At 37.6% G+C, this 57,671-nt stretch carries 50 protein-coding genes, 1 pseudogene and 1 riboswitch (1 of these 52 running past the window's edge); of the genes and pseudogenes, 44 read left to right on the top strand and 7 right to left on the bottom strand.

All coding sequences use genetic code 11. The annotated features are described in order from the left end of the window. From D1953_RS03050 to D1953_RS03010, 9 genes and pseudogenes are all read left to right on the top strand, one after another. Positions 1-611: the 3' end of a S8 family peptidase gene (locus D1953_RS03050; protein ID WP_119115695.1), read on the top strand. 2,875 nt of this gene lie to the left of the window's left edge; only the last 611 of its 3,486 coding nucleotides appear in the window; its start codon lies beyond the left edge, outside the window; the stop codon is at positions 609-611. Positions 612-831: 220 nt separating this feature from the next. Then, entirely contained in the window at positions 832-2,163 is a 1,332-nt protein-coding gene (locus tag D1953_RS03045; protein WP_119115694.1) for an aminotransferase family protein, read from the top strand. A 162-nt stretch (positions 2,164-2,325) separates the two neighbouring features. Then, the gene (gene putP, locus D1953_RS03040) at positions 2,326-3,795 is read left to right on the top strand and encodes a sodium/proline symporter PutP (RefSeq protein WP_119115693.1); all 1,470 of its coding nucleotides are present in this window, start codon (positions 2,326-2,328) and stop codon (positions 3,793-3,795) included. Positions 3,796-3,962: 167 nt separating this feature from the next. After that, a complete protein-coding gene (locus D1953_RS03035; RefSeq protein ID WP_119115692.1) occupies positions 3,963-5,243 on the top strand; it encodes an ATP-binding protein in 1,281 nt (426 codons plus the stop codon). 38 nt (positions 5,244-5,281) lie between these two features. Further along, a complete protein-coding gene (locus D1953_RS03030) occupies positions 5,282-6,418 on the top strand; it encodes a DEAD/DEAH box helicase (RefSeq protein WP_119115691.1) in 1,137 nt (378 codons plus the stop codon). Positions 6,419-6,538: 120 nt separating this feature from the next. Then, positions 6,539-6,669: riboswitch (FMN riboswitch) on the top strand. A 151-nt stretch (positions 6,670-6,820) separates the two neighbouring features. Next, complete coding sequence (ribE, locus tag D1953_RS03025) at positions 6,821-7,462, top strand: riboflavin synthase (protein ID WP_119115690.1); 642 nt, start codon at positions 6,821-6,823, stop codon at positions 7,460-7,462. A gap of 12 nt (positions 7,463-7,474) precedes the next feature. Next, positions 7,475-8,101: pseudogene (gene ribB / locus D1953_RS03020) on the top strand (3,4-dihydroxy-2-butanone-4-phosphate synthase); the annotation flags it as partial. Between the two features lie 33 nt (positions 8,102-8,134). After that, on the top strand, positions 8,135-8,602 hold the full coding sequence (ribH, locus tag D1953_RS03015; RefSeq protein WP_119115688.1) for a 6,7-dimethyl-8-ribityllumazine synthase: 468 nt from the start codon (positions 8,135-8,137) through the stop codon (positions 8,600-8,602). Positions 8,603-8,799: 197 nt separating this feature from the next. After that, the gene (locus D1953_RS03010) at positions 8,800-9,966 is read left to right on the top strand and encodes a DHH family phosphoesterase (RefSeq protein ID WP_119115687.1); all 1,167 of its coding nucleotides are present in this window, start codon (positions 8,800-8,802) and stop codon (positions 9,964-9,966) included. A 135-nt stretch (positions 9,967-10,101) separates the two neighbouring features. Here D1953_RS03010 and D1953_RS03005 read toward each other — a convergent pair whose 3' ends face one another. Continuing rightward, the gene (locus tag D1953_RS03005; protein WP_119115686.1) at positions 10,102-10,950 is read right to left on the bottom strand and encodes a YihY/virulence factor BrkB family protein; all 849 of its coding nucleotides are present in this window, start codon (positions 10,948-10,950) and stop codon (positions 10,102-10,104) included. Positions 10,951-11,072: 122 nt separating this feature from the next. Further along, on the bottom strand, positions 11,073-12,080 hold the full coding sequence (gene mreBH / locus D1953_RS03000) for a rod-share determining protein MreBH (protein WP_119115685.1): 1,008 nt from the start codon (positions 12,078-12,080) through the stop codon (positions 11,073-11,075). Between the two features lie 194 nt (positions 12,081-12,274). Between mreBH and D1953_RS02995 the strand changes: the two genes are divergently transcribed. The 4 genes from D1953_RS02995 (at position 12,275) to map (ending at position 16,047) form a co-directional block, all read left to right on the top strand. After that, complete coding sequence (locus D1953_RS02995; RefSeq protein ID WP_182480480.1) at positions 12,275-13,378, top strand: AbrB family transcriptional regulator; 1,104 nt, start codon at positions 12,275-12,277, stop codon at positions 13,376-13,378. Between the two features lie 177 nt (positions 13,379-13,555). Then, on the top strand, positions 13,556-14,347 hold the full coding sequence (motA, locus tag D1953_RS02990) for a flagellar motor stator protein MotA (protein ID WP_119115683.1): 792 nt from the start codon (positions 13,556-13,558) through the stop codon (positions 14,345-14,347). After that, entirely contained in the window at positions 14,340-15,074 is a 735-nt protein-coding gene (gene motB / locus D1953_RS02985) for a flagellar motor protein MotB (protein ID WP_119115682.1), read from the top strand. Before motA ends, motB begins: the two co-directional genes overlap by 8 nt. Positions 15,075-15,300: 226 nt before the next feature. Continuing rightward, on the top strand, positions 15,301-16,047 hold the full coding sequence (gene map, locus D1953_RS02980; protein WP_119115681.1) for a type I methionyl aminopeptidase: 747 nt from the start codon (positions 15,301-15,303) through the stop codon (positions 16,045-16,047). Positions 16,048-16,091: 44 nt separating this feature from the next. Here map and D1953_RS02975 read toward each other — a convergent pair whose 3' ends face one another. Beyond that, positions 16,092-16,316: a DUF1128 domain-containing protein gene (locus tag D1953_RS02975; RefSeq protein ID WP_119115680.1), complete on the bottom strand. Its 225-nt coding sequence runs from the start codon at positions 16,314-16,316 to the stop codon at positions 16,092-16,094. Positions 16,317-16,500: 184 nt separating this feature from the next. Here D1953_RS02975 and D1953_RS02970 point away from each other — a divergent pair, with 184 nt between their 5' ends. Together D1953_RS02970 and D1953_RS02965 are read left to right on the top strand one after the other, a co-directional pair. Then, positions 16,501-16,887: a YtxH domain-containing protein gene (locus D1953_RS02970; protein ID WP_119115679.1), complete on the top strand. Its 387-nt coding sequence runs from the start codon at positions 16,501-16,503 to the stop codon at positions 16,885-16,887. Positions 16,888-16,904: 17 nt separating this feature from the next. After that, positions 16,905-17,744, top strand: a complete 840-nt coding sequence (locus D1953_RS02965; protein WP_245979876.1) for a YihY/virulence factor BrkB family protein — start codon at positions 16,905-16,907, stop codon at positions 17,742-17,744. 265 nt (positions 17,745-18,009) lie between these two features. On the opposite strand, the gene D1953_RS02960 is transcribed toward D1953_RS02965, so the two are convergent. After that, complete coding sequence (locus D1953_RS02960) at positions 18,010-19,929, bottom strand: heavy metal translocating P-type ATPase (RefSeq protein WP_119115678.1); 1,920 nt, start codon at positions 19,927-19,929, stop codon at positions 18,010-18,012. 443 nt (positions 19,930-20,372) lie between these two features. Between D1953_RS02960 and cax the strand changes: the two genes are divergently transcribed. Both cax and D1953_RS02950 read left to right on the top strand, forming a co-directional pair. Then, positions 20,373-21,440, top strand: coding sequence for a calcium/proton exchanger (gene cax, locus D1953_RS02955; protein ID WP_119115677.1), 1,068 nt, complete (start codon positions 20,373-20,375; stop codon positions 21,438-21,440). Between the two features lie 181 nt (positions 21,441-21,621). Further along, entirely contained in the window at positions 21,622-22,437 is an 816-nt protein-coding gene (locus tag D1953_RS02950) for a YfkD famly protein (RefSeq protein WP_182480479.1), read from the top strand. A 93-nt stretch (positions 22,438-22,530) separates the two neighbouring features. On the opposite strand, the gene yfkAB is transcribed toward D1953_RS02950, so the two are convergent. Continuing rightward, the gene (gene yfkAB / locus D1953_RS02945; protein WP_425454243.1) at positions 22,531-23,649 is read right to left on the bottom strand and encodes a radical SAM/CxCxxxxC motif protein YfkAB; all 1,119 of its coding nucleotides are present in this window, start codon (positions 23,647-23,649) and stop codon (positions 22,531-22,533) included. A 159-nt stretch (positions 23,650-23,808) separates the two neighbouring features. Between yfkAB and D1953_RS02940 the strand changes: the two genes are divergently transcribed. After that, positions 23,809-23,991 (top strand): SE1561 family protein, encoded by a 183-nt coding sequence (locus D1953_RS02940; protein ID WP_119115675.1) that lies wholly within the window; start codon positions 23,809-23,811, stop codon positions 23,989-23,991. A gap of 323 nt (positions 23,992-24,314) precedes the next feature. Then, the gene (locus D1953_RS02935; protein ID WP_119115674.1) at positions 24,315-25,868 is read left to right on the top strand and encodes a fumarate hydratase; all 1,554 of its coding nucleotides are present in this window, start codon (positions 24,315-24,317) and stop codon (positions 25,866-25,868) included. A gap of 113 nt (positions 25,869-25,981) precedes the next feature. Here D1953_RS02935 and D1953_RS21115 read toward each other — a convergent pair whose 3' ends face one another. Then, a complete protein-coding gene (locus D1953_RS21115) occupies positions 25,982-26,128 on the bottom strand; it encodes a hypothetical protein (protein ID WP_182480478.1) in 147 nt (48 codons plus the stop codon). 112 nt (positions 26,129-26,240) lie between these two features. Here D1953_RS21115 and D1953_RS02930 point away from each other — a divergent pair, with 112 nt between their 5' ends. From D1953_RS02930 to D1953_RS02840, 19 genes are all read left to right on the top strand, one after another. Then, positions 26,241-26,426, top strand: a complete 186-nt coding sequence (locus tag D1953_RS02930; protein WP_119115673.1) for a hypothetical protein — start codon at positions 26,241-26,243, stop codon at positions 26,424-26,426. 139 nt (positions 26,427-26,565) lie between these two features. After that, complete coding sequence (pdaA, locus tag D1953_RS02925; RefSeq protein WP_119115672.1) at positions 26,566-27,351, top strand: delta-lactam-biosynthetic de-N-acetylase; 786 nt, start codon at positions 26,566-26,568, stop codon at positions 27,349-27,351. Between the two features lie 126 nt (positions 27,352-27,477). Further along, a complete protein-coding gene (gene rlmD, locus D1953_RS02920; RefSeq protein ID WP_119115671.1) occupies positions 27,478-28,854 on the top strand; it encodes a 23S rRNA (uracil(1939)-C(5))-methyltransferase RlmD in 1,377 nt (458 codons plus the stop codon). Between the two features lie 792 nt (positions 28,855-29,646). Then, the gene (locus tag D1953_RS02915) at positions 29,647-31,185 is read left to right on the top strand and encodes an NADH dehydrogenase subunit 5 (protein ID WP_119115670.1); all 1,539 of its coding nucleotides are present in this window, start codon (positions 29,647-29,649) and stop codon (positions 31,183-31,185) included. Next, positions 31,182-33,794: a DUF2309 domain-containing protein gene (locus D1953_RS02910; RefSeq protein WP_119115669.1), complete on the top strand. Its 2,613-nt coding sequence runs from the start codon at positions 31,182-31,184 to the stop codon at positions 33,792-33,794. Before D1953_RS02915 ends, D1953_RS02910 begins: the two co-directional genes overlap by 4 nt. 185 nt (positions 33,795-33,979) lie before the next feature. Next, positions 33,980-34,345, top strand: a complete 366-nt coding sequence (locus D1953_RS02905; protein ID WP_119115668.1) for a Na-translocating system protein MpsC family protein — start codon at positions 33,980-33,982, stop codon at positions 34,343-34,345. 95 nt (positions 34,346-34,440) lie between these two features. Next, entirely contained in the window at positions 34,441-34,935 is a 495-nt protein-coding gene (locus tag D1953_RS02900) for a carbonic anhydrase (protein WP_142920429.1), read from the top strand. A gap of 793 nt (positions 34,936-35,728) precedes the next feature. Beyond that, complete coding sequence (locus tag D1953_RS02895; RefSeq protein ID WP_119115666.1) at positions 35,729-36,628, top strand: PEP/pyruvate-binding domain-containing protein; 900 nt, start codon at positions 35,729-35,731, stop codon at positions 36,626-36,628. Positions 36,629-36,647: 19 nt separating this feature from the next. After that, the gene (locus D1953_RS02890) at positions 36,648-38,279 is read left to right on the top strand and encodes a PEP-utilizing enzyme (RefSeq protein ID WP_119115665.1); all 1,632 of its coding nucleotides are present in this window, start codon (positions 36,648-36,650) and stop codon (positions 38,277-38,279) included. Next, complete coding sequence (locus D1953_RS02885) at positions 38,266-39,570, top strand: MFS transporter (protein ID WP_119115664.1); 1,305 nt, start codon at positions 38,266-38,268, stop codon at positions 39,568-39,570. The genes D1953_RS02890 and D1953_RS02885 overlap by 14 nt, the downstream gene beginning before the upstream one ends. Positions 39,571-39,964: 394 nt before the next feature. Continuing rightward, positions 39,965-40,279 (top strand): glutaminase, encoded by a 315-nt coding sequence (locus D1953_RS02880; protein WP_142920428.1) that lies wholly within the window; start codon positions 39,965-39,967, stop codon positions 40,277-40,279. 253 nt (positions 40,280-40,532) lie between these two features. Next, positions 40,533-41,870 carry a hypothetical protein gene (locus D1953_RS02875; protein WP_119115662.1) on the top strand — a complete coding sequence of 446 codons (1,338 nt, stop codon included), beginning with the start codon at positions 40,533-40,535 and terminating at the stop codon, positions 41,868-41,870. A gap of 58 nt (positions 41,871-41,928) precedes the next feature. Next, positions 41,929-43,185, top strand: a complete 1,257-nt coding sequence (locus tag D1953_RS02870; RefSeq protein ID WP_119115661.1) for a M20 family metallo-hydrolase — start codon at positions 41,929-41,931, stop codon at positions 43,183-43,185. Between the two features lie 39 nt (positions 43,186-43,224). Continuing rightward, positions 43,225-44,832: an ABC transporter substrate-binding protein gene (locus D1953_RS02865; RefSeq protein WP_119115660.1), complete on the top strand. Its 1,608-nt coding sequence runs from the start codon at positions 43,225-43,227 to the stop codon at positions 44,830-44,832. 152 nt (positions 44,833-44,984) lie between these two features. Then, positions 44,985-45,947 carry an ABC transporter permease gene (locus D1953_RS02860; protein WP_119115659.1) on the top strand — a complete coding sequence of 321 codons (963 nt, stop codon included), beginning with the start codon at positions 44,985-44,987 and terminating at the stop codon, positions 45,945-45,947. An 11-nt stretch (positions 45,948-45,958) separates the two neighbouring features. Then, entirely contained in the window at positions 45,959-46,861 is a 903-nt protein-coding gene (locus D1953_RS02855; RefSeq protein ID WP_119115658.1) for an ABC transporter permease, read from the top strand. A gap of 46 nt (positions 46,862-46,907) precedes the next feature. After that, positions 46,908-47,936, top strand: coding sequence for an ABC transporter ATP-binding protein (locus D1953_RS02850; protein WP_119115657.1), 1,029 nt, complete (start codon positions 46,908-46,910; stop codon positions 47,934-47,936). Further along, on the top strand, positions 47,936-48,769 hold the full coding sequence (locus D1953_RS02845; protein WP_119115656.1) for an ATP-binding cassette domain-containing protein: 834 nt from the start codon (positions 47,936-47,938) through the stop codon (positions 48,767-48,769). Before D1953_RS02850 ends, D1953_RS02845 begins: the two co-directional genes overlap by 1 nt. An 18-nt stretch (positions 48,770-48,787) precedes the next feature. Beyond that, the gene (locus D1953_RS02840) at positions 48,788-50,203 is read left to right on the top strand and encodes an amidase (RefSeq protein WP_119115655.1); all 1,416 of its coding nucleotides are present in this window, start codon (positions 48,788-48,790) and stop codon (positions 50,201-50,203) included. Positions 50,204-50,634: 431 nt separating this feature from the next. Here the strand turns inward: D1953_RS02840 and D1953_RS02835 are convergent, their stop codons facing one another. Further along, the gene (locus tag D1953_RS02835; RefSeq protein WP_119115654.1) at positions 50,635-51,474 is read right to left on the bottom strand and encodes a spore germination protein; all 840 of its coding nucleotides are present in this window, start codon (positions 51,472-51,474) and stop codon (positions 50,635-50,637) included. 437 nt (positions 51,475-51,911) lie between these two features. On the opposite strand from D1953_RS02835, the gene D1953_RS02830 reads away from it, so the two are divergent. The 6 genes from D1953_RS02830 to D1953_RS02805 form a co-directional block, all read left to right on the top strand. Then, entirely contained in the window at positions 51,912-52,754 is an 843-nt protein-coding gene (locus tag D1953_RS02830) for a phosphate ABC transporter substrate-binding protein (protein WP_119115653.1), read from the top strand. A 78-nt stretch (positions 52,755-52,832) separates the two neighbouring features. Then, positions 52,833-53,747: a phosphate ABC transporter permease subunit PstC gene (gene pstC / locus D1953_RS02825; RefSeq protein ID WP_119115652.1), complete on the top strand. Its 915-nt coding sequence runs from the start codon at positions 52,833-52,835 to the stop codon at positions 53,745-53,747. A gap of 1 nt (position 53,748) precedes the next feature. Next, positions 53,749-54,573, top strand: coding sequence for a phosphate ABC transporter permease PstA (gene pstA, locus D1953_RS02820; protein WP_119115651.1), 825 nt, complete (start codon positions 53,749-53,751; stop codon positions 54,571-54,573). Positions 54,574-54,642: 69 nt separating this feature from the next. After that, positions 54,643-55,413, top strand: a complete 771-nt coding sequence (gene pstB, locus D1953_RS02815; RefSeq protein WP_281271520.1) for a phosphate ABC transporter ATP-binding protein PstB — start codon at positions 54,643-54,645, stop codon at positions 55,411-55,413. A 580-nt stretch (positions 55,414-55,993) separates the two neighbouring features. After that, on the top strand, positions 55,994-57,232 hold the full coding sequence (gene sstT / locus D1953_RS02810) for a serine/threonine transporter SstT (protein WP_119115649.1): 1,239 nt from the start codon (positions 55,994-55,996) through the stop codon (positions 57,230-57,232). Positions 57,233-57,532: 300 nt separating this feature from the next. After that, positions 57,533-57,671: riboflavin kinase (locus D1953_RS02805; RefSeq protein WP_220453353.1), on the top strand; the 139-nt coding region annotated here is incomplete at its 3' end.

Raw genomic sequence — 57,671 nt, 5'->3', positions numbered from 1 at the left:
CAAAATATCAGAAGGCATTTCTCAATGAATACCAAGGAGTAGCAGCGGTTATTGAAGATACAAATAAAAACCGTACATTTGATCCAGATAAAGATCATGTAATATCTGTTATCCAAAAAGGAACTCAAGGATTTTCAAGCGGTTCATTTAAGATGGTTAAAGGCAAAAGCTATCTCATTGAAATAGCAGGAACAAATGGTACAGAGCTTATTTCGTCTATCGTACCGTACACATTTAATTTAGTTTCGATGACTAAAAAAGATGAATCCACGCTAAAAAAGCCGATTAACATCAAGAAACAAAGCACGCTATCTTATTCAGCTAAAGGCTATTTTAATGCGGGAGTCACAGGTGGAGATACCGACTATTATAACTTTGAATTAAGTAAGAATGCATCAGGAAGCATTCAGTTAATTGCAGGTAAAGAAACAGATGGTGTCATTAGCCTTTACCAAAATGGCAAGCGTATTAAACAATCTGATCTATATCTCCAAGGTGATACGGAAGTGCTGAACCTTAGTTTGAAAAAAGGAAAGTACCAAATTAGGATTAGTGATGCTAACGGTCAAGCGAGTATTAAGCCGTATACATTAAAAGTGAATATGAAATAAAAGAAACAACTATTGAAAGTATTGAAGTGTTGATAAATATAGTGAATCGTCTAAAAAAGCTGATTCAGCTAGTCTTGGTATAGGGGCTAGCTTGAATCAGCTTTTTCTCATGGCTGGGAAAACGTATACGTTCGCATGCCCGAGAATTATGAACATATATTTAGAGGTAGAAGTTACAGGCGTTATTTGAGCACATTACAGAAAGGATCGGTGTTTCTTATTGAGTAAAAAAAATAATATACAAGAATTAATTCATCTAGATAAAAAGCATTTTATTCATCCGACGTCTTCTATTGCCCAGCAGCAAGCCAATGGCCCAAGTGCGATTTTTACAGAGGGAAAGGGAATTTATTTAAAAGATATACAGGGGCATTCTTATATAGATGGAATGAGCTCACTTTGGAATGTTAATGTAGGGCATGGTAGAAAAGAGTTAGCAGAAGCCGCAAAGGAGCAAATGGAGAAGCTTGCATTTAGTTCGTGTTTTTCTACCTTTAGTCATGAACCAGCGATTCGATTAGCAACGAAGATCGCCTCGCTTGCCCCAAGGGAGTTAAATGCCGTTTTCTTTACCTCGGGAGGTTCTGAGGCGAATGATACAGCTTTTAAGTTGGCTCGTCATTATTGGTTATTAAAAGGAAAGCCAAATCGTCAAAAAATCATTTCTCGAACGAAGTCGTATCATGGTGTAGCGATGGGCGCGACTAGTGCGACTGGGTTGAAGCCATTTCGTGATTTTACGAATTCACTTGCACCTGATTTTTATTATGTAGACGGCTCTTCAATTGAGGAGTTACGTAATGTGATTGAACAGGAAGGTGCGGAGACGCTTGCAGCTTTTATTACTGAGCCGATTCAAGGAGCAGGGGGAGTGAATTTTGCCCCTCCAGGGTATATGCAGGAAGTGAGGAGGATTTGTGATCAGTATGGTATTTTATTGATTACGGATGAAGTGATTACCGGATTTGGTCGAACAGGTACATTTTTCGGTATTGAGCATGATGGGGTAATACCAGATATGATGTGTTTTGCTAAAGGAGTGACAAGCGGCTATGCGCAATTAGGCGGCGTTGTGCTGTCAGAAACATTGCATCAAGAGTTGATTTCACTTTCGCGGGAGACACTTTTTCATGGTTATACGTATAGCGGCCATCCGATGGCTTGCGCTGTTGCTTTGAAAAATATTGAAATCATTGAAACAGAAAAACTAGTGGAAAATGCCAAGCTTCGGGGAGTAGATTTACTAAGTGGTTTTCAAGAAATTCAAAGCAAACGAAACATCATTGGGCATGTGCGGGCACTTGGACTAATCGGTGCTATTCAAATAGTTAAGAATCGACAAACAGGAGAAAGATTTCAGACACCGGTGGCCCCGCTTATTGTTGCAGAAGCTATGAAACAAGGGCTTATTTGTCGTGCTGTAACGTTTGACCAGGATACTGTTGTCTTTGCCCCTCCATTGATTATTACAAAGCAAGAAATAGCCGAGTTAATTGGACGGTTAGATAAAGCCGTAGCGGCGGTTGAACAGGTCCTTCAGAGTAAAGACTAGGTAGTTCAAGGTCCTCCCTCATGTGCCACTGATTATGAGAAATGAAATAACTGGATGCTTTAAGAAATTTCTTAACATTTGATTTTATTTCTGATAAGCTTATTTAATGGAAAAGTCTTTATTGTACAAAAGTGTTTGTGGCAGATCGAGGGAGGAGCTATTTTGGATTATGGAGTAATAATATCAATTGTGATTTATATGGCCGCCATGCTTTTAATCGGCTTTTATGCTTATAAAAAGACGGCAAACTTAACAGATTATATGCTGGGGGGAAGAAATCTAGGTCCAGCTGTAACGGCATTAAGTGCCGGAGCTTCTGATATGAGTGGTTGGCTATTGATGGGCTTACCTGGTGCAATGTACCTGAGCGGAATTAGTGCCGGATGGATTGTAGTAGGGTTATGTATGGGAGCTTATTTAAACTGGGTATATGTAGCTCCAAGGTTACGAACATACACGGAGGTCGCAAACAATTCAATTACGATTCCAGATTTCTTGGGCAACCGTTTTCGTGATGATTCACGTATACTAAAGGTAACGTCAGCGTTTGTTATTTTAATTTTCTTTACCTTCTATACTTCTTCGGGAATGGTAGCGGGCGGAGAGCTGTTCCGTGTTGCATTTAACATGGATTATCGATGGGGAATTTGGTTAACAGCGGGTGTTGTTATTCTTTATACATTATTTGGAGGTTTCTTGGCTGTAAGTTGGACAGACTTTGTTCAAGGAACAATCATGTTTATTGCTTTAATTTTAGTACCGGCTGTGACGATTGTGAATATCGGTGGCACATCTGAAACATTTGGTGAGATTCGTTCGATTGATCCGAACCTTTTACATGTTTTTCAAGGAACTTCTGTTATAGGGATTGTTTCTTTGTTGGCGTGGGGACTTGGCTATTTTGGGCAACCGCATATTATTGTTCGTTTTATGGCAATTTCTTCAGTTAAAGAAATGAAGACAGCTCGTCGAATTGGTATGAGCTGGATGATTTTTTCTACTGTAGGGGCGATGTTTACGGGTCTAGTAGGGATTGCCTATTTTAGTTTAAGTGGTAATCCGCTTGGTGAAAAAAATGCGGAAACCGTTTTTATTGTTCTTTCTAAAGAGTTGTTTCCAGCACTTATTACTGGGTTCCTCTTAGCGGCTATTTTAGCTGCGGTGATGAGTACGATTGCATCTCAGCTTCTTGTATCGGCAAGTGCTTTGACGGATGATTTCTATAAGCAATTTATTCGTCCGAATGCATCAGAGAAAGAATTAGTTCTTGTTGGGCGACTTGGGGTATTAGCGATTGCTATTATTGCTTTAGTGCTTGCGTTCAATCCAAGTGATACGATTTTAAATCTTGTTGGATATGCATGGGCAGGATTCGGTGCTGCGTTTGGTCCGGTTATTTTACTTAGCCTATATTGGAAGCGAATGACAAAATGGGGTGCGCTTGCGGGAATGATTGCAGGTACCGTTACGGTTATTGCTTGGGATCAAATTGATCGATTTGCCGAAGTATACGAAATTATTCCAGGTTTTATTGTTGGGATGATTGCGGTAGTTATCTTCAGTTTATTATCAGCCGAACCTTCGAAAGAAATGAAAGAAGATTTTGATCAAGCAGTGGACAAATTACTATAACAAGTAGTATCTATTGGTTATCTAATCACTTTTTGTTAGTGTTCTTTATGAAAAGGCCTTCCATCGTTGAAGGTCTTTTTTATATGCGCATATATCACAGGCCGTCAGTGAATATATAGGTTGGAGAACAGGAGATAATAGGTGTATTAATATATATAGGGGGATATATGGAGCACTCACGGAAAATTGCATTAAAAGTTTCTGCTATATATATAATTTTAGGTATTTTATGGCTTGTTGTTACTGATTATATTTCAATAAAGCTTGCTCAGAATAATTATCAATTATTTATTACTTTTCAAAATTCAAAAGGTTGGGTATATATCATAATAACTGGAGCTGTTTTATACAGCACGATAGTGTATTGGACACAAAAATTATTGAATTCACAAAAGGAACTACAGGTAAGAGACGAGCAATACCAATCTTTGTTTATGTATAATATTGATGCTGTTCTAGAGTTGAATCTTAAAGGGGAATTTATCTCAATCAACCCACAAGCAAAGGCTTTATTTGGATATGATTTAGAGGGATTAAATAAATATTCAGCTAGTATGCTCATCAATAGTGAGGACCTTGGTAAAGTGATTCGTTGTTATAGAAGAGCAATTAATAAAGAGGCTTTGGATTTTGAAACAGCGATTCGAGATGCAAAGGGTGAGATTAAATTTACGCGTTGTTCGTTTGTCCCTATTATTATCCAAGGAGATATGATTGGCGTTTATGCAATTGTCAGAGATATTACGAATCTTCGCAGAGAAGAAGAGTTATTGATTATGTCAGAAAGAACATCTGTAATAGGTCATTTAGCTGCAGCGGTTGCTCATGAAATCCGTAACCCGCTTACCTCCTTAAAAGGCTTTATTCAGTTAATGCAATATACGAGAGAGTTGAATGACGAGCATTTAGATATTATTTTGCAAGAGGTCGAACGTATTAATACCATTTCAAGTGAACTATTGATTTTAGGGAAAACACAAGAAGTCACTTATAAAAAAATTGATGTAAGAGAAAGTATTCAACAAGTATTTACACTGATGACAGCACAAACAAATCTCGATAATGTGGAGTTGTGCTATGAAGAAGTTCCACGGCCTGTTCTTATCATGGCTGATGAATCACAGATGAAGCAGGTATTGATTAATATTATTAAAAATAGCATTGAAGCAATTACAGAACATGGAAAGATTAACGTTGTACTAAGAATAGAAGGAGATACAGCTGTTTTAACGGTTCAGGATAATGGGGTTGGGATGGAGCCTGAACGATTGAAACGGATTGGTCAGCTTTTTTATTCAACAAAAGAAAAAGGTACAGGTATTGGGCTGGCGGTATGTCAAAAGATTATTCATAGGCACAATGGAGAGATTTTCTTTAAAAGTGAAAAAAACAAGGGAACGTTAGTAACGATTCGGATTCCACTAGCAAAGGAACAAGTGGTACTATAAACTAGGTAATTGATTTTTTTAGATAAAAGGAGAAAAAAATGAGCAATACACCTGCATTACTTGAAAAGATGAAACCATTTATCCAGCAAGCTTGGAATAAATCGGGCTTTGCCCAAGCAACTCCCATTCAACTGAAAGCTATTCCGCAAATTATGGAAGGAAAAGATGTTATCGCTGAATCACCAACGGGAACAGGAAAGACACTTGCTTATTTACTTCCGTTACTTGAGAAAATAGACCCTGATCAATCATCTCCACAAGCTCTTATTCTTGCTTCCTCTCGTGAGCTTGTGATGCAGATTAATGAAGAAGTTCGTATTTGGTCACAAGGCAGCGGCATTAATGGTGCGGCATTTATTGGAGGCGCAAATGTGAAGCGTCAATTAGAAAAACTAAAAAAACGTCCTCAAATTATTGCTGGAACACCAGGACGTATACAGGAACTTATTACTCAAAAGAAATTAAAAATGCATGAAGTGAAAACGATTGTGTTAGACGAAGGAGATCAATTGCTTGTTCCAGAGCATCTTACAACGATTCGTAATATTGTGAAGACAACGTTAAAAGATCGCCAAGTAATGATGTTTTCAGCAACATTACCGCAAGAAACAGAACAAGCAGCGCGTGCCTTTATGAATGAGCCTGTTACGATTAAAGTCGATAAAAGTGAGAAAATGCAATCGAAAGTAGATCACATGTACTTCGTTGTAGAAAAACGTGATAAGTTCAAAATTTTAGAGAAAATTTCTCGCTTAGAGGGTATGAAAGGGCTAGCCTTTATTAATGATATTGGAGAGCTCAATGTTATTGGAGAAAAGCTAAAATATAAAGAGATTGAAGTAGGACTACTTCATGGAGAATCTAACAAAGTAGATCGTGAAAAAGCTTTACGTAAATTAAAATCAGGAAAACATCCACTGCTTTTAGCAACAGATGTAGCGGCTCGGGGTTTAGATATTAAAGGATTAACGACGGTCATTCATGTTGATTTAGCAAATAGCATAGATCAGTATGTACATCGTTCTGGTCGAACAGGCCGCGCGGGTGCAGATGGAACAGTGATGTCAATCGTTACAGAACGAGAAGAGCGTGAATTAAAGAAAATGGCTCGTGAGTTGGAGATTTCTCTACAAAAAAAAGAGTTTTATGCTGGACAGATTGTAGAGGCAAAATAAGTGAACCGTACAAGCGGAAGGCGAATTTATTCTTCTTCCGCTTGTAGCAGTTATGAGATTAAGAGTAAGTAATTTACAATATAACTTTATCGTGATAAACTAACTGTAAGTCATAAATAGTTTGTCCTTCGGGGTCGGGTGTAAATCCCAACCGGCGGTGATGAAGCAATTCTAAGCCCGCGAGCCTTTTTAAGGCAGGATTTGGTGAGATTCCAAAGCCGACAGTAAAGTCTGGATGGGAGAAGGACGTGTGGAATTTTTTAAATGTATAAGTGTGCCCTTTAAATTTTGAAAACTTAAATTAAAGGCTTATTTAAGTATACATTTTTTCACCATATACTCCCAAAAACCCTGTAGGTATATCTATAGGGTTTTTTATTTTTCAGCAAAAGAGGTGAATGCATGTTTACTGGAATTATTGAAGACATCGGTGTTGTTAAATCGTTAAAAAAAGGCAAGCAGAGCATGGAACTGACGATTTCTTCAGAGAAAATCTTGGAAGACGTTCATCTTGGAGATAGTATTGCGGTAAATGGTGTTTGTTTAACCGTTACTTCCTTTACAACCAATACATTTACCGTTGATGTAATGCCAGAAACGGTGAAAGCATCGTCTATTCAGTTATTAAAACCTGGTTCTCCTGTCAATTTAGAAAGAGCAATGAGTGCTCAAGGAAGATTTGGCGGTCATTTTGTTTCAGGGCATATTGATGGGACAGGGACGATTATTAAAAAACAACCGAAAGAAAATGCCGTGTACTTCACAATTGAGCTTCAAGAAGGCTTGAGTCGATATTGTATCCCAAGAGGTTCCGTAGCCATTGATGGAACAAGCTTAACTATTTTTGATATTCAGGGCAACCTATTAACAGTGTCACTGATTCCGTTAACATTTCAAGACACGATTATCGGTGGGAAAAGTGTAGGGGATATTGTTAATATTGAAAATGATATGATTGGTAAATATATCGTGCAACACCTACAGACAAATAAATCAAATCAAACATTAACAAAAAGTTTTTTAGCTGAAAATGGATTTTACTAAGAGGTGAGTAGAGTGTTTAATACGATTGAAGAAGCATTAGTGGATTTAAAAGCAGGAAAACCGATTATTGTTGTAGATGATGAAAATCGTGAAAACGAAGGGGATTTTATTGTTCTAGCGGAAAAGGCAACTCCAGAAGCGATTAATTTCATGGCTACATATGGACGAGGTCTTGTTTGCACAGCGATTACTGAAGAGCGTGCACAGAAGTTAAATTTACATCCGATGGTTGAGGTAAATACCGATCCACATGGCACGGCCTTTACAGTAAGTGTTGATCATAGAAGTAATTCAACTGGCATTAGTGCTTTTGATCGTTCGATTACAGTAAGTGCTCTTCTAGATGACGAGGCTGTAGCTGAGGATTTTAAACGCCCTGGTCATACTTTTCCAATTGTAGCAAAGGTAGGCGGTGTACTGCAAAGAGCAGGCCACACAGAAGCTGCGGTCGATTTAGCTAAATTATGTGGAGCAGCTCCAGCCGGAGTAATTTGTGAAATTATGAAAGAGGACGGTACGATGGCACGAGTGCCCGACCTAGTCAAAGTTGCAGAAGAATTTCAACTAAAGTTTATCACGATTGCAGATTTAATTCTCTATCGCAAGCAACAAGCTTCACGTGTGACAGCTGAAGCAAACTAAATACTACTTATAATATTAGGGGGAACGAAAATGGGACAACATTTTGAAGCACAGTTAATTGGAACAGGATTGAAAATTGGTATAGTAGTTGGAAGATTCAATGAATTTATTGTAAATAAGTTATTAGATGGAGCACTTGATGGTTTAAAACGACATGGTGTGGATGAAGCAGACATCGACGTAGCTTGGGTACCGGGAGCTTTTGAAATTCCTTTAATTGCGAAGAAGCTTGTTGAAACAGGAAAATACGATGCGATTATCGGACTTGGAACGGTAATTCGCGGTGCAACAACTCATTACGATTATGTATGTAATGAATCAGCAAAAGGAATGGCTCGAGTGACGTTAGATACAGGGGTTCCTGTTATTTTTGGCGTAGTTACAACGGAAAATATTGAACAAGCTATCGAGCGTGCTGGTACGAAAGCAGGAAACAAAGGATATGATTCTGCTATTTCGGCTATTGAAATGGCTAACTTAGGTAAATTAATCGGATAATATAGAGTTAGGAGAGGCTGTTCCATAAACTGGGGACAGCCTCTTTTATTTGGCATGAATTAGTTTGATTTAATGAAAGTGCCGTCGTTCAAAGTATTACAGCAATCTAATAACATGTTAAAATACATACGTAATGAAGCAATAATTCCTTTCTTTCGGGGAAAAGTAATATATATGGATTTTGAGGAGGGGTTTATGTGTACCATCTCTTTACACATAATGATTTAGATGGTGTCGGCTGTGGTATTGTTGCTAAGCTTGCCTTTGGGGAAGATGTGCAGGTGAGTTATAATTCAATTGGTCGATTGAATTACCAAGTTGAAGCATTTTTAGAGCAAGCAGATAAAGAACAAAGGTTGCTAGTAACCGATCTTTCTGTCAATGAAGAGAATGAACAAAGAATCTCACAGTTTGTCGCCAATGGTGGTAGCGCTACATTAATTGATCATCATAAAACAGCTCTACATTTAAATGCACATCCTTGGGCGAATGTGACAGTTGAACGGGAAGATGGAAAGTTAACATCCGCTACTTCTCTGTTCTATGAATACGCAGTTCAACAAAGTTGGCTTACTCGTTCACAAAACGTAGAGGAGTTTGTTGAATTAGTTCGTCAATATGACACATGGGAGTGGGAAGCTAATCAGAATCTCACAGCGAAACGGCTAAATGATCTTTTTTTTATGTTTTCTATCGAAGAGTTTGAGGAAAAAATTACGAATAAGCTAGCTAATGCTGATTCTTTTGATTTTGATGAAGTAGAGGAAACTTTATTAAAAGTAGAAGAAAGTCGAGTCGATCGATACATAAAGAGAAAGAAACGTGAAGTATATCAAGTAGCGGTTGGACCTCATGTGGCAGGTGTTGTTCATGCTGAATCCTATCATTCCGAATTAGGAAATGAGTTATCGAAAGAATATAATCACTTGGATTATATTGCGATTGCAATGGTCGGAAGTAAACGATTAAGTCTGCGTACCATTCATGATGATATTGATGTCTCTTCAGTAGCAGGTAAATATGAAGGAGGCGGCCATCAAAAAGCTGCAGGCTGCAATTTAACAGAACAAGCTTTTAAACAATTTATTGAGCAAACGTTTTATTCAGAGCCGATTAAACGTGATGCACACAATAATCAAATCAATTTAAAAGAGTCTGAAACAGGTTCCTTATATACGACAAAGGATAAACAACTCCTTTTTCTTAAACCGAATGAACAGAATGAGTGGGGCTTAGAAATCAATCATAAACAACAAAGTCAAACGTTTACCACTTTTCAAGAAGCTGAAAGGTATATTAAACGCAGATTCGGTGCTTGGCTCGCTTATGATGAGCCCTATGAGGAATACATAAAAAAAGCATAAGTGTAAGGGGAAGGAGGATGTCTGCAGGGCATCCTCTTTCTCCTGCGTTTCTTGGAAGGATAATCACTCTTTCAGCAGGGCTGAAAGGGGTATGAAAATCCTTATAAATCAACACCATTCATTAACATAGCCTTCTTAGAAAAAGAAATGCCTCGTTGTTTTAGAACGTGGTGCTGTATGATTCCGTTGTAAAACAGCGTTGATTTCTCCACCGATAATGAGCGCTAATCCGGTTAAAAATAACCAAAGCATTAAGACGATGACTCCGCCTAAACTTCCGTATGTAGCAGAGTAGTTTCCAAAATTGTTTATATAAAAGGAAAAGCCAAATGAAATGAGCAGCCAAAGAAGTGCGGCTGTAACGGCTCCAATCCAAACATGCTGCAATGGAAGAGGCTTGCTTGGAGCAATTTGATATAAAAAAGCTAGTACAATCGAGATTACAACGACGGCAATAACCCAGCGTAACAGATGGAAAAGTCTTTGACCATAATCTGAAATAGGAAATAATTGATTGATGAAATCAAGAAGAATCTGACCAAACACAGGCAAAGCAAGGGATACAATGAAAGCTAATATGAGTCCAAATGTTAAAACAATAGACAGCAAACGAGTCGTGATAAAACTCCTTGTTTCTTGTACCTCAAAAGCAATATTCATCGAATGAATAAAAGCATTCATCCCATTTGAAGCAGACCAGATAGTGCCGATAATACCGATTGTTAGTAGACCGCCATTACGTTCACTTAAAATCGTAATAATCGTTTCTTCAATGAGCTGGTTCGTTTCTGAAGGAACAAAATCATGCAGAAATATTAAAGCAGCTTGGGGATTGATAGATAAATAAGGCAAAATAGAAAGTAATAAAATAAGCATCGGAAAGAGAGATAGTAAATAATAATAGGCTTGTTCAGCAGCAAGTCCGGTTACACGATCAACCTTGAGTTTTTGGGTAAGCTGTCTTCCAAAAGTGAACCATGTCATTATAAGATCCCTCCTGCATTAGAAAATGTGCAAGGCAGTAGAAGTGTTAAATTTAACCTTAAAGGAAGGAAAGGGTAAGGTCAATATAAAAGGCTGCCCAAACCGTTATGGGCAGCCTTTCATTAGTTAATCTTTTTTTGCAATTGATTAATAACATCAAGAGAGCGGCCTGTACCAATGGCAACAGCCTCAAGCGGCTGATCAGTAAGGTGAACAGGGACGATAATTCTTTGGGACAACCATTCTTGCAACCCGTTAAGGAGAGAGCCTCCACCAGTCAGTATGACACCTTGGTCGACGATATCTCCACTTAACTCAGGTGGTGATTCTTCTAATGTCGCACGAATAGATTCTAAAATACGTAGTAAGGATTCTGTCATGGCTTCTTGAATTTCTTCAGACTGAATGGTCATCGTTTTTGGAAGACCTGTGACAAGGTCACGCCCGCGAACATCCAAAGAGACAGGTGAATGTTCAATTGGTGCATAGCCGATTTCCATTTTTATTTGTTCAGCTGTTTGTTCACCAATTAACAAATTATAGGTTTTACGTACGTATTGTATAATATCTTCGTCTAATTGATCACCGCCAATTCGAATAGAGTGACAAGAAACAATGCCGCCATATGAAATAATGGCTACTTCCGTTGTGCCCCCTCCAATATCTACAATGACATTAGCAGTTGGTTCTTCTACCGGTAAATCCGCTCCGATGGCCGCGGCTACTGGTTCTTCAATAAGATGAACACGCTTAGCTCCGCAGCTGCTTACTGCATCTTGAATAGCCTTTTTTTCAACCGTTGTTGCACCGAACGGTGTACACACGACAACGTTAGGCTTACGCATAGCTACTTTTACAGAATTTGTAGCTTTTTTCATAATATGTTTAAGCATCTGTGCAGTAATATCAAAATCTGCAATGACCCCATCTTTCAATGGACGGACTGTTTTAATATGGTCTGGAGTTTTTCCGATCATTTCTTTTGCATCCAGCCCAACGGCTAACACTTGATTTGTATTTAAATCAATAGCCACAACAGATGGTTCATTAAAGATAATCCCTTTATTTTTACTATAAACTAATGTGTTGGCTGTTCCTAAATCAATGCCAATTTCTGTGTTTTTAAACAATATAGTCACCCCTCTAAGAGTTTTGACCCCCGAAATATTATTCTACCTAAAGATAGGATTTTGTGGGGGTTTTTCTCGATGGTAATTTAAACCTTTTTCATAAACAGTTATGTTTGTTGTAAATTAAGAAAAATATTCATTTCATATTTTGTGCTAGAATAGAGAAATAAATGGTGAAAAAGAAGGTATTTGTAGTGAAAAAGATAAATGAGAGTATACGAGGAAAGCTAACGATAAAGACGATTATTGTAGCTCTTCTTGCTTTTATAGGAGGTTATTTTTTCGAATGTTTAGGTATGTATTTACCGTGGATGCTAGGTCCGCTTTTCGTTATTTTAATTGCTAAGCTGAAGTTCGGCCATTATTTTTATTGGTCAAAAAATTTAAGAAGCCTCGGGTTAATTATTTTAGGTGTTCAACTAGGAAGTGCTTTTACAAAAGAAGCGTTGGCAGAGATGCTTCATCATTTACCGATTATGCTTTTGTCAACGGCGGTCATAACCGTATTTACTGTACTAACAGGACTATTGATTGCAAAGTGGATGAACATTCGTCCAGGTACATCATTGTTAGGAAGTTTTCCAGGTGGGTTATCTCAAATGGTCATATTAAGTGAAGAATTAAAAGGTGTAGATGAAACAGTTGTTGCCTTTATGCAAACACTTCGGGTTATTCTCGTTATTTCGATTGTGCCGTGGCTTGTTACACATGTATTGTCTGATGATGCGGTTGCGGTTAGCCCTATTACGGATGAGCATTTCTTTTTACTTCAATATGATTGGAAGTTTGCGCTATTATTATTGTTTGTTCTTATTGTGTTTATTAGTCTTGGTAAGAAAATTCATTTTCCTCTTCCGCATCTATTAGGTCCTCTATTGGCGGCTACTTTATTCAATTTGGTTGGTTCTGGTGCCCCTGAAGTGCCTAGCTTTTGGTTGAATCTCTCACAATTAATGATTGGAGCATACTTAGGATATACGTTAAAAGTAGATAATCCACAGTTGTTTAAGAAAATGTTCGGTATTATTTTTGTAAGTAACGTTCTATTAATTGCTTTTTGCTATGGAATGGCTGTATTTCTAGGGCATTATATTTCTATACCTGTAAATGAGCTATTTTTAAGCCTTGCTCCAGGCGGAGTGGCAGAAATGTCTGTGACGGCTTTATCGGTTCATATCGATGTTTCAACGGTAACGAGTTTTCATCTGTTTAGAATTTTGTTTATTCTTTTTTTGATTTCTCCGCTTATTAAGTGGGCAGCGTTAAAAAAATCAGTAGTGTCTAATCATAAAGTTTGATATAAGGCTTACGTATATGATGATGTGGATGTTTGACTTATTTGTATCAGAGTTCGATAAATGAACGAGTTTTTAGAAATCGAAGTATGGAAAAAACAAAAATATATTCATTTTTTTACTCAACCTTCCGATATAAGAAATAGATACTAGAAGATTTTAAATGAATGGGTGAGTATTATGGATAAAGCATCATTAATAGGGGTTTTGCTTGGTGTTATTGCAATAGCCTTGGGAATGTTCTTTAAAGGGGTTGCTTTTTCAGCATTAATTAATCCAGCAGCTATTATGATTATTATGGTTGGGACTGTTGCAGCAGTTGTAACAGCGTTTCCTATGTCTGAATTAAAGAAAGTTCCACAACTATTTAAAATTTTATTTACAGAACAACAGTTAACAAAACCAGAGGAGTTAATTAAAACCTTTTCTGAGTGGGCGGTTATTGCTAGAAAAGAAGGTTTGTTAGCACTTGAAAGTATCGCAGATCAAATAGACAATCAGTTTTTGAAGAACGGTTTAAATCTTGCTGTTGAAGGACAAAGTGCGGATTACATACGTGATATTTTGACGGAAGAAATCGAAGCGATGGAAGAGAGGCATCGCGGTGGTGCGGCAATCTTTACTCAAGCTGGGACATATGCGCCAACGCTTGGGGTACTAGGTGCTGTATTAGGTCTAATTGCTGCTTTAGGAAATATGTCTGATATTGAAGCATTAGGACATGCCATTTCGGCAGCCTTTATCGCAACTATGCTAGGGATTTACACCGGATATGTGCTTTGGCATCCATTTGCGAATAAGTTAAAACGTAAGTCTCAACAAGAAGTAAGGATTAAAGAAATGATGATCGAAGGGATTTTATCTATTATTGAAGGGGAAGCTCCAAGAATAATTGAGCAGAAGCTAACTTCATATTTACCTGCTGACGATCGGAAGAAGTGGCTGGAAGGCGAAGTGAAGCAAGATGGCTAGGAAGAAAAAGAAAAGAAATCATGAAGAGCATATCGATGAATCTTGGTTAGTGCCTTATGCTGATATTTTAACGCTTTTGCTTGCTCTTTTTATTGTTCTCTTTGCTTCCAGTTCCATTGACTCCAAGAAGTTCAATTCGATGTCTAATTACTTTAATCAAGTGTTTACAGGCGGAACGGGGGTAATGGATTTTCCTAGTACAACACAGATGGACAATGCAGATTCCTTAGAACGAGGCGGAAGCGGAAAGACGGAGCAAGAAGAGCTTTCACATATTCAAAGTAAAGTTAATACATATATTGAAAATAAAGAGTTGAGTGATAAGTTAGGCACCTCGCTTACAGATGAAGGCTTGCTTGTTACAATTCGAGATAATGTTTTGTTTGAATCAGGGGATGCTGAGGTAGGGAAAGAGAATCAGCGAATTGCAAGAGATATTTCGAAGCTTCTTGTGATGAATCCGCCACGGAGTATTGTTATTAGTGGACATACGGATAATCTCCCAATTAAAACAAATCAATTTGATTCGAACTGGGATTTGAGTGTTATGCGTGCGGTTAACTTTATGAAAATTTTATTAGAGAACGATAAATTAGATCCAGAGTGGTTTAGTGCAAAAGGTTTTGGTGAATTTAAGCCTGTTGCGTCTAATAAAACGGCGGAAGGCCGTGCCAAAAACCGACGTGTTGAAATTTTAATTGTGCCAAGAACAAACGTAGATGAATAAAAAATTCTGTCCAAAGTGACAGATTTTTTTATTCCTTTTTCTTGTTATGAGAAAATGTATCCTCAATGTTTTCATATGAATACATTTACAGTAAGATAAAGAGAGTAGCATAATTTAAGGCTTGGTTATATGGAGCTATTGGTTTCTAGTGCATCTCAGCATTGTTAAAATAAGCTCAAAGTCAATAGTATTTAATACAGCCTACTTTAAAAAGGAAGTGTCATCGTTGATCGTATTAAAATCTGAACGTGAAATACAGGCTATGCATGAGTCGGGAAAAATTTTAGCTGCTTGCCACAGGGAAATTGCGAAGCTTATTCAACCGGGTGTGACAACTTGGGAAATTGAAGAATTTGTAGAAGCCTATTTAAAAAAGCATGGGGCAAAACCAGAGCAAAAAGGATATAAAGGATATAAATATGCAACATGTGCGAGCATCAATGAAGAAATTTGTCATGGTTTTCCTCGGAAAACACCGCTGAAAAGTGGAGATATTGTAACGATTGATATGGTAGTGAATTATAATGGGGCGCTTTCTGATTCAGCATGGACTTATCCAGTCGGCAAAGTGTCAAAAGAAACGGAACATTTACTAGCTGTCACAAAGGAATCTCTATATCGTGCGATTGAGGTTGCGGTTGCAGGCAATAGAATTGGAGATATTGGTCATGCGATTCAGTCTTATGTGGAAGCGGAAGGTTTTTCGGTTGTGCGTGACTTTATAGGTCATGGTATCGGTAATGTAATTCATGAAGATCCACAAGTGCCGCATTATGGATTACCTCATAAAGGGCTGCGCTTGAAAGAAGGAATGGTCTTCACAATTGAACCGATGGTGAATGTTGGTACTTACGAAGCGGTGAGAGATGCGAATGGTTGGACTGCTTCAACGGCTGATGGAAAATATTCAGCACAGTATGAACATACATTAGCAATTACTAAAAACGGTCCGATTATTTTAACTGAACAATAAAAAGAAGGGGCGGAGCTTATTAATCCGTCCCTTCTTTATTATTGTTATACATTACGTAATCGGCCTAATTCTTCAGCAATGGCTTCCATTTCACTTGGGCTGAAATTTGTTTTACGCATAACCATTTCGTATAATTCATGTAATTCTTCGTACATAGAAGCATTAAATGAATCAGATTTAATCGCACCAATATTCATCATTCTTAGCTTTTCTTTAATTGCTTCTACCATAAATTCTACTGCTTCTGGGCTATTTTTTGTTAAATCCATGTTTACCATCCTCTCGTTCTTTTTCAATTATGTTCATCTTTTCATGATTACGAATAGAAGTCAATGAAAACAGTACGTTCTAATCACAACTATTTTAGAAAGAAATAAAAAATATACAAACAACTAAATTATTGGATATACTTGGATTATCAGACGATTTAATATACGACAAGGAGGGGTATAGATGAGTAGGGAAAGCAGACACTATAGAAAAGAAGAACCGAAGAGTAAATTTGTTCAAGCTGTAGTGATAGGTGCCGTTGTTGGAGGTTGTTTAAGCCTTTTTGATAAATCAACGAGACGTAGCGTAAAAGCAAGTACGAAGCAATGGTGCGAACGTATTAATTATCTGGCGAAAAATCCAGACCGTGTCATTGATCAAGTACGAGAAGCTACAACACAAATGCGGACAACCGTGACGAAAGTGTCGGATGAGGTTGCGCTTCTTGTGGATACTGTAGAAGAATTGAGTCATATTCCATCAGAAGTCTCACAAATGATTGAAGAAACGAAAGAGGCTTTCGTTGCTGAAAAGAAAAAGGCAGGACTAAGCGAACAACAGGTGAAGTAGACAATTGAGGTGGTGGTATGGTGGTAAAAAGAGTGATGCTAAGATGGAGCTTCTTTAAAACACTTCTAGAAAAAATAAAAGCAGATGATGTATCTGGTCTTGCTGCTCAACTTTCTTACTTCTTTTTGCTATCACTATTTCCACTTCTTATTGTTTTGTTTACGTTAGTTGCGTATTTACCATACTCTGAAGAGGAAATCTTACGAACGGTGCATACTTTTGCTCCAGAGAAGTCCATGGAGTTAATTGAAGAAAACTTAAATGAGATGATGAAAGGAAATGGGAAGTTACTTTCATTTGGGATTTTTGCTACTCTTTGGTCAGCATCTAATGGACTTAATGCCATTATTCGTGCTTTTAATCGAGCATACGACGTAACAGAAAACCGTTCTTTTTTTATTGCCCGGGGAATGTCGATTATTCTCACATTAGCGATGATTTTTGTTTTTCTTGTTGCTTTGTTACTTCCATTATTCGGAAAACAAATTGTTTTCTTTTTATCAATAGAGCTTGGTTTCTCAGAAGAATTTATTCGTGTTTGGAATACGCTCCGGTGGTTAATTAGCTCTGTTGTTCTTTTTTTGGTTTTCTTTATGCTATATTGGATTGCCCCTAATAAGAAATTAAAGTGTTTAAGTGTACTTCCTGGAGCGATATTTGCTACAGTAGGCTGGGTTTTGGTGTCCCTGGCATTTTCCTTTTATGTAGAGAAAATTGGGCATTATTCGACAACGTATGGAAGTCTTGGCAGGATTATCGTGTTAATGATTTGGTTTTATTTAAGCGGCATTATCATTATTATTGGTGGGGAAATAAATGCTTCAGTCAGTGAGAAAAAAAAGCCAGATTGCGCGTAATTTGCCTAACATGAGACATTGGTTTTTGTCGAATACTTTATCTGTACACATCTTTATAAAGGGAGGCACTTGATTATGAGCAATAGCGCAAAAAAAGATGGCAACACAAAACAAAAAGGGAAAAAGCGTTCAAAGCATAAAACATCCAGCTCAGCGAACGGAAAGAACGGTTATCATTAATAATAGAGGGCTCCTTCTTCGTAAAGGGGCCCTCTTTATTTTTATATCTATGTCGTGGCGGATTAATATGCTTACTCTTTTGTGCTTAGTTTCTTAATAATCTCAAGCTATTTAAAATAACTAAGATTGTGCTTCCTTCATGACCAATTACACCGTATGGTAGATCTAGGAACTGTAGGAAGTTAGAAGAGATTAAAAGCAGAATCACAACAATTGAGAAAATTACATTCTGTTTAATAATTCGATTCATTTTCTTGGATAATTTTACGGCTTCCGCAATTCGTGGCAGATTGTTTTTCATCAACACAACATCGGCTGTTTCAAGGGCTACATCTGTACCTTCTCCCATTGCAATCCCGACAGAAGCTGTTGCGAGAGCAGGAGCATCGTTGATTCCATCCCCAACCATAGCGACTGTGCCAAATTGTTCTTTTAATTTTTTTATTTCATCAACCTTTGTTTCTGGAAGACATTCAGCAATATAAGCATCAATATGACTTTCAATTGCGATGGCTCTTGCTGTTTTTTCACCGTCTCCTGTTAGCATGACTGTGTATATGCCTTCTTTCTTCAATGCCTCAATCGCTTTAACTGTTTCCTCACGAACGACATCTTTTAAGGTAATAATTCCGGCAATTCCATGTTCATCCTTGGCGAAGACAATTGTTTTTCCTTCGTTTGCAAGGGAAAGGGCGATTCCGTTTTGGAACTGCTCAGCTTTATCACGACCAACAAAGCTCGCGCGGCCTACTTGCCAAAATTCGTTGCCAACGTACGCTTGAACACCATTTCCGGATATATCTTCCATATCAGTTGGTTTCACTAATTCTTTAGTAATACGAGACTTTGCATAACGTACTATCGCTGTTGCAAGCGGATGATTTGAATAATTCTCGATAGAAGCAACGCGAAGGAGAAAATCTTCTTCTTGTAAGTTTTCACGAATCACAACATCGGTTACTTCCGGTTTTCCTTTTGTTAATGTCCCTGTTTTATCTAATGCAATTGCTTGTAAGTTGCCTAAGTTTTCAAGGTGAACACCACCTTTAAATAAAATACCACGTCGAGCACCATTGGAAATAGCCGATAGTGTTGCAGGCATAATCGAAGCCACTAAAGCACATGGTGACGCGACAACAAGTAAAATCATGGCACGATAAAAGGTTTCCGTCCAACTCCAGCCGAGTGCAAAGTGAGGGACAAACATCATTAGTGCTACAACGGCTAATACTACTTTTACATAAGTTCCTTCAAAACGCTCAATGAAGAGCTGAGAAGGAGATTTCTCACTTTGAGCAGATTGTACTAAAGTGATAATTTTTTGGAATAATGTTTCACTATTAGGTTTTGTAATTTCAATGGTAATGGTTCCACGTAAGTTTACTGTTCCAGCGAATACTTCATCTCCAACAGATTTTGTAACAGGAACAGATTCTCCGGTAATTGCTGCTTGATCGATATTTGTACGTCCATCTGTAATGGTTCCGTCAGATGGAACTCGTTCACCTGGTTTGACTAAAATAAGGTCACCGACAACAAGTTGAGAAACAGCAACTGTTTCAGAATAGCCATTTGTTACGCGTAATGCTTCTTCAGGCTGCAAATCCATTAAGGCAGAAATTTCTTTATGACTTTTGTTCATCGTATATGTTTCAAGTGCTCCGCTTAATGCAAAGATAAAAATTAAAATAGCGCCTTCTGTCCAGTAGCCAATAATCGCTGAACCAATTGCGGCAAAAATCATTAACATTTCAACGTTTAATTCTCTATCTTCAATCGTATCTTCAATACCTTCTTTTGCTTTAGCAAATCCACCGATGATAAAAGCCATTAAATAGACGATAACAGCGCTTGTTCCAAGTCCGTTCTTATCCAGCAACCATCCAACTAAGATTAAAACACCACTTAGTAGAGCGGCAATCAGTTCAAGATGCGGTTTTATTTTTTCAAGCCAAGATGATTCTAGTGCAGCAGGTTGTTGTAATTGTCTAGTATCTGTCGTCATTGTCTTCCCCCCGATTTCTTCATTATAATGATATTATTTCTCAATTAGTTGATATATAAATGAGAAAGATAATCATCTGCATTTTGTTTCAAAAAGATGAAAGCTGACATTGTTTATGCAATGACAGCAATAAATAGCGGCCTTTTTCTATAATTTAATTATTTATATCATATCATATATCCGGAGAAATTAAACTATAATAATTCTAATTTAGTAAAAAATATAATTAGGTAACAGACTGTATTTTAGATGGAAAGGTAGTGTTAAATAGCTCTGTCGATTGTTTAATAAGGTCTATAGAAAAGAATTAGGGAATCTGTAGTCTGCAGTTACTTATATATTGAAAAAAAATGGGGATATTAGTGAAACATAGAGTGATTGGTGTAGTAATACATTGAAAAAGAATCCGTTCATTTTGATGAGAAAGTAGGTGGCTTGATAAAATGGCAAATAAAATCTTTATGGTTCTTGTGTTAGTGGGTGTTCCGCTTTCTGTGATTGGAACATTACTGCATTGGCCAAGCGTTATTATGTTTGTTGTATATTGTTTAACGATTGTTGCTTTAGCTAGCTTTATGGGACGTGCAACGGAGAGTCTAGCTATCGTAATGGGACCGCGAATTGGCGGGTTATTGAATGCTACTTTTGGAAACGCCGTTGAACTTATTATTTCGATTTTTTCATTAAAAGCAGGCTTGATCGGTATCGTGTTAGCTTCTTTAACCGGTTCTGTTTTAGGGAACCTACTATTAGTAGCCGGATTATCATTTTTTGTGGGCGGTACGCGATACAAAAGGCAGTTATTTAATGTATATGATGCCAGGCATAATGCGGGATTGTTGATTTTTGCAGTTATTGTAGCGTTTGTTATTCCAGAAGTATTTAGCCGAAATATGAGTGATGTAGAAACGATGTCATTAAGTGTCGGTATATCGATTATTTTAATTCTGCTCTATTTGGCGGCTTTATTTTTTAAGCTAGTAACACATCGTGGTGTGTATCAGCCGACAGAAAAAGGTGCAGTGATGGGAGCGCATGAAGAAGAGGAGCCTGAATGGGGGAAAGGGATAGCTATAGCGGTGCTGGCAGCTGCGACTGTAGCGGTTGCTTACATCTCAGAACACCTTGTTCATACGTTTAGTGAAGTAGGGGAGACATTTGGGTGGACAGAGCTATTTATTGGGGTCATCATTGTAGCTATTGTTGGAAATGCTGCTGAACATGCAACAGCGATTATTATGGCTTATAAAAATAAAATGGATATTGCTGTAGAAATTGCAGTGGGATCTACGCTGCAAATCGCTATGTTCGTTGCCCCTGTGTTAGTGTTGCTGTCTTTACTTTTCCCAACGTATATGCCGCTTGTGTTCACCTGGCCTGAGCTCATTTCGATGGTAACAGCGGTATTTTTAATGATTATGATTTCAAATGATGGTGAAACAAACTGGTTTGAAGGATTAACGTTAATGGCAGCTTACGCCATTATGGGAATTGGATTTTATTTACTATAGAACGAAGCTAAAGGTTAGAAAATATAAGTTTCTAAAAAGTTTTGGTGTCTAGCTTCCAGCGCTTTGTTTTTTCTTATACAGGAAAGGAAAAGTTTGGAGAAGCGACCTTGTGTATAGAATACGGTCTACGAACAAAATCTATAAACAATTGACTTATTCTCTTTAAAAGGAGCGCGACACCATGAGAAGACTAGTAATGATTTTTGCCATTTTAATGTGTTCATTCATTGGAGCGGATATCGGAGGAGCTGTGCAAAAAACAGAGGCCAAAAAGGCAGCTTCTATGAAAGTTTCTATTCCACCAGCTGTTTTAAATATTACGAAGGAAAATACGTATCCGAATCCAACTCAAGACTTACCACGTTTACAACCTAGTGAATTAGCTCAGCAATTACTTGATTCTGCAGATGTACCTATTGAAAACCCTGAATTGATTCGTATGTTAAATGAATCAACGATTGCTAAAGCTCCCCTTGCCTTTGGTTATCGTGCCACGATTTATCTTGGGCATTGGGCATTAAATTACCAATCAACTGAGACATCGCCTAACTGGGAATATCAAAAGGTGAATACGAATTATTATGATAATCGCGGGGGGAATCTCCCGTACAGAATTCACTATGTTCAAGAAGCGCAAAAAATCGTACATGGCGGATTAACAGCAAAGATTCCTAAAGCAGAAGATGTACAAAAAATGATGCTGTTAAAAGCAACAGAGAAAACGAAACTACCGCTTGCTTTCCAGACAATTATCGGAGCAGGAACGAAAAAAGATCATGTATATAATATTCCAGCTAAACGACTCGGTTATTTGTACGGTTATGCTTCTGCTGTCAATGAAAAAGGAAAAGTCACATATGGTGAGGTATATTTGAATTTAAAAGGCAGCAAGCGTACTTTAACGATTAAAAATGTGACTTCCCAAGGAATTGGAGCATGGATCCCTATTCAAGATCATCTCTCATTTAGTTTTACAGCTTCACAACAACCGAGGTAAGACAGAATTTATTCAAATAAAAAACTCGCCAGCAATCGGCGAGTTTTTTACAAGGCTTTATTATTAGGATACAGTTGGTTTTTCACATATTTCTTAAATACGAGACGTACGACTTTGAAAGTCTGTTTTCGGATAATAAGCATTTTTCACTAACACATTTGGTCCGAGACATTTTACAGCTGGACAGTGGCAGTTGAGTTGAGCAGCCAACTTAGAATTCATCCACGTTTCATAGGATTTGGTAAGTGGTTGATCGGCAATGTTCCCAAGCGACGGTGCATCACCAAAATCAGTGACAATTACTTCGCCCGTGAAAATATTTATATTTAAGCGGGAGCGTCCGTCAGGGTCATTTCGGACGGTTACTTTTTTCGAATTGTATAAACGTTTTAGCAGCTCTAAATCTTCTTTATTATTGTTGCATGGATAAAAAGGAAGGGTCCCAAATAGCATCCATACATTTTCATCGCGAATATCTAATAAGTGATGAATAGCTTCACGCATTTGATTTAAAGGAAGCGTTTCTAATGCTGAGGCAAAATCGCTTGGATACATAGGGTGTACTTCATGACGTTTACAGCCCATTTCTTCCACAATTTGCTTATGAATATGATCTAAATAAGGTAAGGTTCGTTTATTTAACATCGTTTCAGCAGAAACCAATACTCCAGCATCCGATAAAGCACGGGAATTCGTAATCATTTGATCAAATAATTTCTTACGTTGCTCACGTGTTGGTTTTCGATCCATCATTGCGAAACCTGTGTCGATAAATTCATCAATTGTTCCCCAATTGTGGGAAATATGTAGAACATCTAAGTAAGGAACAATGTCTTCATAACGTTCTAAATCAAGGGTTAAGTTGGAATTAATTTGTGTGCGTACCCCACGACTATGTGCATATTTCAATAAAGGTAACACATAATTTTTTACGGATTTTTTAGATAGCATCGGCTCGCCGCCGGTAATGCTAAGAGAACGTAATGTTGTAATCTCATCGAGGCGCTGAATCAGTAGCTCTAATGGAAGGGCATCAGGATCTTTTGACTGTAATGTATAGCCTACAGCACAATGCTCACAACGCATATTACAAAGGGTCGTTGTCGTAAATTCGACGTTGGTTAGCATCATTTTTCCGTATTGCTCAATATCCATATAGGCTTCCCAAGGATCATGCTCGGGAGTGATTGGTGTTAGTATCGTTTCTTTCATTGTCATAGTATAAGGCTCCTTACGTATTAATGCACTAACCCATTATGGACAAACCCGATAATTAATGTCAATAATGGGACGCTTCGAGTGAGATTTCAATTGCACTTTATATATAGATTCGATACGATAGATAGACGAAGACGGAAGGGGAATGTTTTCATGGGAAAAACTATTTACAGTAAAGATGATCAAGTTAAATATTTGAAGGAACGTTTAACGATATTTATGGAGGTTCTAGACAGCATTGAACCTGAACATACAGAGTTAGAAGATATTGATCGTTTAATTAATATGATTGACGAATTAGAAGAGAAAGTTGAACAATTCAAGAGTCGCGGATAAGAATAGGATTTGTACGATAGTATGAGTCCTTTTCGTTTAATATTCAATAAAACCTTGTTTTTTTAAAACAAGGTTTTATTTTTGGGAATAACATTGGGATAAAATGGGTGGTTCTTGATATCTAAAGCTGTGGTATAAGGGGTACTATGTCTTTTTCTACAAGCATGCCAGAGACAAGTTTTCTAATGAAATAAAAAGTCTGTCTTTTCGAAATATGGGGATAGATGTATAATGAAACAGGTATTAAATTCATTTAGTGATGTCTATGTCCAGAGAAACATAGATATTGCAATTAAATATAGGGGATTGAGGGGGACTGCAAGATGGATATGTTTAAATTTCAAGAAAGTATGTACAGTCTAATTGTAGAAACATCTACAAATTTACCAAAAGACGTGCGTCGTGCAATTAAAGATGCAAAAGCACGCGAAAATGCCGGTACACGTTCAGCAATGAGTTTGGCAACAATTACAAATAATATTACAATGGCGGATGATAATGTATCTCCAATCTGTCAAGATACAGGACTACCAACATTCAAAATTAAAACACCAGTTGGCGTAAATCAACTTGAAATTGCAGAAGCAGTTCGCAATGCGTTAGTTCTTGCTACAAAAGCAGGAAAGCTTCGTCCGAATGCAGTTGATTCTTTAACAGGGGAAAATAGCGGTGATAACTTAGGAGAAGGTCTTCCAGTTATCAAATTTGAACAATGGGATAAAGATTATATCGATGCGCGTCTAATTCTTAAAGGCGGCGGTTGTGAAAATAAAAATATTCAATACAGCCTTCCATGTGAGCTTGAAGGGCTTGGCAAAGCAGGTCGTGACCTAGATGGTATTCGTAAATGTATCATGCACTCTGTATATCAAGCACAAGGACAAGGATGTAGTGCTGGATTCATCGGCGTTGGAATTGGTGGAGATCGCTCTTCAGGATACGATTTAGCAAAAGCGCAACTTTTCCGCAGCAATGATGATGTAAATCCAAACGAAGATCTTCGTAAATTAGAAGAATACGTAATGGAGCATGCAAATGAATTAGGAATCGGAACAATGGGCTTTGGCGGTGAAACAACATTATTAGGTTGTAAAATTGGTGTTATGCACCGTCTTCCAGCTAGTTTCTTCGTTTCTGTTGCGTACAACTGTTGGGCATTCCGTCGCTTAGGTGTGAAAGTAAACCCTGAAACAGGTGAAATTAACGAATGGCTATATCAAGAAGGCGAAAAAATCGACTTCGCACTTGAAGATAAGCAAGCAGAGCAAGAAACAGCAGCAGCTGTAGAAGGACCTCGTGAGGTTGTTCTAGAAGCACCAATTACAGAAGAGCAAATCCGTGAACTTAAAGTCGGTGACGTTGTTCGTATTAACGGTAGAATGTACACAGGCCGTGATGCAATCCACAAGCATTTATCTGAAAATGATTCACCAATCGATTTAGATGGTCAAATTATTTATCACTGTGGTCCAGTTATGTTGAAAGATGACGAAGGTAAATGGCATGTAAAAGCAGCTGGTCCAACAACAAGTATTCGTGAAGAACCATACCAAGGGGATATCATGAAGAGATTCGGAATCCGTGCTGTTATCGGTAAAGGTGGAATGGGACCAAAAACATTGGCAGCGCTTGAAGAGCACGGCGGCGTTTACTTAAACGCAATCGGTGGAGCGGCTCAATACTATGCAGATTGTATCAAATCTGTTGACGGTGTGAACTTTACAGAGTTCGGTATCCCTGAAGCAATGTGGCACTTAAGCGTTGAAGGTTTCACGGCGGTTGTTACAATGGACTCTCACGGGAACAGCCTACACAAAGACGTTCAACAAACATCATTAGAAAAATTAGCTAAGTTTAAAGAAACAGTATTTAAATAAGAAAGAAGCGGGTGCCTCTCCAATAGAGAGAGCACCCGTTTTTTATAAGATGATTGAAGGGGGGGGATTTCAGATATGTCTTGGTATCTAGCTCCAGAGACCTTGCGCTTTTCTTAGCTTTCATTTTCTTCACTTGGCAAAGGATCAATGGTTGTGGCATCTTTCGAATTCAATGATTTTTTGAGGATATAGACAAAGCCGCCGCCTACTAAGCCGAGACAAAAAATAAACCCCATCGAAATGATCCACCATTCAGCCATGAAAGCGCCTCCTTTTAGCAGAAATATATGCTCAAGAGAAAAAATTATTTCCGAAATGTCCAAATATTTGAAAATGATGAGCATATAATAGTAGCAGAAAGGAGGGAATGGAATGCAAAATAATTATTGGTTATACTTCCTTGCTCTATTAGCCGGTTTTGCTTTTATCCTTCTTCCTGTCGCTGGCACAATTTTTGCTGGACTTGAACCTATTTTGGCTGTGATTGGCATTGTTGTTGTCTTGCTTTTCGCTGTCATTATTGTTTGGAAAGCATTAGAATCATTGTTTAAACGATAAATCAATATAGATTGGGGCCATCCTTCTTTTCTATTGGAAGGGTGGTTTTTTATTGGAATCATGCCAATTCCTTCTCCTTACATATAAATGTTTTTACGCCAAACACTAAGAGAAAAGTATGTTGGGGGATTAAATAAAGATGAAGAAATTAATCTGTTTATTGACGATTTGGAGTGTATTATGGGCATTAGCAACTCCGGCTTTTGCCGAATCATATAATTGGGGAATGAAGAAAGGAAGTAATGGAAAACCAGCTGAAGCAGGCCAGAAATTCGATAAAATGCTTCCGAAATATGAAGCGGTTTATTTAGGAGATACCTCGAAAAAAGAGATTTATTTAACGTTTGATAATGGCTATGAAAACGGCTACACAGGCCAAATTTTAGATGTACTTAAAAAACAAAATGTACCAGCTACCTTTTTCGTAACGGGCCATTATTTAAAAACAGCACCCGAACTTGTGAAAAGAATGGTAAAGGAAGGGCATATTGTAGGAAACCATTCATGGACACATCCAGATATGACAGTTATGACGGATGAACAGATTCGCTCCGAGTTGCGTCAAGTAAAAGAAAAAACAGCAGAGTTAACAGGTCAGCAAACAATGAATTATTTGCGTCCACCGCGTGGAGTGTTTAACGAAAGAACGATGAAAGTAGCTAAAGAAGAAGGCTATTACCACATATTTTGGTCGCTTGCTTATAAAGATTGGGTCGTTGATGAACAAAAAGGAGCGGCCTATGCTCACGGTGAAGTAATGAAACAAATTCATCCAGGAGCTATCTTGCTTATCCATACAGTTTCAAAAGACAATGCTGATGCACTTGATTCTATTTTAACGGATTTGAAAAAACAAGGATATGTATTCAAAAGTTTGGATGATTTAATGATTGAACAGCAATTGCCGAATCGGATGTTGTATTAATAATAAAGTGGGGCCCTCATTTTGGGCTCTGTTTTTCTATTCTTGATAAAAACATGATATAATACGTTGCAAACTGTCAAAGAGACGTATATGCTTTTGAAGCATGGAAAAACGGAGTGAAAAGACATGACAAACGATCAATTAGAAGTGAATCAAACGTTTCCCTTAACAATCAAACGACTCGGCATTAATGGAGAAGGAGTCGGTTATTTTAAAAAGAAAGTCGTCTTCGTTCCAGGTGCGTTACCAGGAGAAGAAATAGTTGCTGTTGCAACGAAAGTTCAACCTAAATTTTCTGAAGCAAAAATTAAAACGATTCGTAAATCATCCCCGCATCGCATTCAAGCACCATGTCCGATTTATGCGGAGTGCGGCGGCTGCCAGCTGCAACATTTAAGCTATAGTCAACAGCTTGTTGAAAAACGTGACATCGTCGTTCAGGCGATGGAACGATATACGAAAAATTCAATTTCTGCTTTAAATATTAAAGAGACAATTGGCATGGAAGACCCGTGGAACTATCGCAACAAAAGCCAATATCAAGTTGGGTTAAAAGAAGGCAAGCTCATTGCTGGCTTGTATGGAGTAAACTCACATTCTTTAATCGATATTCCAAATTGTCTCGTGCAGCATTCAGCGACAAATAAAGTAACGCGTACTGTTAAGAAGATTTTAAAAAACCTAAACATTCCTATTTATAATGAACGAAAGAATAAAGGGGTCATTAGAACGGTCATTACTCGCGTAGGTTTTGAAACAGGAGAGGTCCAAGTTGTCCTTGTAACAGGAACAGAAGATATTCCGCAAAAAGACAAGCTGATTAAACAAATTCGTGATCAACTTCCTGAAGTGAAATCCATTGTTCAAAACATTAACAATAAGAAAACATCGCTTATTTTTGGAGACAAAACAATCCACTTAGCTGGTGAAAAGGTCATCAATGAAATACTTGGTGATTTATCCTATGAACTATCAGCACGTACGTTCTTCCAACTGAACCCAATTCAAACTGTGAAGCTCTATGATGAAGTCAAAAAAGCAGCAGCACTGACAGGCGAAGAAAAAGTGGTTGATGCGTATTGTGGAGTTGGAACAATTGGACTGTGGCTATCTAAAGAAGCAAAAGAAGTACGCGGCATGGATGTCATCAAAGAATCGATCGATGATGCTAAGAAAAATGCGAAACGTCATAACCGAAACAACGTTCGTTATGAAGTCGGCAAAGCGGAAAATGTGATGCCGCGTTGGATTAAAGAAGGTTGGAAGCCAGATGTTTTAGTCGTCGACCCGCCGAGAACAGGCTGTGATCAAAACTTACTAAACACGATTTTAAAAGTCAAACCGAAGAAAATTGTCTATGTATCCTGTAATCCATCAACTTTAGCGAAGGACATACATGAATTAAGCAAGCTGTATAAAGTGGAATATATGCAGCCTGTGGATATGTTTCCGCAAACGGCGCATGTGGAAGTTGTTGCACAGATAGTTTTAAAACGTGACTAACTAAAATTTTCTTCCCAACGGACAATAAACATTTCCAGTTTTGACTTCGAGGAAGAAAAAAGATTTCGTAAAAAAGCGTGAGAAAGGCAGAACCTTGAAGGGGCTGCCTTTCTTCTTTTTGTAGACTCGGAAGAATTTATGTAACTATTACGGCAGTTCATTCTTAATCGAGCATTTTCAGAATGGATTTCTTATATTTATCATTCGTGTCATAGTAGCGATGATTACATTGTGGTTTGCAATATTCACTTTTAATTATATACTGCAAAAACTTACAAAGGGCATTTTCCGAAAATCATATAAGTAAATTTAATTTGAATTAAAAGGGAGTCGCAGTTCTAGGATTGAATAGAAATGAGGTTCTCGTTCCTTGAAATTCACACTAAGTAAGTTTGGACTAAATTCTAACTTGACAGAATGTTTAATAAATAGTAGTATATATACCATAAATTAATTATTTAATTGATTTCTCTAAATAAATAGATTACTTTAGCATGAGGTTAATAACTTCTATTGACTATATGAAAAAGTAAATCTATAACAAAAGAGAATAACTGTAATTGTACTTCCTTAGTGGAAGAAAGAAAATCACATAATTAGGTAGACTATTAAAAGGCCTGGATGGGCCCGTTAAAAGTAAACCGACAATTTTCAAAGCTTAATGGATTTAACCATTATGCTTAAAAAATTGTCGGTTTTTTTGTTTTTAAAGATAAACAGAAAGGAATGTAGCGTAATGAAAGGAATCGGTCACAGTCATATTTTCAGAATGATAGTTTCTTCTATACATCGATGGGGGGAAGTAAAATGTTAAGTTCTCTTCCTGAAATATTTTTTGGGTTGCTTGCCATATCGGTGCTTAGCGGGCTATTCCTGTTACACCCAAGGGTTCCGCTGTCTTTTGTCCGGCTTCACGTCGGTGTTACATTGCTGCCCCCAATTGCTGCTCTAATGGCTCTTGTTACGAACCATGAGACCATGATTTATGGCCCTTGGCGGCTTGATTCCTTATCATGGCTGCTAGCTTTGTTTGTCCTTACCATCGGTTTTATCGTGCAGCGCTATTCTGTTCGTTACTTACTCGGTGATCGTTCTTATCGAAAATATTTTGCTCTGCTGACGATTACTACTACTGCTGATTCCGCTGTCTGGCTAAGTAATGATCTTCGTCTGCTGCTGGTTTGCTGGGGGGTTACACTCCTAGGACTGACTTTGCTTATAAGCTTAAAAAAAGAGTGGAGTGTTGCTAGAAACGCTGCTAAGCAATCCGGCCGTCTGTTTGCATTAGGCTGGCTGATCCTGTTGGGAGCTGTCATTTGGATTACCCAAGCTACGGGGCATTGGCAGCTGTCGCTCGTCCTTACCGAAACCGGTCTTGCACAGCTTGATTTATGGGAAAGGACGTGTATTAACCTGCTGCTAATCTTGGCTGTTGTTATTCCGGCAGCACAATGGCCTTTCCAACGTTGGCTGTTAGATTCAGTAGTGGCTCCAACGCCTGTTTCCGCTGTCATGCATGCGGGATTAGTGAACGCAGGAGGAATTATCTTGACTCGATTTTCACCGCTTTTTAGCGGAGATATAGCCCAAATTGTTTTACTTCTATTGTCCAGTGTTTCAGTCATGATAGGGACGGGAATTATGTTGGTTCACGTTGATTATAAACGGCAGCTGGTCGGGTCTACGATTGCGCAGATGGGCTTCATGTTAATCCAATGTGCATTAGGTGCTTATTTGGCAGCCATTATCCACGCTGTCTTACATGGTCTATTCAAATCAACCCTTTTCTTACAGGCTGGCTCTGTGCTTCATCACCACGAGGAGCCAAACTCCAGGGCGAACCAGTCAACGCCATTATTATGGACAATTACTGGCGGGATTTTAGGCCTCCTGGTGGCAATTGGTCTTTGGATGTCTTCTCCTGGAGAGGGGTATCAATTGATAAGCGCTCTTACTTTAGGATGGTCAGTTTCATTTGCCTGGGCCCAGCTCGTGGCTTTTGGATCCGGACGTATCGGGCGCATAGCAGGATTTTCTTTGCTTGCAGGAGCGGCCGCTGTATACAGTTTGGTACATGATGCGTTTTATAGTGTGTTACAAGATACAATCCCGCAAGGAATTCAAACACCGGCACCAGCAGCCGTTCTGCTGCTGATTATCTTATTAGCCGGAAGTGCTGCAGGTGTATGGCTGGCTCGTCATCGTTCATCAAGTGCTTATACTCTCATTTATCTTTGGCTTGTACGATTAGGTGAGCCTGAAAATGATTTGGTCGAAAGTCACCCTGAGCATTTGACACAATCATTCTTTAGAGGAGGTCATTTACGATGAATATACCATTAGAAAAAACATTACATTGGGAAAGTGTTCCTGATACCCTCGATTTTAATCTTAATGACTTGGTGAAATCCGCCAGCAGTGTCATTGTACCGCTCGGGCCTATTAACACATTTGCAGCACGCAACCCTTGGGTAGGCTTGGAGGGAAAATCGTTTGAAAAAACGGCACGTTGGCTCAAGGATACTTGTGATGTAGATATCTACCCCAATGATTCTATATTTCAGTCTGCATGGGACCGAGGGGAGATTCATCAGGACTTTTTAGAGAAGGGATTGCAACATTGGTTAAACTCACAGTCTTTAGAGTTGCCGCGTGAGGTCGCAGGACAGTTTTGCCGGGCTGTACTTTTACAGAACCAACCATGTTCAAGTACTTTGGAGGCATCTGAGTTAAAAAGCATGGCAAGAAAGCTGAACCGTTTTACATCTCAAATGACAGAAAAACATTCAGTCAAAACCTATAGTCAGCGCTTGGAACAACTGGGAAGGGTGAATGCAGCACACGAGTTAAACCGTCATATTATCAAATGGTGTAAATTGTTTTTGGATAAATCCCAGGCTGTCTGGTCGATGCCTAACCGGGAAGAAGGTTTCTATCATGCGTGGCGGAAACTAGTCCAGCATGACTCGGCACTTAGCCGTAAGGTACGTAAACAACTAAGTGAGTTGCCGGTAGAACCAGAAGCTGCTTTAAGGGAGATTTTGCTTCTACTAGAAATTCCTTTCTCAGAAATTCAAGACTATTTAGAAGCGCATCTCCTTGCTTTGCCAGGCTGGGGGGGAATGATGCTTTGGCGCTCACAGCAATCATCCGAAGAAACTTCACTGCTGCTTGACTATTTAGCTGTAAGAATTTCGATGGAATGGGCTTTAGTTAAATCCTATCTGCCTTTGCCTGAACAAAGAAATGAGAAAGTAAATCCAGAACCATTAATTGCAGCTTGGGCGGAATGGGGGAACCTGCCAATCAATGCTTGGTCACAGTTATCCTCTACAGAAATAAAGGCACGTTTGACCCTTGCGTATCGTTTTGATAAGGTTCTGCGCAATCGGCTTTTACTTGAAGCATGGGAAAAAACATATGAAGACCAATTGAAGACAATGATTACATCTCAACAGCCTGTTGCAGCGGTAGAAAATGTAAAGCCGGCACTCGCTCAATTTGTATTTTGTATTGATGTCCGTTCAGAGCCTTTTCGCCGTCAGCTTGAAAAAGCAGGAGATTTTGAGACCTTTGGAACAGCAGGCTTTTTCGGATTGCCGATTGAAACTTGCGAGCTTGGCAGTAACCACACGCATAATTCTTTGCCGGTCATGTTTAAACCGCAATACAAAGTAAAAGAGTTCGCACCAGAGTTTGAATCTTTTGAACAACGGAATCAGGCAGTCAACTCAATCAGTTATACATTTAAAACGATGAAAAATAATTTAGTTTCCAGCATGGTGCTTCCGGAAATTAGCGGTCCTTGGCTCAGCCTGCAAACGTTGGCCCGCAGCTTTATGCCTCGGAGTGCAGGCCGGACATTAAGTAAATTGCTCGAAACATGGCTGCATAAACCAGCTACAGAACTCTCACTTGACTATACACAACAAACGGAAACAGATTTGCCAATTGGATTTTCCTTGAAAGAACAAGTACACTATGTACGGCAAGCACTAAAAACGATAGGACTCACCGATCAATTTGCACCATTAGTGGTTATTTGCGGACATGGAAGTCACAGCACAAACAATCCATATCGTTCCGCACTCGACTGCGGTGCATGCGGAGGAGCATCGAGCGGATTTAATGCACGGGTGCTGGCAACCTTGTGTAATCTTCCAAACGTAAGGAAAATCCTCGAAACAGAGGGAATTATCATTCCGGAAGATACCGTTTTTGCAGCCGCTGAGCATATTACCACACTTGATGAATTACGTTGGCTTTATGTTCCGGAACTATCAGTTAAAGCGAAGGAAGCATTTAAACGTGTTCAAGCCGAGTTACCAAAGGTGAGTGAGGAAGCCAATGCCGAGCGGATTCCACAGTTGCCAAATCTCAGAAAGCATCTCAAGAATCCGAAGGCTGAGGCGCAGCGCCTTTCAGAAGATTGGAGTGAGGTCCGTCCGGAATGGGGCTTGGCACGTAACGCTGCGTTTATCATTGGGGAACGTCAGCTGACCCAAGACTGTAATCTGGAAGGAAGAGCTTTCCTCCACAATTATAACTGGAAGAAGGATAAAAACGGTGCTATTCTCGCCAACATTATTTCCGGGCCGGCAACGGTAACTCAATGGATTAACCTGCAATATTATGCATCTACTGTTGCCCCTCATTATTATGGCAGCGGGAATAAAACAACCCAAACCGTGACAGCAGGTCTCGGAGTCATGCAGGGGAACGCCAGTGACTTATTATCCGGACTTCCTTGGCAGTCTGTTATGAAATCGGATGAAGAGGCATATCATGAGCCACTGCGTTTGCTGGTAGTCATTCAAGCACCGAGGGGCTATGTGAAACGGATGATGGATCACAATCATGATTTTCGTCAAAAAGTGAAAAACGGATGGATCCGGCTTGCGTCCATTGATCCGGAAGGACACTGGGAGAGTTGGTCTTAACCTCTTTCCCGGTTTATATATGTCCTTGTGTGAGGCTGCTTTCTTTTCCGGCGCTTTTGCAGCAATGGTATAAAGATTTCCGAAAGAAATTCGTCACATTGGTGGAGAAAATTGGTTTTTAGAATATTATAGGCAATATTTGGCCATCTATGAATGTAACTTTGAAAAAAGGAAAAGGGATCGGTATGGAAAAAACAAAAGGAACAATTGAATCTGAAGTAAGCAAAGCTTTAACACATTGGGAGAAAACCTATCTTGGACGAGGATCCGTATCTGTTAAATCGGATATCTTACGGGATATGGTGATTGTAACACTCCGCGGTATACTAACTGCTGCTGAATATACAGTATGTCTGGATAAAGAAGGATTGTTATCGGTAAAAGAACATCGCAATAGTTTAGTGGAATCTGGTCTGGATGATTTAAAAGAAATTATCTTAACGATAACAGGGGAAGAAGTAGTAAGTTTTCACACCGATCTTAGTACACAAACTGGAGAACGAGTAATGGTCTTTAAGCTTTCTGGTGACCTGCAAAGCAAATTATGTTAAAAACAAAAGGTATGTTCGGACCCACGCGTTTTTTATATCAAAAAGAGTCAGGAAACGTATTTAGAACAAAATTAAAAAATTATGGGGTGAATTGGATGTCTAGAGATGAGGAGAAAAAAGTACTATTTGTGATTGGAACGGAGCAGAAGTCAGAACGATTCATCAAAGAAGAAACCAACGTCAATCCGGAAAACATGATCATCTTACAAACATATCAGCCAGTCGTTTCATACCCCTTCGACGATTTAATGAGGGACATTATTATTGCTGTGTATCAGGATAATGTTGAGGAAATCGTTGTGGTCTCCACAAACGATGATCAAAAGAATATTGAGGATATACTGAGCAAAATATATAAAAACAAAGAATTGCCGGACAAGATTCAAACATTAGATTATCTTTTTGAAAATTGCATGCCGGAATTTCCAGAGGGGACAGTAAGTGCATGGCTACATGGAGGCAAAACTGTAACGGATAGCGTACAAAAAACTGTTAGCATCATACGCAATCATCCACTGCTGCCGTCACATGTTAAGGTCAAAGAACTACATATTGATCAGGCAAATGAAAAGCTATCAGAAATTGTCTAAGAGACTATTGCTTATGTATATAATGAAATAAAAGTCTTAATTCCTCCAAATATAGGGATTAAGACTTTTTGTTTTATATTTTAAGTATTGTTACAGTGATTAAACTATTATTGAATTTATTTTGATAGCCAGCTGCTCATACTAACTCATGTGCCTTTTTCACGAATACAGCGGTCTGCATAACAGCAAGTTTCTATGTTTCTTTTTTTCTATACTTGTTTCGATTTTTCTTGGATGTGGTAGAACGATTGGGTGAATGGAAGAAAATCCTTCTCAATATCGCGGTAACTCATAAAGTTACCGTCCAAATAAAGTACTTCATCACTGTCCACATTGCTGTGTACATAGCCAGCAGGTCTATAATCTCCTGCAGGTTTTCCTCATTGATTTCCAAATTCCGTTCAATGAAGGACAATAAAAATTTTAATAGTTCAAGTTTCGGTAGTACTTCTTAAAACAATAATTCAAGTAGTCCATCATAAAATTCAAATATTATGTCTATTGTAGGAGGACGGATAGGGGCAATCGGGACCATTGTAGCTGCTATTGGAAATACACCTCCTACAATATTTTTAAAATTTACATTATATTAAGTAATTAACTAGAAAATAAGGTTTAATGAAGTACATATCTCACTTTAAACAGCAAATAATTGCATTGGATAGCAAAAGTTTCAAGGTTTTTTCACTATCGGAGTTTACAAAGTATAGATAATTAAAGTTTAATAGGTAAAAAGTATGATTTTTACCTGTTTTTATTATGGTGTTATTAAAAAGAAAGGGGTTATTTATTAGTGTTTACGGTGTTCCTAAGAGAAGCTAACAAAGAATCGATACTGCAAGTAGGGACGAAAGCGCTGTACTTAGCAAATATAATCAACGAAGGGGTTACAATCCCTGATGGATTTATTCTTAAAGCTGATGCTTTAAATAGATTTATGACAGCGAATTCTTTACATAACCAATTAAGCCATGAAGGATTTATTGAGCTATTTTTGAATGCTCCTATTCCGGAAGAAATTGAAAAGGAAATTATCTCTTCTTATATAAAATTGAAGGAATTAACAGGTTATCAAGACTTGGCAGTGGCTGTTAGGTCATCATCTTCTGCTGAAGATCTACAAGATGCTTCTTTCGCCGGTCAATACGATACAATTTTAAATGTTCGTGATGAAGAGCAGTTGCTTTATGCTATTAAACAATGCTGGGCTTCTGTTTTTTCTGAGCATGCGCGTGATTATGCCGCACAAAAAGATATTTCTTTAGAGGACTTTCCAATGGGGATTTTAATTCAACAAATGGTGTACCCAGATGTAGCGGGCGTTGTTTTTAGTGTAAATCCAATTACTGAAAATACAGAGGAAATCATCATTAATGCGAGTTATGGCCTAGGTGAATCGATTGTGTCAGGTATTGTAACACCTGACACGTTCATCGTGAATAAGAAAACTAAATCAATCACAAAAGATTTGGGCCTAAAGGAAGTGAAAATCCTACCAATAGATAACACAACAATTGAAGTAGAAACGACATTAGAGGAAAGTGAAGCTTTCTGTCTTGAAGATGAAGAAATTTTATCTTTGGAGTCCATTACGAATATATTAGAAGAATTTTATTCATTCCCGGTTGATATTGAGTTTGCGATTAAAGACGGGAAAACTTATATACTTCAATCAAGACCTATTACAGCTTAAAATTAAGGAGATACTAATCATGTTTAACACACAGACTTTTAGAAATGAATTATTACTGAGTGAGGAAGACAAGCAAAATGGTTTTTGGTTCTTAGATGAATTACATTTACCAGGAACATTAACACCGCTTTTTGCTTCTTACATGGCACCTGCCGTAACAGAGGGCACAAAGAAAGCTTACGAAACATTAAAGCTACCAATTCATCAATTCCATATTAAGATTTCTGATTCACATTACTACCAAAATACAGTTCCATACAAAGGTGATATTGAAAAACGTATCGAAGAGAATGCAGCAACTGAGAGAGCAAGATTCTCAACTTTAAGTGAACGCTTCTGGAAGTATATGAATGAAGAGTTACAACCACAATTTATGAAAATGGATAACTATCGTGCAAATGGCTTTACGTTGGCACAGGCAGGCGAGATTCTTGTCGAGTTATTTACGTTTTATAAGAGAGCATGGGAAATTCACTTTGAAGTCGTGATGCCTCGAGGATCCCTTGGTTTAGCTTTAGAAGATGCATATAAAAATTTAACAGGTGATGTCAACACGACATACGTTTATGATCTTGTTGAAGGTGTGATGAACAAGTCATTAGAAACAGACCGTGCTATATGGAAGCTTGCAAAAAGTGTAAAGGATTCAGCAGTTTTATTACAGGTCTTCAATGAAGCTGCAAATGAAGAATTAGTAACAATGCTTCAAGCTTCTCCTGAAGGACAAGAATTTTTACTACAACTACAAGAAGTTCTTAATATTTATGGCTGGCGCATTGCAAATTCACATGAGTTTTCAGATGAAACATGGGTTGAAAATCCTGTGTATATTTTAGAAGTTATTTCAGAGTATCTGAAGAAGGACTATGATTTTGATGAGGAATTTGCTCGTGTTGTTGCTGAGCGCGAACAAAAAGTTGCAGAACTGCTAGAAAAGTATCCTGAGAGCGAAGCGAAGGCTGCTTTTAAACAAATACATGAATGGGCATTGGCTTATTGGGGTGTTGATGAAGATCACCATTTCTATATTGATGCGATGTTACCTGCTAAATCCCGTATGTTATTACTAGAAGTAGGAACACTTTTAGTGGAAGCAAAGGTGATTGAAGTGAAAGAAGATATCTTCTTCTTATACCTTGATGAATTAGTTGACGTAGTAAACAATCCAATTGATATAACAGCTAAAATCATCGAACGTAAGGCAGAACATATTGCAAATTCAAAGAAAGAAGTTCCTTCAACGTATGGCGTGCCACCTCAAGAAGAAGTAGCACCGGTAATCGAACGCATCTTTGGTACAAAGGCGGCGGAAGTGAGTGAGGAAGAACGAAGTTTCAAAGGGTATGCTGCCTCAAAAGGTATTCATAAAGGAACTGTAAAAGTTGTGCGTGATCAAAATGACTTCTCTAAAGTCCATAAAGGTGATGTGCTGGTATGTAAAACAACGCTTCCACCTTGGACTGTTCTATTTTCAATTGCAGGCGCTGTAATTACGGATGCAGGTGGAATACTTTCACATGCTGGAACTGTTGCACGTGAATACAAACTTCCTGCTGTATTAGGCACGAAATTGGCAACACAAATGCTGAAAGATGGAGATATTGTTACAGTAGATGGAACAAATGGAGTTGTCTATATTGGCAATAACTAAACAATCTCTTCCTTTTCTTGCTATTCTCACAGGGGCTTTTTTAGTCCCTGTGAATTCTACGATGATTACAATTGGTTTATCTGACATAATGGATTCGCTACAGACAAACTTAGCCAATGTGTCTTGGATTGTAACCATTTATTTAATTATCATGACTGTCACGCAGCCGCTAGCAGGAAAACTGGGTGACATTTACGGAAACCGAAAAATGTTTTTGCTCGGTTTACTATTATTTTTCATAGCATCAATTGTTTGTATCTACGCGCCTAATTTACTTGTTTTAATTTTTGGTAGAGCGATTCAGGCAATCGGTGGCGCGTTAATAACGCCGAATGGTACGGCAATTATTCGTTTTATAACACCGAAGGAACAGCTGACAAAAGCGTTCGGTCTATTCGGTTTTTCCATGTCAATCGGTGCTGCAATTGGGCCACTTTTTGGTGCAATGCTTATTAGTTTATGGGGCTGGCAGTCTACCTTTTGGATTAATATTCCTTTAACGATTGTTTCATTCATTATTGCATACATGTTTTTACCTAACATCGAACGTAAAAATCAAACGCGTTTAGATCTTCAAGGTTCCGTGCTATTATCAATATTCTTAACAACGCTCGTACTTATTATTACAAATGAATGGTATACGAATATTTGGCTATGGTTAGTTTTTGTACTAGCGCTCTTTCTTTTTGTTTATAGAGAGAAAAAAATTGAACATCCATTGATTGATTTTTCATTGTTTAAGAATGCTAACTTTACGAGTGCTAATCTATCTATATTGCTTAATAATGCCATTATGTATTGTACATTATTAATTATGCCATTGACCTTAACGAAGGATGCTAGTTATTCAATTGGGGCAGTCGGTGTTCTTTTATTCGTGTTTTCTATAGCGATATCCATTGCATCTTGGTTAGGTGGAAATATAGATAGTAAGTTCGGTAAATGTCGGACTGTAAGGATGTCATTTATTTGTTCAGCTTTAGTGCTAGGTATGTATCTCTTATTACCAACGAGTCCGTTATTTGTCTTTGCCTTGCTAATTATATTTGTAGGTGGCATTGGCTCGGGACTAGGTGTTCCTTCCATGCAAGCGGCGTCTCTAGAGTCGGTCACTAAGGAAATGTCAGGTGTTGCTTCGGGGATTTACTCTACATTTCGTTATATTGGCTCTACAGCCGCATCTGTTATTATCAGCTTACAGATTAGTTATGCAACGACTATGGCGATTTTGATTTTATTGGCTACCATGGGCATTTTTATATCAAGAGGGTTGTCTAGAACTGTAAATTGATATGCTCTTTATAAGATGGGGCGATTAAAAATAAAATCTGTTTGTTGCTGTAGCGGGAATATAATCATCAGTTCAAAATTTTTATGTTACATAATACAGATACTTGGTTCGTTAATTTGATTAAGCATTATGTATAAACCCACCAACATCTCGTGTGTTGCCACATACACTCACCACATGTTGAAGTAGTAGTATCGTTAAAATTGAAGGAGCAAGAATAGGTTCTTAAGCCCCTGGTAGGTATATGATTAGGGTTTTTAAAATGATAGCGTATTCTCAAGCTATCACCTTTGAGTATCTCTATTTTGTTCATTAGTTTATGAAGAGCTATCTTTAATTTCTTCTCACCTTCAGCATTTAGACTAATAAGAGTGTTGAATTACTTTTGAAGGGCATGGACATTATTGTCTATGTCTTTTTCTCTTTGAAGGTTTCTACAAAGGATATTGCAAAAGTAGGACTTATGCTTGCGGGGAATGGTGTGTATCGATTAACAAACGAAGAGTTCATAACACGTAATACAGCAAAAGTAACAAAAGTTTTAATGACAACCTGTGGACTGTATAATGCTTCAGGGAAATATGCTGCTTCCATTGGGATTCCAATGAAAAGCGGTGTATCAGGCGATGTTTTATGCACAGTATCAGAAGGCAGAGTAGAACATCTTGATGGTCATTTTTTGTCTTTTGATAGGAGTTGTTTAAGTTGATGGGGATATGTATTCGCTAAAAGATCCGTTACTATAATTAATTAATCTTTCGAGCTGTGAATCATGATAGGACTCTTTATTCTATAACTTACGTCAATTTGATACAAAAAATTACAATAAATGAAGATTTTATTGCTTTTCCTGTTTTTTTATGTCAAATAATCTGACAAAATGATTGATTATACAGAATTTTACGAATATATTATATCTATAAATTAATTAAAGACTTATTAAAGACAACTCCTGGGAGGTGGTGTTTATAAGACTTAATATAGTAGTAATCGGGCCTGAACCATTAGTAAATGAAATCTGCCAGATAGCAACTGAATTTCATGAAGTAACAATTGAAACATTGATTTACGAAGCGGTAGAACAATCTGCACTACTGGTCGAAAATCACCATGAATCAACAGATATTTTTATTTTTGCTGGTCCCTCACCTTACTATATATCAAAGGAAAGTCTCCCCTTAGAAAGTATATCCTATTATATTCCTTTTGAAGGCTCTGATATTTATAGACTCTTAGTAAAGGTTTACGAAGTTTATCACGATTATCCGATTATTAGCTTTGATATTATAGATGCTCCTTATTTAGAAGAAATTTATGAAGAAATAGGCATTTTGGATACTCCTTATTATTTACATTCTAATAAAGAAGATATCGTGGATAGTAATGCTTTAGTAGATTATCACTTGAATCTATTAAAAGAAGAAAAAGTACAAGTGATTGCAACAACCCTCAATTCTGTATATGAACGCTTAAAAGAGTTGGACACCCCCGTTTTTTTAATTAAACATACCAAAGCCCAAATTCGAGACACATTGGAAAAAGCCATATTAAAAGGGAAGAAGCAAAAAAAAGAAGAGGCTCAAATGATTGTCTTGCAATTTCAGATGATTAATGAAGAAAAGGAACAGAATCTTCATTTTCAGCATGAATGTGAATTAATGAAAGAGAAAATTTTACAATATGGCAAACACTTATTTTCAAACATGAATGTGACTAAAAATCATGTAATCACTCTTTATACGACACGCGGAATTTTTGAAAAGGCAACGAATAGAAGAAGAGATTTCACCTTTTTAAAGGAACTAAACGAACTTTTTTCAGTGAAGGTTAATCTCGGAATTGGGATTGGAAATACTGCCGAAAGTGCCCATTATAATGCAAAAAATGCTTTGGAATTTTCAATCCAAAAAGGGAAAGGGAATTGTTTTTTAATAGATGAACAAAAAAGGGTTCATGGACCATTAGGAACGTTACATTCAATTGATTATACTCTTTTGAATAGTAAGGATGAAAATCAAAGCTCTTTAACTCTCCGAAAATTTTATGCGTGGCTATCGATAATACGTACAAAAGAAGTCACGACTAGAGAAATTAGTATAGGGATGAATACTAGTGAACGACATGCAGCCAGAATTTTGAAAAATTTATGCGAAAAAAAGATAGCGAATATTATTGGAAAAGAATCAATCAGTCAAAGAGGTCGGCCTCGTGTTGTTTATGAAATTAACTTGATTGAATTAAGAAAGCATGTAAACGAAAAAAGAAAAGATGAGATTCGCTCAATTTCTTCAAACCAATAATCTTCGTTAACGGTCTGTGTATACTGTTATCGGTTAAGAAATAAGGAGGCGATTGACTATGAAAATTAACGCAGAACGTTTACGGCAACATTTTGAGCAAATGAGCGAGATTGGGAGAATTGGAGAAACTGGAGTTTGTCGCCCCGCGCAATCGTTGGTTGAAAAAGAAGCCTTTAAGTTAGCTAAAAGTTGGATGGAACAAGCTGGAATGAATGTGAAGATTGATCACTTTGGTAACTTAATTGGGAGACTTGAAGGAAAAAATCCAAATAAACCGGTTTTAATGCTCGGTTCCCATTTAGATTCCCAACCATATGGGGGAAGATTTGATGGGGCAGCGGGAGTGCTAGCAGCAATTGAAGTCGTGACAACGCTGACCGAACAAGGAATTACACCAGATAATCCGATAGAAGTCATATCTTTTGCAGATGAGGAAGGTTGGAGATTTAATAAAGGGCTTTTTGGGGTAAGAGGAATCCTTGGTCAATTAGAAGAAGGGGAATTATTACGAAGGGATAAAGATGGAATAACGAGAGAACAAGCATTAAGAGATTTTGGTTGTGATCCTGATAAATTTGAAGAATCTATTTATCCAGCGAACAGCATTGCTGCATTTCTGGAGTTACATATTGAGCAAGGACCTGTTCTTGAACAAAAAAATCAGCCGATTGGGATTGTTACCGCAATCTCCGGTCCTTTATGGTTAACGGTTAAGTTAACAGGATTTGCTGGTCACGCAGGATCTGTTCCAATGAATACTCGTCAAGATGCATTAGTGGGAGCGGCAGAAATAATTGTTGCTTTAAATGAAATAGCTAAACAAGATCCATCAGCACCAACTGTAAGCACAGTTGGAACAATCGATGTTTTCCCTCAATCTCGAAATATTATTCCAGAGAAAGTGGAGTTTACGGTTGATTTACGAGATATCGATATTCAACGCAGAGATCAATATGAGGCGCAACTAAGAAAATGCATTCAACATACAGCTGATAAACATCAATTAAGCTATGAAATTATTGAAGATACAAAAAGTGAGCCGCGATATTGTGCAGAATGGATTAAAGATAGTATTCGAAATGAATGCGAAGAAAGAGGAATGAAAGTGCCTGAGCTTATGAGTGGCCCTTTCCATGATTCACTTATGATGTCATATGCATGTGATTATGGCATGATATTTGTCCGTTGTAAAGACGGAATCAGCCATAACCCAGCTGAGTATGCTTCATATGATGATTTGGCAATAGGTACAGATGTTATGTATGGCACTGTATTAAAAATGATTGCGCAGCTACAACATAGCTTATCTATTTAATAGATCAAGTATTTTAATCACTTATTTAGGAGGCAGGATATGAAAAAGAAGAATTTGATTATTTCACTATTGTTGAGTTTAGTCATGATTTTATCCGCATGTACGGGTACGTCAAGTGAAAAAAGTGGTGGTTCTAAGAAAGGCGGCGAATTAATCATTGGGATGGAATCAGAAGCAGATGTTTTAGATCCGCATAGAGCAGGTGGATGGGTAACAATGAGAATTACAAATCAAATGTTTGAACCATTAATTGGTGAAGATTTAAGCAAATCATCTAAAGAAGAATCAGTACCTGAACTAGTTCCAGTTTTAGCTAAAAGTTGGGAAGTATCTGAAGATGGAAAAACGTATACGTTTCATTTACGAGAGGGAGTGAAATTCCATGATGGAACGGATTTTAATGCCGAAGCAGTAGATTTTAATATTAAAAGACTGACAGATAAAAAGTTTGAATATTATGACGAGATAGGTGCCGGCCGCACGTTTAGAACATGGAAGTTTTTCGAAAGCAGTGAAGTAGTGGATGAAAAGACGATTAATATTCACTTAAGTTCACCTTTCTCGGAATTCCCTAGAATGTTAGCGCAAATCAATTCCCTTCAAATTGTTAGTCCGGAGGCTATTATTAAAAATGGAAATGACAGTATGGGAGAAAATCCGGTTGGTACTGGGCCGTTTAAATTTAGTGAAAGAAAAAGAGGGGAGAATATTACTCTTGTTAAAAATGAAGAGTATTGGGGAGAAAAGGCTTTGTTAGATAAAGTGATATTTAGACCTTTATCGGATTCTGCTAGCAGGGTATTAGCTATTCAAAATGATGAAGTGGATATTATTGCTGTTCCACCGCCAGATTCTATTGAGAATTTGAAAGATCAAGGATATGAAGTTGTTTCAGGAACACCTCCACATGTTTGGTATTTAACATTCAATTTCGATAATAAATATATGAAAGATCAAAAGGTAAGACAAGCTATTAATTATGCGATTAATCGAGAAGGCATTGCCAATGAATTATTAAAAGGTACAGTAAATCCTGCTTATACGATTCAATCCCCAGGAGCTGCTAACTATAGTGCGGATAACAAATGGTATGAATATAATCCTGAAAAGGCAAAAGAGTTATTGAAAGAAGCTGGGTTGGAGAATGGCTTTAAAACGACCTTACAAACTTCTGTGGATGGTTCAGGACAATTGCTTCCAGTGGATATTGCTGAATGGATTCAAAGGGATTTAAAAGAAATTGGTATTGAAGTTAAATTGGATACGCAAGAATGGATTACGTATTATTCAGGATATAGTGATGGAATGGCAAGTGATGTAGGTATGAATCAAATGTCATCTGGTCGTACTTCACCATATTTCCTTTCTATGGTTGCTCATTCTGAATTCGTTGCTCCAGGTGGATTTAACTCTGGGAAGTATGTCAATCCATCAGTAGATAAGTTACTTGATCAGGCCTCCACTTCTACTGATGAGAGTAAAGCGTTGGAATTATGGAAGGAAGCAGAAGCAATGATTATGGAAGATGCTGCTTTTGCACCGATTGTAAATGATTCAGCACCATATGTTGTTAACTCTCGTGTCAAAGGTTTCGTTATTCCATCAGAAGAATGGTATACATTAGCACCTGTTTATATTGAAAACTAATTTGAAAGAGATTGATTCATAAGTAAAGAGACGAGCCCTAAAAATAATATTCTGTATCTTAAATAGTTTTTTAAACATTTAGATATGAAGGATTGAGGGGCTCAGATCTCTTATGAATGACTCTATCAATTGATAAGTTGGGAGGCGAAAGAATGTTACGATATGTGCTTTCAAGAATACTATCCACAATTCCTGTCTTATTTGGTGTTACGATTGTTGTCTTTTTATTAATTCAACTTATACCAGGTGATCCTGCGAAATCAATTTTAGGAGCTGATGCAACACCGGAGGCAGTTGAAGAATTAAGAAATAATATGGGACTTAATGAACCGTTGATCGTTCAATATGGTGCATGGCTTTCTCAACTTTTACAAGGAGATTTAGGGTACTCGTATACGCTGCATACTCCAATTATTGAAGAACTTATGCCGCGTTTTGTAAACAGTTTAATCTTAACAGTTGCTAGTATGCTTATTTGTGTAACATTAGGTGTTATTTTAGGATTGATTAGTGCTTTAAAAAAGGGGAGTTTCTTTGATAAGGCTAGTATGGGTGTTGCTTTAATAGGAGCCAGTATGCCGGTCTTTTGGATTGCATTAATGCTAATGTGGCTATTCTCGATTAAATTAAATATCTTCCCAGTAAGCGGAATGTACAATATGAGAAATCCAGGAGGGTTTATGGATTTACTTCATCATATAGTCTTACCTGCTTTTGCTACCGCGACGGTTTCTCTTGCTGTGATTGCAAGATTAACGAGAAGCACTGTAATTGACATTTTACAGAAAGATTATGTGAATTACTTTCATTCATTCGGTTTATCAAAATCAAAAATTAACATCGTTCATGTTATGAGAAATTCACTTCCTCCGATTATCAATATTTCTGGTTTACAAGTGGGATATATTATGGGCGGAGCATTATTTAGTGAAGTTGTATTTAATTGGCCAGGCATCGGGCAAGCACTTTATGTGGCGGTTACTTCTAATGATTATCCTACAATCCAAGCTGGAATTCTTTTAATTGCTTTAACGTTTGTAGTTGTTAATTTAGTTGTTGATCTTTTGAATGTTTGGTTAAGTCCGAGGTTACAAGATTCAATTAAAGCTGAATAGGGGGGGAGAATATGACTACTAAATGGAAACAGTCATGTAAAGCTTTTTTGAGTGACAAAATGGCTACTACAGGAGCAATTGTTATATTATTCTCATTGATTTTAGCGGTATTTGCTTCTTGGATAGCCCCTTATAATCCCAATGTTGTTGCGGAAGGAAGCACTCGTTTAATGCCTCCTGGGACTGAAGGACATATTTTGGGGACGGATCAACAAGGAAGAGATATTTTAAGCAGAGTAATCTTCGGTACACAAACCTCTTTAATTTCCGCAGTTATTCCCGTTATTATTGCTGCCATCATCAGTGTCGTTCTTGGAGTGATTGCAGGATATTATCAAGGATTTATTGGCAACTTGATTATGAGAACGATGGATATCTTTTTCGCCTTTCCTGCAGTTTTACTTGCCATTGCCATTGCGGCTATTTTAGGACCAGGGTTGCTTAATGTCATTATTGCTATGGTTATTGTTCGTATCCCTTATATGACAAGGGTGGTTTATACGGATACTCTACAGGAAAGCCAAAAAGAATATGTTGAAGCAGCTAAGGCATTTGGAATTGGGGATATAGAAATTATGTTCAAACAAATTCTCCCAAATGTTTTACCTTCCTTAATTGTGTATAGTACAACTCTTGCAGGTGTCACGATTGTAACAGTAGCTGGATTGAGCTTTATCGGACTTGGTGTTCAGCCTCCTACGGCAGATTGGGGAAGAATGGCAAGTGATGGAAAGAAAGTGTTGATGCAAGGTTATGCTTTTGTCACATTCATTCCAGGTATAGCTATTCTCATTCTATCTTTTTCCTTCAGTATGATTGGTGATGGTTTAAGAAACGCATTAGATCCTTATGAACGCTCAAAAGCAAAAGAAAAGAAAAAAATAAGCAGAAAAACTAGTCAACATATCGCTTAATATCGATTCAAATCTACCTCTATTTTAACAATGAAAGGGTGGTTAGATGAATGTCCAATCAGCATTGAATACGGAATCTTTACTAAAGGTTGAAGGTTTATCAACAAAGATCAAAACGCCAGAAGGAGTTCTTACTGTGTTAGAGGATGTCAATCTTACCATTGAAAAAGGAGAAATCATGGCGATTGTAGGGGAGTCAGGTTCAGGAAAATCTATGATGATTAATTCAATCCTGCAATTGTTACCTAAAACCCTATTAGAAGCCTATTCAGGGAATATAGAAGTAGAAGGTGAGAACCTTTTCGCAATAGGTGAAAAAAAGATGCAAGAGATTAGGGGGAAAAAAATCTCCTTAGTCGCTCAAAATGCTATGACTTCCTTAGACCCGTCTTACCGAGTAGGAAAACAGATTGTTGAAATCATGTTGGAAAAGACAGGTTTGACGAAGGAACAAGCAAAGGAAAAAGCATTAAATCTTCTAGAGCAGATGGGGATTGATGATCCAAAACGGATATTTCAATCATATCCACATCAATTAAGCGGTGGATTAAGACAAAGGGTTGTCATTGCTATGTCTCTTGCTTGCGATCCGGATTTAATTATTGCGGATGAACCTACGTCAGCTTTAGACCCTACCGTACAATTACAAGTATTGGACCTATTTCAAACAATCAATCAGCAGTTTGGGACGGCTATTTTAATGATTACCCATGATTTTGGTGTAGTTGCACGTATTGCCGAGAAAGTAGCGGTTATGTATGCTGGACAAATTGTTGAAAAAGGTGAGACTGCAGATGTGATATTTAACCCAACGCATCCTTATACACAAAGTTTAATAAAATGTATCCCAAATTTGGATTGGGTCTTTGATAAAGGAGCTGGAAAAAAACCATTATGGCAAATAAAAGGAGAACCGCCAAACTTAATGAATCTATCACAAGGATGCCGGTTTTTCAATCGATGTCATGTAGCAAAGGACATATGCCAATCAACCAATCCTTTATTAAAAACTGTAAAGCCATACCGAAACGAACATTCAGTGCGCTGTGTATTGATAGGAGGAGGGAATGAATAATGAAAGAAGACACTCTGATTGAAGTGCAGGGATTGCAAAAAGTGTACAGTGGCAAAAGAAGTTTATTCACTCCAAGTAAAAAGGTTACAGCAGTGAAGGATGTAAGTTTTTCGATTCGTAAAGGAGAAACCTTTGGATTAATCGGGGAGTCGGGGTCAGGGAAAACGACAGTTGGACGAATGATTCTCAGGCTGATAGAACCAACGAACGGATCCATTATCTATAATGGACAATCATTGCGGGATTTATCGAATAAAGAAATGACGTCATTAAGAAAAGAAATCCAAATTGTTTTTCAAGATTCTGGTTCAGCCTTTAATCCAAGAAAAACAATAGGAGCACAAATTGCTCATCCCTTGAAAAAATTTGGTGAAAACCAAGATCCTCAATTTATCCATCAACAAGTATTGAAGATGCTAGAAGTTGTTGGCTTAAGAGCAGATTTCTTTCATCGTTACCCCCATGAGTTATCCGGCGGTCAAAGACAAAGAGCAGGAATAGCTCGAGCTCTTATCCTAAAACCTAAATTCCTTGTCTTGGATGAGCCGGTAGCAGCCCTGGATGTTTCTGTTAAAGCACAGATTATTAATTTATTGATTGATTTGCAAAAAGAATTCCAATTAACGTATTTATTTATCGCACACAATTTAGATTTAGTTGCTTACTTTTGTAATCGAGTAGCGGTTTTATCCAAAGGAGAAGTGATTGAGACCTCTTCAACGATTGATTTATTTAATAATCCAAAACACGAAATGACCAAAAAATTGTTAAGTTCGATTCTCACCTTGGAGGGTGATTTAGGAGAAGTCTATAAAAAAAGATCAGTCATTTGATAGGGAGGAGCGATATAGATGAATGAGTTATTTTTTAGTGATATACAGTCGATAGCTAGTTTATTAGAGAAAAAGGAAATCTCTTCAGTAGAATTAACGCAGCAATTATTAAAAAGAATTGATGATTTAGAACCATCTCTAAACGCATATATTACAGTGCTTTATGATGATGCTATAAAACAAGCAGAATCGATGGAGGCAGAGCTGCTGAGCGGAAACATTCGCAGTCCGCTTCATGGTGTCCCAATCGCCATCAAAGATATATTTGAAATAAAAGGAAGTAAAACAACGTCCGGCTCTAAAATTTTTGAACATTACATCTCAAATCGAGATGCAGATGTTATCAAGCTATTAAAAGATGCAGGGGCTGTAATTATTGGACAAACAAATCTTCATGAATTTGCGATGGGCGCAACAACGGAAAATCCTCATTACGGCCCTACACGGAATCCCTGGAATTTAAAGAAAATTCCAGGTGGTTCTAGCGGCGGTTCGGCTGCAGCGGTTGCAGCAGGAATGGCATTTGGAGCGATTGGAACTGATACAGGTGGTTCCATTCGACTTCCGGCAGCTCTTTGTGGAATTGTTGGTTTAAAGCCTACTTATGATTTAGTCAGCACAAAAGGATGTACGCCCTTAAGTTGGACACTTGATCATATTGGTCCAATGACTAGAACGGTCGCAGATAGTCGAATTATGTTAAAAGTGATGGCGGATCCTTTAAAAACTAATTTGCTTAACTTAGAGATAAAAAGAGAGAATTTGAATGGAATAAGAATTGGAATTTGTCAAAAGTACTTTTTTGAAAACATGGATCAAGAAATGAAAAGAATTGTTAATCGATCGTTAATAAGATTAAAAGAACTAGGTGCTGAAGTCATCGAGATTCCTCTAACGGGTATAGAAAATGCATTAGAGGCACAAAAAATCATTTTAAAATCGGAATCTTATACTTTTCATGAACCAACTTTTACGGAACATCCTGAAATGTATGGAAAAGATACTCAATTCCGCTTGAATTCAGGACGTGATGTTTCGGCAAGTCAATATATCAATGCTTGCCACCAGCGAGAAAGTTTTATTCGAAGTGTATTAGATGCAATGAATGAATATAAATGTGATGTACTTTTTTCACCAACCAATTGCATTCCAGCCTATGATATTGGAAGCGTTCCTCCAGAAGAAGCTATTAATAATATCTTTCAGTTAGGAAGAACACCGATTGGGAATTTATTAGGGCTTCCGGCTATAACTATACCATGTGGTTTTACGGATGAAAAAATGCCAGTCGGTTTTCAATTAATCAGTAAGCATTATGAAGAAGGGCTCTTACTGAATATTGGGGAAGTATACGAAAAATCAGAGGAGTGGGCTTCCTATCTAGAAAAGAACGATGCTTATCAGGTTGAGAAAGCAATGAATGTAGAGAGTTAATGAATTTGTTTAATAAAATGATGTTTAACCATCTATGATAATGATATAGATCATTACATACTGTTGAAAAATAATTTCAACAATAGATGGGATATGAAAATCTTAGTAAAATCCTCTCGTGCGAATCAAATACAGCGAGGGGATTTTTGATGACAAAAAAAGGTGCAGTTGATTAAACTGTACCTGATAGCTTACAGTGTAAGCTTATAATGGATGACAATTCTGCTTTCTTCAAAGAGTTCAATCTTGTGAATGAGCCGTTGAAGAACTTGTTTCGTACGCAGTGAGAATAAACTTATAGCCACTGTGGTAAGAACCGTCTTTATCTAAAGGCATTCCTTTCATACATTTCATATCAGTTTTAGTATCATGTTTTCGCCTTCATTCCTTTGATTGATACCTACGCGCTCGTCGTATAAAGGCAAGTACAACTATTCTATAATCCCTGTACTCATGATAGAGACGTTAACGTTAACGTCAAAGGATATTTCAGAATAAATCTTCTTCCACTCTTTGTAGGTATCTCTCGTATGCAGGTTGGTCGCTTTATATCGAACGCCAAACCCTAAAGGGTCAGCCCCGTTTTCCTGAAGCTTTGTTAAAAGAGCTGTTATCTGTTTTTCCACCTTTTTACTTGCATATTTGCTATAAGTGTCTAGTTTTTTTGATTCATATGCTGATTCGATTCCTCGATAATTCCTTTCATAAATCGTTTCTAGTACATTTTTAAGGACAACTTCTTCATCAAATATAATTGCCAAGGATTGATGTGTTTTTTCTCCTATTTCCATCATCTCAACGGTGAGTGAAGGCTTGTGGTAACGCTGGCGAATGATGTTAATATTTGTGGTAATATCTTCGCTTAAGGATAATTGAGGTCCTTGAATCGTAGGCTCAATAATTGTTTGTATCAATGTGTCGGTATTGACTTTTTTTATATCAAATAACAGGAGATCATCCCTGATAGCAACAATGACACTGCCTTTGGTCATTTCAAGCAGGATTTGTTCTTTGGATGTTATTTCTTGCTGATTTGGTAATGAATTTAAATAGGATTCTACATGCTGGATGTTTCCCAATTCAAAGAAAGGCTTAATCACCAGCTGATGAAGTTGTAATTCGTCTACAACCGTCTTGATGTACAGAAGCTCAGCGTGTTTTTCATCCATATGTAAAGGTTTGTGTACTAAATCTAAAGAGGACTTTAATTCCTCTGATAACCATTCTATAGTCTCACTGGAAGTCCTTTTTTTAATGTTATTTGAACGCATACGAACTTCTCCTAACCGGTTTTTCTTCGGGAAATCTTCCTTAGTACTATTTTTGAAAAATCAGGGAAATTTCAAGTATATCTTTACCTGAATGGAAAATATTATTCGTGTTGAGAGAGGATAATTATTGGGGTTTGTAAAAATAGAATGAATAATGTCCTTATTCATTAAGACGATTAAAAAACTTAACCAGGTTAACTACTAATTTGTGTTGGTTAACCTGGTTAAGTTTTTTGAATTTAGCTATAGAATCTAATGCCTTTACTACAACTTTACCATAATTTAACTATATGTTTACTGCGTTTTAACCCGCAATTCATAGAATTTACAAAACCTTTACAAAGAATCCATAGGGCATTAACATCATGTGTTTATTCTTAGGGTAGAAAAAATACGACAAAGAGAAGTGGCCAATAGATGATCTTGGAGGTATAGAAATGAGGTTTATAAAAGAAGCGACGATAGGATTATTGGTACTATTCTTAGCTGCTTTATTATCAGCATGTGGTATTGGTAATGACAGTGAAACAGAATCATCTAATGATAGTAAAGGTACCATATCTATTTCAGGATCCACATCTGTAGGACCTTTAGCTGAAAAACTAGCAGTTAAATATGAAGAGAAAAATAAAGTGAATATAGAAGTAAATCAAATAGGTTCTTCTGCTGGCATAACAAACGCAACGAGTGGTGTGTCAGAGATTGGGATGTCTTCGCGTGATTTAAAGGAAGAAGAAAAGGCTAATGGCTTGAATGAGGTAGTCATTGCTTATGATGGAATTGTGGTGGTGACTCACCCAAGTAATAAAGTGAAAAATCTTACTATCGAGCAAGTGAAGCAAATTTTTACCGGAGAGGTTACGAACTGGAAGGAGCTTGGAGGAGATGACATGGAAATTGTAGTTGTTTCCCGCGAAGATGGCTCAGGTTCACGTGATGCATTTCAAGAAATCGTAGGGTATACTTCAGGCGAATTGGTGAGAAGTTCCATAGTTGCGAGCGGTAACGGTAATATTAAAACAACTGTTGCAACGAATAAGCATGCAGTAGGATTTATTTCCTTCGAATATATTGATCACTCTATTTCTACTATAAAGATTAATGGAGTAGAGGCTACAGCGGAAAATGTTCTGCAGCAAAAATACAGCTTGTCACGACCATTCTTGTTTGTCTATAAGGAAGAGCATTTAACGAATAGTGGACAACAATTTATTGACTATATTTTGAGTCAAGAGGGGCAAGCGATTGTATCAGAAACAGGAGCTATACCAATAAAATAATCAACATTCATAGATGTATTATTTAACGTACGTTGGAAATAAACATCATGCGTAAAAGCAATCTTGGAGGAATGAAGCATGCCAAGCCCACTTACTGAAAAACAAACGTTAGAAATCGGAAAATCAAATAAAAGGAAATATATGCTCGAGAAGTTATCCGCAAGAATTTTTCTGTTGTGTGCACTTCTTTCAGTACTCAGTTTATTGTTAATCGTTGGATTTGTATTTTATAAAGGCTCACATCCATTTGTAGCAGAGGGATATAGTTTTATTGACTTTGTTTTTGGAGTAGATTGGGTGCCAAGTGAAGGTAAATTTGGGATCTTTCCAATGATTGTTGCATCCGTATTCGCCACATTTGGTGCATTAATTATTGGAGTTCCTATCGGTTTGTTTACAGCCATTTTCTTAGCGGAAATTGCACCGAAAAGCATAGCGAAGATCATTTCACCGGCCGTGCAGCTGCTGGCAGGTATTCCATCTGTTTTATATGGTGTATTCGGACTTGCTATCATCGTCCCTTTCTTACAAAATAATTTAGGCTTAGCGAAAGGGCAAAGTTTACTAGCTATCATTCTCGTTTTAGCCATTATGATGCTGCCGACGATTGTGACTGTAGCTGAAACAGCTATTCGTGCTGTTCCGAAAACGTATCGTGAAGGGTCATTAGCGCTCGGGGCGTCTCAAATCGGAACTATTTTTAAAGTAGTGGTACCTGCAGCTAAATCAGGAATTATGGCAGCCATTGTATTAGGTTTAGGGAGAGCAATTGGAGAAACAATGGCTGTTATATTAGTAGCAGGAAACAGTCTCATCATTCCTACTAGTTTAACAGACAGTGTTCGTCCATTAACTACAAATATCGCATTAGAAATGGGATATGCGTTCGGAACGCATCAAGAAATGCTGTTCGCAACAGGTATTGTTTTATTCTCCTTTATCTTGTTATTAAACTTTGTATTAGCAAAAATCAGTTCGAAAGGCGGTAATTAAGTTGAGAAAGTTTAAGGATAACTTGTTGCGTGGACTTCTGTGGTTTTCAGCTTTCTTAACAGTTGCCGTCCTCGTAACGATTGTTGGATATATTTTTTATAAAGGCTATCGTTTAATAAACTTCGATTTTATTTTTGGCGATTATTCACCGGCAGGGGATGGCGGAATTTGGCCAATGATTGTTACAACCATATACACAATCGCTATTTCATTATTAATAGCAACACCAATAGGGATTTTGGCTGCTGTATATTTGCAAGAGTATGCTAAGCAGGGTCGATTAGTAAAAACGATTCGTTTTGCTACAGAGAGCTTAACAGGGATACCTTCGATTATTTATGGATTATTCGGAGCCGTATTCTTTGTAACCACATTAAAATTAGGCATGTCGATTATAGCCGCTTCATTGACATTAACTATTATCGTACTGCCTGTTATCATCCGAACAACAGAGGAGGCTTTAAAAACAGTTCCTCATTCGTATCGGGAAGGGTCTCTAGCCTTGGGAACAACGAAGCTACAAACTTTATATAAAGTGATTTTACCAAGTGCGATGCCGGGGATATTATCTGGAATCATTCTCTCAATCGGAAGAATTGTTGGTGAATCGGCTGCGATATTTTTAACCGCTGGAACGGTAGCTGCGATGCCGGAAAGTATTTTCTCATCGGCAAGAACGTTAACGGTGCATTCATATTTGGTTACACAGGAGTCCGGAGATATTGAGCTTGCCGCTGCCATTGGAATCGTATTAATTGTTATCATTTTGGTTCTCAACCTTTCGGCGACGTTTATATCAAAAAAGTTAAATAAAGCTGACTATTAAATGGGGTGTATGTTAATGAGTACAACAGTGATTGAACGTAATAATGCAGAGAAGGGGAATTTTTCACAAATGAAGCAGCATTCAGGAGAGGCAGCAAAAATTAGTGTAACAGACTTGAATTTGTTCTATGGAGAAAAACAGGCACTCTATAACGTATCACTAGGTATACAAGAGAAGAAAGTTACAGCTTTAATTGGTCCTTCTGGCTGTGGTAAATCGACTTTTTTACGAACACTAAACCGCATGAATGATTTGATTGATGGTGTGAAGATTACCGGCGATATTGTCGTCGATAGTGAAAACATATACCAATCCAATGATGTGATAAAGTTACGAACGAAGGTAGGTATGGTATTTCAAAAGCCAAATCTATTTCCTATGAGTATTTATGATAATGTAGCGTATGGTCCCCGGATGCAGGGAATTAAAAATAAAAAAGAATTGAATAAGATTGTTGAAGAGAGCTTACGTGGTGCGGCGATCTGGGACGAAGTGAAAGATCGCCTTAAAACATCAGCACTCGGACTATCAGGCGGTCAGCAGCAACGTGTTTGTATCGCACGTGCAATTGCCATGAAACCGGAAATCATTTTAATGGATGAGCCTACTTCAGCATTAGATCCAATTTCAACCTTAAAGGTAGAAGAATTGATTACACACATGAAAAAGGATTATACGATTGTCATTGTTACACATAATATGCAGCAAGCAGCACGTGTATCTGACAAAACCGCTTTTTTCTTAAACGGTGAAATCATTGAATATGATGAAACAGATCATATCTTTTCTATGCCGCAGGATCAGAGAACGAAAGATTATGTTACTGGCCGATTCGGTTAAATAGAGCATAGAAAATGGTGTTTTGTGAAAGCTTTGAGAATGATTTTTTATAAGATCATTTAGATAGGTTATTTCTTTAAACAATTTGTTAGGCATGAACTCGGAACTTGTACCGGGTTCATGCCTTTTCATTTAGATAAAAGTTTTGAAAATTATAATATTTCCCAATAAATAAAATAATATTGTAATATAACAAGAAAGTAAGTATAATAATATTTGTTAGAAATACAGTTGTCTTTATATCGTGGAATAAGGTGGGAATCGTCATTCATCAAAGAAATAAATCAGCTAAAAGCTTATTTAATGAATGACTTTGTTGAAAAATTGTTATATAACAAGGTCTAGTGAATAATTGACTTCTATTAGAGATAGACCTTCGGAGGGACTCTGAAAGAGTACCAAAGGAGAAGAACAAAAGCCAAACTCTAGGAATAGGGTTGGTAATATCTAATAAAAGTCATTTGTGGTATTCAGTTATATCTATTTTGTAATAGGTTTAATTCTATTGCAAGGTTATGAAAAATGAATAGCTCAATATTAAAAACGCTACAATTTTATCTTAGACTAGTGGGGGAACATTATGAAAAGCATATTGAAAAAGTGGGGTCAATTGGGTCTGGTCAAACAAATAATTGTAGGTTTGATTATTGGTATTATCTTGGCTATAACGATTCCAGAAGCAGCAAAACCTGTTGCACTTTTAGGCTCTTTATTTGTAGGTGCTTTGAAAGCAATTGCACCGGTTTTGGTACTCTTCTTGGTTATGTCGGCCATCGCTCAACATAAGAGTGGTCACAAAACGAATATGAAATCCATTATTTTCTTATACCTGTTAGGAACTTTTTTAGCTGGATTAATCGCTGTTATTGTAAGTTTTATTTTTCCTGTAGGGTTAACACTTACAAAGGGTGCTGAGGGTGTGACGCCTCCTAGCGGTGTCGTAGAGGTTCTCAAATCATTGCTGATGAGCGTTGTTGATAATCCAGTTACAGCCATTTCTAATGCAAACTATATCGGTATTTTAGCTTGGGCAATACTTCTTGGTTTGGCTTTAAGAAGTGCCGCTGATACGACAAAAACGATGATTGCTAATTTTTCAGATGCGGTATCCAAAGTAGTTACATGGGTTATTAAGTTGGCGCCATTAGGAATCATGGGTCTAGTATTTGAATCGATTACTGCAAATGGACTTGAGGCGTTACTAGGCTATGGGAAATTGCTTGCTATTTTAATTGGCTGTATGCTCTTTGTCGCGTTAGTTATCAACCCAATCATTGTGTTTGTCTATATAAGACAAAATCCTTACCCGCTTGTTTTTAAGTGCTTAAAGGAAAGCGCCATTACAGCATTCTTTACACGTAGTTCAGCTTCTAATATTCCGGTCAATATGAGATTATGTGAAAATCTAGGTTTGAATAAGGATAGTTATTCAGTATCCATCCCATTAGGCGCAACCGTCAATATGGCTGGAGCTGCTGTTACTATTTCTGTTTTGACACTTGCAGCGGTTCATACACTTGATATTCAAGTGGACATCCCTACAGCAATCATTCTTAGCGTATTGTCAGCTGTATGTGCTTGCGGTGCTTCAGGGGTTGCTGGTGGATCTTTATTACTGATTCCTCTAGCATGCAGCTTATTTGGAATTCCAGCTGAGGTTGCTATGCAGGTAGTTGGAGTAGGCTTTATCATCGGTGTTTTACAAGACTCTTTTGAAACGGCGCTTAACTCCTCTACAGACGTACTGTTCACAGCTGCTGCTGAATTTAAAGAGTGGCGTAAAGAAGGGAAAACAATAGATATTAACAAAGCAGCATAAAGAAGGAATCTTCTTATACGCCATGGAACTGCCCTTCAATGGATAACCATTGAAGGGCAGTTTTTTATTTTCCGTTTTATACAATTATATTCTTAGCAATTTTGTATATCGTTGCGTTTTTGAATTTCAAATAAATTGAAATTTTTCTGAAAATACACTTGACTACTAGGAATAATAGGTATTATATTATTAACAAATATAAAATATAATTTTAGACCGACTAGACAACTAGAGGCCTTCTAAGTATTTGCTTAGGAGGCCTTTGTCTTTTTTATAAAACATTTTCAAAAGGAGGTTCATATGAACGCATTACGTCAGTATGTTGATCATTTTATTGTTGGCCAGGTTGAGAAAGGGAAGCAGCTCGGAAGAACGATCGGATTTCCGACAGCTAATTTGAATATTGCAAACAATGTCTCCTTAGAAAATGGAGTTTATG

It is taken from the genome of Peribacillus asahii, assembly GCF_003570725.1.
Taxonomy (GTDB): Bacteria; Bacillota; Bacilli; order Bacillales; family DSM-1321; genus Peribacillus; species Peribacillus asahii.
This window is presented reverse-complemented; position numbering and strand designations above follow the sequence as displayed.

What these genes read in the sequence shown, in the direction of transcription:
- D1953_RS03035 (WP_119115692.1), top strand. Translation starts at nt 3,963, where the DNA reads ATGGAGCACTCACGGAAAATTGCATTAAAAGTTTCTGCTATATATATA.
- D1953_RS03030 (WP_119115691.1), top strand. Translation starts at nt 5,282, where the DNA reads ATGAGCAATACACCTGCATTACTTGAAAAGATGAAACCATTTATCCAG.
- ribE (WP_119115690.1), top strand. Translation starts at nt 6,821, where the DNA reads ATGTTTACTGGAATTATTGAAGACATCGGTGTTGTTAAATCGTTAAAA.
- ribH (WP_119115688.1), top strand. Translation starts at nt 8,135, where the DNA reads ATGGGACAACATTTTGAAGCACAGTTAATTGGAACAGGATTGAAAATT.
- D1953_RS03005 (WP_119115686.1), bottom strand. Translation starts at nt 10,950, where the DNA reads ATGACATGGTTCACTTTTGGAAGACAGCTTACCCAAAAACTCAAGGTT.
- motA (WP_119115683.1), top strand. Translation starts at nt 13,556, where the DNA reads ATGGATAAAGCATCATTAATAGGGGTTTTGCTTGGTGTTATTGCAATA.
- motB (WP_119115682.1), top strand. Translation starts at nt 14,340, where the DNA reads ATGGCTAGGAAGAAAAAGAAAAGAAATCATGAAGAGCATATCGATGAA.
- D1953_RS02975 (WP_119115680.1), bottom strand. Translation starts at nt 16,316, where the DNA reads ATGGATTTAACAAAAAATAGCCCAGAAGCAGTAGAATTTATGGTAGAA.
- D1953_RS02970 (WP_119115679.1), top strand. Translation starts at nt 16,501, where the DNA reads ATGAGTAGGGAAAGCAGACACTATAGAAAAGAAGAACCGAAGAGTAAA.
- D1953_RS02965 (WP_245979876.1), top strand. Translation starts at nt 16,905, where the DNA reads ATGGTGGTAAAAAGAGTGATGCTAAGATGGAGCTTCTTTAAAACACTT.
- D1953_RS02960 (WP_119115678.1), bottom strand. Translation starts at nt 19,929, where the DNA reads ATGACGACAGATACTAGACAATTACAACAACCTGCTGCACTAGAATCA.
- cax (WP_119115677.1), top strand. Translation starts at nt 20,373, where the DNA reads ATGGCAAATAAAATCTTTATGGTTCTTGTGTTAGTGGGTGTTCCGCTT.
- D1953_RS02950 (WP_182480479.1), top strand. Translation starts at nt 21,622, where the DNA reads ATGAGAAGACTAGTAATGATTTTTGCCATTTTAATGTGTTCATTCATT.
- yfkAB (WP_425454243.1), bottom strand. Translation starts at nt 23,649, where the DNA reads ATGAAAGAAACGATACTAACACCAATCACTCCCGAGCATGATCCTTGG.
- D1953_RS02940 (WP_119115675.1), top strand. Translation starts at nt 23,809, where the DNA reads ATGGGAAAAACTATTTACAGTAAAGATGATCAAGTTAAATATTTGAAG.
- D1953_RS02935 (WP_119115674.1), top strand. Translation starts at nt 24,315, where the DNA reads ATGGATATGTTTAAATTTCAAGAAAGTATGTACAGTCTAATTGTAGAA.
- D1953_RS21115 (WP_182480478.1), bottom strand. Translation starts at nt 26,128, where the DNA reads ATGGCTGAATGGTGGATCATTTCGATGGGGTTTATTTTTTGTCTCGGC.
- D1953_RS02930 (WP_119115673.1), top strand. Translation starts at nt 26,241, where the DNA reads ATGCAAAATAATTATTGGTTATACTTCCTTGCTCTATTAGCCGGTTTT.
- pdaA (WP_119115672.1), top strand. Translation starts at nt 26,566, where the DNA reads ATGAAGAAATTAATCTGTTTATTGACGATTTGGAGTGTATTATGGGCA.
- rlmD (WP_119115671.1), top strand. Translation starts at nt 27,478, where the DNA reads ATGACAAACGATCAATTAGAAGTGAATCAAACGTTTCCCTTAACAATC.
- D1953_RS02915 (WP_119115670.1), top strand. Translation starts at nt 29,647, where the DNA reads ATGGGGGGAAGTAAAATGTTAAGTTCTCTTCCTGAAATATTTTTTGGG.
- D1953_RS02910 (WP_119115669.1), top strand. Translation starts at nt 31,182, where the DNA reads ATGAATATACCATTAGAAAAAACATTACATTGGGAAAGTGTTCCTGAT.
- D1953_RS02905 (WP_119115668.1), top strand. Translation starts at nt 33,980, where the DNA reads ATGGAAAAAACAAAAGGAACAATTGAATCTGAAGTAAGCAAAGCTTTA.
- D1953_RS02900 (WP_142920429.1), top strand. Translation starts at nt 34,441, where the DNA reads ATGTCTAGAGATGAGGAGAAAAAAGTACTATTTGTGATTGGAACGGAG.
- D1953_RS02890 (WP_119115665.1), top strand. Translation starts at nt 36,648, where the DNA reads ATGTTTAACACACAGACTTTTAGAAATGAATTATTACTGAGTGAGGAA.
- D1953_RS02880 (WP_142920428.1), top strand. Translation starts at nt 39,965, where the DNA reads ATGGACATTATTGTCTATGTCTTTTTCTCTTTGAAGGTTTCTACAAAG.
- D1953_RS02870 (WP_119115661.1), top strand. Translation starts at nt 41,929, where the DNA reads ATGAAAATTAACGCAGAACGTTTACGGCAACATTTTGAGCAAATGAGC.
- D1953_RS02865 (WP_119115660.1), top strand. Translation starts at nt 43,225, where the DNA reads ATGAAAAAGAAGAATTTGATTATTTCACTATTGTTGAGTTTAGTCATG.
- D1953_RS02860 (WP_119115659.1), top strand. Translation starts at nt 44,985, where the DNA reads ATGTTACGATATGTGCTTTCAAGAATACTATCCACAATTCCTGTCTTA.
- D1953_RS02855 (WP_119115658.1), top strand. Translation starts at nt 45,959, where the DNA reads ATGACTACTAAATGGAAACAGTCATGTAAAGCTTTTTTGAGTGACAAA.
- D1953_RS02850 (WP_119115657.1), top strand. Translation starts at nt 46,908, where the DNA reads ATGAATGTCCAATCAGCATTGAATACGGAATCTTTACTAAAGGTTGAA.
- D1953_RS02845 (WP_119115656.1), top strand. Translation starts at nt 47,936, where the DNA reads ATGAAAGAAGACACTCTGATTGAAGTGCAGGGATTGCAAAAAGTGTAC.
- D1953_RS02840 (WP_119115655.1), top strand. Translation starts at nt 48,788, where the DNA reads ATGAATGAGTTATTTTTTAGTGATATACAGTCGATAGCTAGTTTATTA.
- D1953_RS02835 (WP_119115654.1), bottom strand. Translation starts at nt 51,474, where the DNA reads ATGCGTTCAAATAACATTAAAAAAAGGACTTCCAGTGAGACTATAGAA.
- D1953_RS02830 (WP_119115653.1), top strand. Translation starts at nt 51,912, where the DNA reads ATGAGGTTTATAAAAGAAGCGACGATAGGATTATTGGTACTATTCTTA.
- pstC (WP_119115652.1), top strand. Translation starts at nt 52,833, where the DNA reads ATGCCAAGCCCACTTACTGAAAAACAAACGTTAGAAATCGGAAAATCA.
- pstB (WP_281271520.1), top strand. Translation starts at nt 54,643, where the DNA reads ATGAAGCAGCATTCAGGAGAGGCAGCAAAAATTAGTGTAACAGACTTG.
- sstT (WP_119115649.1), top strand. Translation starts at nt 55,994, where the DNA reads ATGAAAAGCATATTGAAAAAGTGGGGTCAATTGGGTCTGGTCAAACAA.